This is a genomic window from Luteolibacter flavescens, from assembly GCF_025950085.1.
GTDB lineage: Bacteria > Verrucomicrobiota > Verrucomicrobiia > Verrucomicrobiales > Akkermansiaceae > Haloferula > Haloferula flavescens.
The window spans coordinates 115,344-172,182 of record NZ_JAPDDS010000005.1; the positions used below are offsets into that span (position 1 = coordinate 115,344).

Below are 56,839 nucleotides of genomic sequence, written 5' to 3' on the forward strand. Positions count from 1 at the left end.
TCCTGCTGCCGGACTTCAAGACCGCCGAGTCCGCCCTGTCGCGGAATATCCCCAAGCAACTCGGACTCTGGGAGACCCACGGCTACGAGGCGTCCGTGGCCGAGCAGAAGACTCTCGCGAAGGATACCCTTTTCTCAAAGGCTGCCTGTCTCCGGTCCCGCACGGACTCGTTCTTCGACACCGGCCCGCAGGACCGCGCCGACATGTCCATCGTGATGTCGGGCATCGACCTGGCGAACTCGATCCACCGCCCGGAGCGCTGCATGCCGGCCCAAGGGCACAATATCTACAGCTCGTCCACCGCCATGGTGTCGGTGCCGAATGGCCACGAGGTCCCGGCCCGCCGCCTGCTCTCGAAGCAGGCGATCCCCATCGACGAGACCGGGAAGTCCGTCATCTCGCGGGAGACGGTCACCTACTACTTCTTCGTCGGGAGCGGCCGGATCACCGAGAACCACACGAAGCGCACGCTCCTCGACATCCAGGACCGCCTGCTGAAAGGCGAGGCGCAGAAGTGGGCCTACGTCTCCGTCTCGATGTGGTTCAATGGCGAGCACGGCACGCCGAACCCGGACCTGCTGAGCTTCGACGAAGCGGACCAGAAGGTGCGCGATCTCCTCGGCCAGCTCGCCGAGAAGAACATCGACTGGTCGAAGATCCAGAGCACGCAGACCCCCGGTTGAGGGTCGCCTCGCCGGGCCTCAGTCCCCTTTGACCGGCTCCGGCTTGACCTGGGCTCCTTCCAGGAAGCGGATGGTCTCATCGAGGCCCGTCGTTAGCTCCTTGGCGTCTTTCTCGATGCGGCTGAAGCCTCCTTGGTTGCCGGATTCTTTCAGCAGGTCGCGGGCGCGGATGAATTGGCCGAGCGCTTCTCCGGCACGGCGCTCCTTCGTCCACGCGTCATACCAGCGGCGGTAGAGGTGGGTGGCGAAGTGGTAGCGGGCGCGGAAATTCCGCTCGGCTCCGCCTTGCCTCTCGATGGCTCGCTCGAATTCCCGCTCCGCCTCGGCATTCCGCCCGAGCAGTGAGAGCGCCGAGGCGCGGTTCACCGGCCACTCCGGGTCATAGGGATTCAGCTTCGCGGCGGTGGCGTAGAGGTCTGCGGCGTTCGTGAGCCATTCCTTCTTTTCGGACGCGGGCAGCTCCTCAAGCGCGGCGACGGTGGTGGAGATGTGGCCGGCTCTTCCCGCCAGCTCGGAGCCCGGCCACTGCTGCATGGCGCGCTGGATGTCGGCCACGGCCAGCCCCGGGGCCGTCACTGAAAGCATTTCCTTCCCAAAGAGCGCGGGCCACAGCGTGCGGTAGGCCATGCTGCCCTGCCACCCGGCGATGGCCAGCACGGCGGCCACCGGCAGGACCAGCAGGCAGGGGGCGAAGCGCACCGGCCCGATCATCTCCGGCAGCTCGCGGCGGTCGCGCTTCGGCAGGGCGAAGCCGAATGCCAGCCCGAGATACATCGCGCCGGGCAGCGTGTGCGTGACGAAGCTGAAATTCGAGTGAAGCAGCGTGCCCGCCATCGCCGCCAGACCGCCGCAGGCCAGCGCATCCAGCGAGGACCCGGTGGCGGCGTCCGCCTCATCGCGACCCGCCAGTCCGGCCACGCCCGCGAGGCCCGTGACCATCACTGCACCCACCACCAGCAGCGCACCGCCCCAGCCGTAGTCCACCGCGGCCTGCAGCAGCTCGTTGTGGACGTAGTCGTCATTGTAGCGGTCCCAGTACTTGTCCTGCTCGGGATCGGAGGCGGAGTTCTTTTTCCAGCCAAAGCTGCGGCTGCCGCTGCCGGTCAGGACGGACTCGGTGGTGGAGATCTTGATCGCGAAGCTGGCCATGGTCAGGCGGAAGCGGTCGTCCGCCGCCCCGGCCACCGAGCTGTCCCTTGCACCGCGCCGCTCCTGAAGCTTCGAGAAGATCAGCGGGGAAAGCAGGGCGATGACGAGCGGGACGATGACCGCGATGGCGGTGACCACGCCGCGGTTCCGCTTCTTGTCCCGCCATGCGAGGATGCCCCAGCAGAGGAAGAGCACCGCGATCCCCGCCCCGAGGCTCACCGCCCCGCCACGCGAGTGCGACATCACCACGCAGACGACCGATGCCACCACGCCGAGCGCGTGGAAGACCCGCTCCGCGATGTGGTCCTGCCCCCAGATCGCCCGGGCGGCGAGGAGCAGCGAGGAGACCTGCGCGAAGTCCGCGAGGTGATTGTAGTGGCCGAAGAGCCCGGACGGATAGAGCACCGGGCGACCTGCGAAAGGCCACGCGAACGCCGGATCGCCCGCCTGCACCAGGCAGATCCCCAGATTCACCACGCCGAGCAGCGCCAGCGTCGCCATCATGAGACGGACCGCCGTCCCCCGTGCGGGCATCATCCACGCCCACACGCAGCAGAGCAGCGCACCGGAGACGAGCAGCGCGTCCGACCGGCCATACTCGCTCACCGGGCTGCCCCAGCAGCGCCACAGGAACCACCCGCTGGCGATGAGGATGAGCGCGAAGGCGAACCACGCGGAGCGCGGCTGCTTGCCCAACCGCCATGCCTGCACGCCGCCGGTGGCCATGGCCAGCGCGAGCGCCACCAGTGCCGGGCCCCAGGTGTAGTCGATGGTCTGGCCACCGAGGACCACGGCCAAGACGAGCGAGAGGGAGAGGAAGATGCCGGAGAGAGCTTGCATGGGTCGGGTCGCTGGGCGGGAAAGCTGAGGCACGGACAGCGTAGGAGCCGCATTTCAGGGATGTCGAGCCGTCGTGCCGGAAAGGGTTCGCACGGGGCGGCCCGGGCTGTTGTCCTCTCCGGCGTGCGCCGCGCGATCCTGCCCCTCCTCACGCTGTCCTTTCTCCTGCTGCTCGGCGGGACGTGGCTGACGTGGCAGCATCGCTTCGAGATCGATCCTGCCTACCCGCGCTGGTCGCTGGAGGACCTCGGTGACGATTTCGTCCTCTCGCCCCATGCGAAGCGCGACGATGGCCCGGCGGGCAAGGGCGGGCTCGTCCTCACCGCTAGCACCCCGACCGACCTCGGCATCCAGATGATCCCGCTGCCTCATGGCGGGCCGGTCAGGTTCCTCATGATGGGCTTTTCCATCCGCCCGGTGGCTCTGGAGCCCGGCGGGCAGGTATGGTCGGACGGGCGGCTGATGATGATGTGGCAGGTCGAGGGTGGGCCGCTGCTGCCCCAATACATTTCCTCCACCCGGCACGATCTCGTGATCACGGTGCCCAGTGTCGTCGCTCCCTCTCCCGCCGGGCTCGCCGCTCCCATCCTGCGGGTGGAGCACCTCGGCCGCGGCGGCACCTTCCACCTCGACTACTGCCACATCGATGTGGTCCGCGAGACCGCGTGGTGGCGTGCGGGCCGCTGGGTGCTGCCCATCGTCTGGTTCGCATGGGCGGTGGCGTTCGCGAAAGCAGGGCATGCCTCCGGCCTCATCCGTCCCCTCCTGGCCGGGGCGCTGTGGGTCGCCTGCATCGCCGAGCTGGCGGTGCCCGGCCCTTGGCCACTCGTCCGTCCGCTCGGCCCGCCGCTACAGGTCGGCGAGCCTGTGGTCAAAGCCCTGCCGCCACCCGAATCTCCACCTCCGGCTCCGGTCCCCACGCCGGAACCACCGCCACCGCAGCCTCCTGCCGCGACACCTCCGGCCCCGGCTCCCACTCCCGTGCCTGCACCCGATGTGCCGGTCGCGCCTCCTCCGGCAGCTCCGCCGGTGTCACCGGCACCCGCCGCTCCGGAGCCCGAAAAACCCGTCGCGCCGCCCGTTCCCCAGGCCATCGATCAATCGACGATCAAGGGAAACATCCTGCTTCAGATCAAGAACCGCATCGAAGCCGCACGCCCGCTCTTCCATATGCTGATGTTCTTCGGGCCGACCATCCTGCTCGCCTTCATGGTCGGCAGGTGGAAGAGCTTTGTCTTCGCCGCGCTGCTCGCCGCTGCCATCGAGGGATCGCAGTACCTCTTCGGCTACGGCTTCGATGGCTCGGACTGCCTCGACCTGACCTACGATGCGATGGGAGTCGCCGCCGCCCTCATCGTGCACGCCCGCATCACCCGCTGGTGGCAGTCGCGAGGAAAGAATGCTTCTAACAGCTCAACCGCCCAGCCTGCCTAGCCTCGCCTGCCAGCCATCGAGGAAGGCCCGCCACACCAGCGGCAGCCGCTTCGGCCCATCGACCTTGGCCACGCACAGCGCGTAGGCCAGCGCCATCGCGAGCGCGCCCGCGGCACCGGCCTGCCGGCGCTTCAGCCAAACCATGTTCCGCACCTTGTAGTGCAGCTTCCAGTCGGCCAGCCCGCGCTCGAGGAAGAGCCGCTTGCCGAGGAAGCGCCACTCCACCAGATCCGCCGGGCCGGGGTGATCCATCACCGCGGCAGGCACCGCATAGGTGGCGTAGCCCGCCTTCTCGATCCGCCACGGATATTCCTCGTCCTCGCCGCGGATGAAGAGTTCGCCGAGCACCGGGCCCGCGCCGTCTCGCACCTTCTTCGGCACCATCGCGCCGGTCCACACACCGCGGCTGCGGACCAGCGGCTGCGCGGGCATTTCATCGCGCGTGTAGATCAGCGAGGGCGTGCCATCGTGGGCCAGGATCTGCAGCGGCCAGGTGAAGCGGCCCGTCTTGGGGTCCTCTTGCAAAGGATGGATCACCACGTCGTCGCGCCACGGCGTGCGCAGCATTTCCTCCAGCGCATCCGGTCGCGGCCACGAGTCATCGTCGAGGATCCACACCGCATCCATGCCCTCGGCATACGCGTGCTCCATCGCCGCGAGCACGCCGCCGGCATTGCCGAGATTGTCGCCGATATCCAGCACCTCCAGCGCGTCCCAGCCGAGCGCCTTCAAGGCTTCTGCCGAGCCATCGGTCGAGGCATTGTCCGCCACGATCAGCCGGTCGAGCGGACGCGTCTGCGCCCTCAGGCGGCGCGCGCATTCCACCGCGGTCTCGCGGCGGTTGTAGCAGGCGAAGACCGCCGCCACGCGGGGAGTCGGGGAGGAAGGAGTCATTTTCCCAGGGTTCGCATCGCCATCTTCCAGCCGCGCGCCGCGATCCACAGCACGCCATCCGCGAGGCCGTTCAGATAGGGGTCGTCGAAGAGTGTGATGCCGTACGCGCGGCGGATCGCGCGGGATTCCACGTGCTGGCGTTCCGCGCGGAGGATCACTTCCAGGTCGCGCGACTTGCCGAGGTGGCGCATCGAGGCATTCCCGCCGTGCAGGCGGAAGTCCGCCACCGTCACCGGCACGTGGCCGAAGCTCAGGCCCGCCGCGTGCAGGCGTGCGTAGTACTCGCCATCCATCACGTAGCGGAAGTCCTCGCGCAGGCGATACCCCGCCGCGATGACCGACGAGCGCCGGTAGAAGGCCGCCGTCGAGCCGATGTAGCAATGGTGGTGCACGTGGACGAAGGGCGACCACCCAGGCAGCCGCACCGTGCGCAGGTGCGTGCCCGCTTCATCCGTGAAATCGAAGTCGCCATATACGATGTCCATCGTACTTGCGCGCAGGTGCTCCAGCATCGCGGCCAGCGCCCCGGGCTTCAGGCGGTCGTCGGCATTCAGCCACATGACCCACTCGCCCTGCGCCGCGTCGAAGCCACGGTTGATCGCCTGCGACATCCCGTTGTCCTGCGCCTGCACCCACCGGGCGTGCGGATGGCGTGCCGCCACCGCGGCGCTGTCGTCCGTCGAGCCGCCGTCATGGACCAGGTGCTCCACGGTCACACCTTCCTGCGCGGCCACGCTGGCCAGGCAATCGCCGAGGAAGCGACCGTAGTTCAGGCTGGGCGTGACGATGGTGAAGTCCACGGGGCGCGGGGATTGAATGCCGGGGCTCACGCCGTGCCAAGGCTGCGCGTGCGGATGCGTGCCATGCTCGCGATCACGGCACCCGCCAGCGTCAGCACCAGCGCCGCTGCGGAAATGATGAAGCCCGTGCGGCGCAGCGGTGGATCATACTCCATCACCACCGTCGTCGGTTGGCCGGTCGGCAGATGGTCCAGCGGCAGCAGCATGCTCGCATCCGGCGCGCGCAGCACCGGGTGCCAGGCTTCGGTGGAGCCGGCCACGCGATATTTCCATCCGCTGCCCTCGTTCTCCGCGATGCGGATCCAGCGCGTGCCCGCCGGGACCTCGATGGAGCGCATGTTTTCGCGGCCCAGCGTTTCCCGCAGCGCCATGCCATTCGACGCCTCTTCGTTACCGAGAAATGCATCCTTCGCGCCGTCACTGGTGAAGCCCATGTAGCGCGGCACCGCGTCGTGATTGCGGTAGAGCTCCATCACGTCGCTCGACCACACCTTCTCCCACGCGGGCTCCTGCGGGGCATTGCCGGGTGCGGTGACGATGTGGGTCACGCCCGCGCGTCCCAGCGTGCGCGGGTCCGCCTTCAGCGTGGCGGGCGAGAGCATGCCATCCTTCGCGATGCTGTCGAAGCCGCCGATGGTCGCGATGCCGTAGGCCGTGAGCGTGTTCGGCACGAAGGGCGTCTCCGCCATGTGCGTCTCCAGCGACTTGATCGAGGTGAAGATGCGGTCGTCCTTCTTCACGTGCTGCTGGAGCGCCGCGGCCTCCGGCGTCACGGGGAAGAGCGGATACTTCGCCAGGTCCGACCACGTCACCCAGCGGCTGCTGAAGACCATCAGCTCCGCGAGCATGGCCACCGCCACGATGCCCGATCCCGCGAGGCGGCGCTTGTCGGAGATGCTGGCTGTTAGGGCCAGCCCGCCGAGCGAGATGAAGAGCAGCGCAAGCGGCACGAGCTGCTGCGGGCTCCAGATCAGGCAGTCATTCACGAAGCCATCCAGCCGTCCCTGCATCCATGGCTTGAAGAGCCCGAAGGCCCCGCCGCCACCGTCGTTGAGGAATTTCCCGTGCAGCATCTCCGTCACCTGCCCGCGCTTCATCGCGAGGCCGATGCTGGCGAGCGTCCACAGGACCACCACGGCACCCGCGCCAATACCTGCCAGCTTTGCGATCCGCAGCCGCGTCGTCGGGCCGGAGCGCTGCATGAAATCCGCGAAGGCGAAGATGCCGCCGACGATCCACACCAGCAGCATGCGCTGGTAGAGATACTTCACCATCGGCGTCAGCGGGAGCAGCAGGCCGATCAGGATGAGCAGCCTCGCGAGCGGCGGCACGTTCTTGCGGAAGCACGCGAGGAAGGCGATCAGCACCGGCAGCGAGCCGAAATACGCCACGAAGAAGAGTTCGCTCTTCAGCACCTTCAGCGCGTCCATCGTGCTCGGACGGCCCACCACCGAGGGGAAGACCTGCGCGGCATACGCGATGAGATTCAGCACCGGCTGGAGCATGCCCTTCGGATACAGCCCCATGTTTGCCGTCGAGTGCAGGCCGAGCGCGCTGCTCTCGCGATACGCGGCGATGGCCGGCAGCAGCAGCATGGCGGCCATGCCCGTGCCCAGCACGCCCCACGCGACGTAGCGGCCCAGCACCTGGGCCTGCCGAGCCCACGACCGGCCCGCCTTGATCGCTTCCTCGCCCCACAGCGCCGCCACCACCAGCGCGACGAATGCCGAGTGCTGCAACGAGCCACCGAGGAAGCCCATGGCGATGAAGGCGGGGACAAGCGCCCACATCGGCTTGCGCCCGCGCTTGTAGCAATCGACGGCCCACAAGATCCATGGCACCCAGCAAAAGGCGCTCAGTGCCCAGCGATGGTAGATCCAGATGATGAATTGCGTGTTCGCCGCGTAGGCCAGCGCGCCGCAGGTGGACCACAGCGGCCCGATATTCCGCCCCCGCAGGAAAAGCAGCATGCCCAGCGACGCGAGCAGGAATTGGCCGATGAGCCCGAGGTGCCACGCGGTCCAGAAGTCGAACCACCGGTGAAGCTGCATCGTCCAGTCGTAGTAGAGCGCCATGGTATTGGCGTACTGGTGCGTGCCGCCGTAGGTTAGCGTGCTCCAGCCGAGCCAGCCTTCCTGGTGATAGCTGTCCGCGGCGGTGATGCGGTAGGTCAGGTAGTTGTCCACGGCATCGACCACGAAGTGGTTCTTCACCGCCACCTCGGTATCGGTGCCACGCCACGGCTGCATCATCTCGTGCATCACATCGAGCGGCGCGAGCACCTTGCCGCCCAGCCACCATGGCGAGAACCACGCGAGGACCGCGGCCACGCAGATGCAGGCGCAGACCAAGGTGTGCTTGCGCCGGGGTGATGTATCCTTCGTTTCCACGCTCATTTCATTTCGTTTCCGGAGGGATCCACGATCTCCCAGCCGTCGCATTGCTTTTCGTCGATCGGTGCGTGGATGCCGCGCTGCCATTCGTGCGGCATCATCACGCGCTGTCCTTCTTTCTTCCCCAGCCATGCGGCCCACCACGAGTAGCTGCTGTTCGCGATCACATGGTGCCCGGCGAGGCTCATCAGGTGGAGATCCACCAGCGGCGATTGGGAAGGGGGAGCGGTCACGACGGTCATGTCCGCACCGCGGAAGCGGTCCGCGCACCACGCCGGGTCATCGGAAAAGATGTGGAAACGCGCTCCGGGAACCGCCGCGCGCATCCTGCGGATCGCCTCCGCATAGTAGTCCGGCCCGCAGATATCGAGCCGCGGATTCCCCGCATAGTCGCCGCGGCGGACATGCACGGCCACGCTGCCGGGCGCGCGAAGTTTCTCCGCCAATTCCTCGCGGCCTTTCTCCAGCCCGAGGCCGTGGGTGTTCAATTCCTCGCGCAGCGATGCCTCGATGCCGGAGAAGTAGAGCGGCGTCTGAAAGTAGCCGAAGAGCAGCGCATCCGCGGGGACATCGAAGACGCGCGGGTCGAAGGCATGGTCATCGTCCCGCTCCGTGAATCCCGGGATGCCGCGCAATTGCCAGCGGTGCTTTCCCGTGGCCTTCCGCAGCGCGCGCGATGCCAACGTGAGCGGACGTACGATGCGGGCCTTGCCCGAGGCCGGGCCGGGCAGGTCGCGCAGGCACTTCACCTCGCCCCAGCCTTCGGCATTGAACCACGACGCATCCATCACCAGCGGCACGCCATGCTTTTCCGACAGCACCCGCCCCAGCGCATACTGGAAGAGGTTGTTGCCGAGGCGGCCGAGCATCACGACGCGGATCATCCTTGTGTCGCCTTTCGCGATGGAATCGCCAGCCATGCCGGAAGCGTGCGGCCGAAGAGGAACATCAGCCCGAGGAAGACCGCCCAATTCGCGCCCTCGTCGATCACCACGCTGGCCTGGCTGCCATGGGGGATGCCGCGCAGCACGCCCCAGATCCCGATGGACCAGCAGGACGCGAGGATGCAGGCGAGCATCAGCAGGGATGACCACTTCACCACCGGAGACGCCTGGCGGCACATCGCCGCGAGCAGAGGGATCGTGAAGGCGAGGAACATCAGCCGGTAGTCCCAATTGCTGCCGAGCAGGAAGGTCCCGCAGTAGATCATCGCCCCGGCGCGGAAGGCGGTGATGGCGCGTGCATCCGCGCCGATGCCTTCACGCTTCCCGGTGAATGCGCCGAGGGCCAGTAGGCCGATCCCCACGGCGGTCATCGCGTGGGAGCCGATGCGGGCCGCATTCGCGAGGTGTGGCAGCTCCTCCGCCACGCGCAGCGCGGTCACGTCCCGGCCATAGGATGCGGCGATGCCGACCGGCGTGGTGCTCTTGATCCGCTGGAGCTCGCCAAGCTGCGTCCACCCGTAGATGCCCGTGCCCAGCACGAGGATGGCGCAGAGCCACAGGCACAGCCGCTTCCGGAAGCCGAGGATAGCCGCGAGCCCGAAGGCCGGGAACATCTTCAGCACGAAGGCCGCGACAATGGCCGAGACGCCGGCGACCTGGGCCGCCCCGCGCGAGTGCGAGATCCCCACGATGCCCAGCGCCACGAGGAAGAACATGAACTGGTCGATATTTCCCGCCTTCACCCCCATCATCACCGCGGGCGACATCATCACCAGCAGCAGGCAGATCGCGGGGAACCACCCGGTGCGCCTGCCGGGGAAAACGAGGAAGCCGAGGAAGAGCGATGCCGTGAGCCAGAGCGCCAGCTCACCGGTGCGGGATTGGTCGAAGCCGAATTCCCCGAGCGCGAGCCAGACGAGCGGGTAGTTGAAGGGGCGTCCCCATGGGTCGCGCGGATTCGCGACGGTGGGGTCGATGCCTTCCCGCACGCTCTCGATCGCGGAGGTGATGCTGCGCGCATCCTCGAAGTCGGGCGTGTGGACATTCAGCCCCCACGCGCCGAAGACACGCACCTGTCCGGACACCTGCAGCGCGATGGCGAAGAGCAGGATCGCGGGTATCGCGAGCAGCCACCACTTCCAGCCGCCACGCTGCCGCGTCACGGTCGCGTCGATCCCGTCATCCTTCATCTGCTGCACAGCTTACGAGGGTTTCGTCCACGTGATGAGCGTCACGCCGCCGAGGTGGTCGCTCGGGCCGAGCAGGTCGCTGGCGGGATCGAGCCTGGCGGGGATGCCTGCCGCGTGCAGCGCCGCGACGAGGGCATTGTCGTCACGGCCACCGATGGAGCGCGCGAAGACATTCGCATTGCTGACGATCATGCCCGAGGTGGATGCCCGGAGATAGCGACCGATGTAGTGGTCCTGCAACTCGCCGGTCAGCTCGGTGAAGGCGTAGTTCGAGATCACGCAGTAGTCACCGTCGGGTCCGCTGTCGGTGGCGGGTGTGGCAAATTCCGCGAGACCGTTTTCGCCCAGCATCTTCATGGCCGCCTCCGTCACCGGAGGCAGGTCCGCGAGCGTGGTGCGGGCACCGGAGACGATGGCATTCATCGCGGCGAGCCCGCCGTAGCCGACGCCGATCTCCACGATGGTGCCGCCTTGCTTCACCAGGCCGTGATCGCGCAGCCACAGCGCGTGGGAGAGGTAGCGCAGCGTGGTGGGGCTGTAGGGTGCGGGCGTGCCCAGCAGCAGCGCGGGCCACAGCACCGGATCTCCCCACGAGTTCACGGCGCGCACGCGCGGATCGCGGAGCAGTTCCGGAGCGGCTGTTAGAATCCTCCGCGCATGGTAGCGGCCATCGCTGGGGCCCAGCGTTTCCACCACCTCGCGCACCGCACGCTCGCGGCGGAAGCCCCGGCTGGTACCGCCGCCGCGGGCGAGCACGGCGCAGGCATCCGGCCACGCCATGGTGCCGGAGACACTGCCTTCGCGTCCTGCTTGGCCGGACTCGCCGAGGGTGTCCGTGGTCTTGCGCGAGCTCCACTCCAGCCAGAGGCGGTCGTGCAGCCTGTCGATGAATCTTCTTTTCACGGGGATGTGCGGATGGCGCAGAGGATGCCGACGCCTGCCTGGCAGCCGTGGTGATTCCGCGCTGCTTCGGACTGCCAATCGACCTCCGGGTGCAGGCGCGTGGCGTCGTCCACCACGGCGAAGCGCTCGATCTGCCAGCCGTCGCGGAACCATCCGGTCACGGTGGAGGCGGCGAAGATGCGGTGGGCATTGAATTCCACGCGCTCCGGTCCGATGGGGGTGGAGAGGTAAAAGCGCCCGCCCGGCTTCACCATGCGCTTGAGTTGCTCGAGGCCCTTCAGGTGCCCCAGCGGATCGATGTCGTCACCGTAGCGGCCGAGGCCGAAGTGCTCGATGGTGTGCAGGCAGGAGAGCGAGTCCGTGCAGGCGATCCACTCGGGCGGCAGCTCCGCGGAAAGGTCCACCTGGTGGAAGCGCACATTCGGCACCGCCACCGGCTGCGGGCGGATGTCCAGCACATCGACCTCGCGGAAGACGGCCAAGTGGCCGATGAAGCCGTCGAGCCGCGAGCCGACATCCACGTGGCGCTGCGGCTGATCTGTTAGAATCCACTTTGCGACTTGCAGGTCCTGGAAGAAGTAGGCGCCGAGGTGACCGGAGGACTCGCCGAATTCCGTCAGCATCGGCAAGTCATCGCCCAGCGGGATCGCGTCCGCTCCGGGCATGCCGCGATAGCGCTCGCGGTCGCGCGTGAAGCGCTGCCAGCCTGACACGGCGGTGGGAAAGCGCCGCGGGTCGAAGCCGGCGGCCCTGAGGATGGCTCGGATCATGATCGTCGGTGGGTGCGGGCCAGCTCGTGGAAGACCGTGACCATGTGGTCCGCCACGACGCGCGCGGAGTATCTTTCCCGCAGTGCCAGGCCCCATGCGCGCACTTGCTCCGGTGGCAGCGCGAGCACCTCGTCCAGCGCGCTGAAGAGGCTGGCCGGTTCGTCGAGACGGATGCCGCCGCGGCTTGCAGCATCGCCCAGCACTTCCTCGATCGAGGTGCCCAGCGTGAAGCAGACCGGCGTGCCGAGGAAGTAGGCCTCCACCGCGGGCAGGCCGAAGCCCTCGATCTCCGACGGGAAAATCAGCGCGCGCGCCCGCTCGAATTGCTGCTGCAGCTCCGCGTCATCGAGGAAGGGCAGGCGCTCCACCTGCGGGCAGGTTTTCGCGAGCTCCACCACTTCTTCCGGCATCCTGCCCACCACGTGCAGCTTCGGCAGGTCGGTGCGGGTGCGCGATGCCTCGGCCCACTGGCGGATCAGCCAGGCGGTGCGCTTGTGCGGCTCGCGCGAGCCGAGGTGCAGGACGTAGTTTTCCTTCTCCGGCGCGACCGGCTGTGGGACGCCCTCGTAGGTGCAGGGCTCGTAGGTCACGGTCACCGGCTTCGCGGGGATGCCGTGGCGCTCCATGAATCCCAGGATCTGCTCGCGCGCCGCTTCCGAGATCGTGAGGATGCCATCGGCGTGCCGCAGCGTGTGCTTCAGCATGTTCGCCCAGTAGCGGTACTCCATCTCCGTCCGCCACTCGGGATAGTGGTCCGCGTAGTACTGGATGATCGTGTCGTGGATGGTCACCGCGGACGGCGTGGCCATGGCATGCAGCCGCGGGAGGAAGCCCTTCGGGAAATAGAAGACACCCGGCGGATGGTCCTGCTGCCACAGCGGATGCAGGTGATCGGTCACCACCCGGGAAAATTTCCCGCGCGTGGTCCACGGCACCATCAGGGTCTCGGTGCCCGCCGGCATCTGCACGGACGAGCGCGAGGTGATGCCCTTCAGCCACAGGTCGCCGCGATCGGCCAGCTCCTTCAGCAGCACCTCGGTCATGCGGGAGATGCCGAGGCTTCGTCCAAGCTTCGGATTCTGGTCCGCCAGATAGACCTGCACGGTGAGCTTCGACGGAGCTTTGCGGACGTGGCCCGGGCCTTCCGCTAGGGACTCCAGCGTGGAGGTGATCGAGCGGCAGAAGTCCTTCCTGCCATAGCGGCTCAGGAAGGTCCCGCGGAGTTCCCGGTGGATCTCCATCCCGTCTCCGGCGAGGAGCGCGTCACAGCACCTGCGGAGCGCGTCGGAGAGAGCGGGCGCGTCGGCGACCGGGGCGAGGAATGGATAGCGCTCCGGCAGCACGCCCTGCACGCCGTCCGATGCCGCGGCCACGACCGCGAGCCCGGAGGCCATCGCCTCAGCCACCGTGAGGCCGAAGCTTTCCCAGCGGCTCGCTGCGATGAAGAGGTCGTGGCTCGCGAGGCAGTCGATCTTCTCGGCGCCCGTCACATAGCCCCTTTGCGTCACCGTCAGGCGCTGCGGGAAATTCCGCTCCAGCGATTGCAGGCGCTCGTCAAAGGACGTGCGGCACGCCGGCAGGATGCCGCCTGCGATGGTCAGGTCCATTTCCCAGGTCTGCGGCGCGGCGGCGAGGAAAAGCCCCACCGCATCCAGCATGTCGAAGAGGCCCTTCTCCACCGTGCCCACCGACATGTAGAGCGCGCGGAAGCGCGGGCTCGACTCGCCGACCAGCTCACGGGTGCGCACCTCGCGCTCGGCGGCGATCTTCTCCGCTGTCGCCTCGCACGGGTCCTCAATCCCGTTGTAGATCAGCTCCGAGGACTTCGAGTCGATGACCTCGGCGTCCTTCGTGGAATGTGGTGTCAGGACGATGGACAGGGCGGGCGACTCCAGCACCCGCGCGCTGATCCGCCGGGCGATCCGGTCCAGCCACTTCGGCCCCGGCAGCTTCAGACGATCCGAGCCGTGCGCCCATTCGCCATGTCCGATGGCGTGCCAGTGAAATGCGACCTGATGGTAAAAGGGCCGCAGGCAGCCGAGCACCAGCCAGTCCCGCAGCACCGCGCTCCACCGCACCGGGCCGGGCACGTAGTAGAGCACCCGCGGGCGGTGGCGCATCCAGAGGTAGAGCGCGCGCGTGATGAAGTCTCCCAGGCGCGCGAACTTCGTCCAGTTCGTGCCGCCGATGTCCTCCATCGTATCGGAGAAGCGCGCATTCACGTGATGCACCTCCAGTTCCGGTGTCTCCTCGCGCAGGCCATCCAGCATGAGCTTCACCATGCGGCTCTGCCCGTGCTCCGGCGGTGGGACCTGGGCGAAGACGACGATGCTGGGTGACTCGGACGGCACGAGAAACGGATTTCGGGGAAATACGGGAGCTCCCTTGCCCCCGCGGATTTTCAGTGAAGCCGGCGGTGCGCCATCCAGCGCTTCGCCACACGCCGCACCTGATAGAGCTTCCGCAGCCCCTTCAGCAAGGACGGCGAGCCTAGGAATGACGGCAGCTTGCGGGCGGCGATGTGCTCCCGCTGGGCGCGCAGCCCTTCCTCGATCATCCGCTGCCAGTGCTTCTGCGTGGTGCTCTCCTCATGCCAGCGGAATCCCGCCAGCGCCTCCGGCACGTAGCGGAAGCGGAATCCCGCCCGCGTGAGACGCAGGTAGTATTCCCAGTCCATGCAATTCCGGTAGCCGGTATCGAGCAGCTCGCCCGCTTCCAGCACGCGTCGGTTGTAAAAGGTGGCGGTGGAGGGGATGCAGCAGCCCACGAAGAGGAAATCCCACTCGTCCACCGGCGTGTCGTACTTCCGGCGGATCGGCGTGCCGTCTTCCTTCACGAAAACGCAGTCGCCGTGGATCACGTCCGCCTCGGGATGCGCGAGTGCGAGCGCTTTCACTTTCGCCAGCGCGCCGGGCAGCAGGTAGTCGTCGCAATTCAGCCACATCACCCAGTCGCCGGTGGCCTTGCGGAAGCCCTTGTTGATCCCGTCGCTCATGCCGTCATCCGGCTCGCTGGTCCACTGGAGGTGCGGGTAGCGCCGCAGCACGTCCAGCGTCTCATCGGTCGAGCCCGCGTCGGTCACGATGTGCTCGAAGTCGATGCCGTCCTGGGAGAGGACGCTTTCGATGCACTGCGGGAGGAATCGCCCCTGGTTGAAGCTCGGGGTGATGATCGAGAAAGTCATCATCGTCATAGAAAAAGCACGCCGGCGGGGAAGGCTTCCGGCGTGCTCGGGGCGGAGGTTTTGGGTCCTCCGGGGGAAGGTGGGCGGCGCAATGCGCCGTGATTCTTACGAGACTCCCGTCAGGCTCACCTTGAGCCGGAAGAAGCGGGGGCCTGGGCCCGACTGCGGGAGATCGACGGAAAGCGGTCCCGGCACTGCTGTCTCGCCCTGCGAAGGCGGCTGGATCCGGATGGGGCCCTGGCCGGGGATGGCCTGCCACGTGCGGAGATCGGTGCTTTCCTCCACCTGGTAGTCGCGGCCCGGCCTGCCGGTCCACTGGAGGTGCACATTCCCGGCGGAAACGGTGAACTCGTCCAGCTTGAGGCTTGAGTTGATGTCGTTCGGGTCGGTTCCGGCGATTTCCTCCACCTCGTCGGGGATGCCGTCGCCATCGCTGTCCCCGGTGGGGTTCGTCGGGACGGTCAGGAAGATGGGGCGGCTCTGGTAGAGCGACTGCACCTCGGCATCGGTCAGGGCACGGTCGAAGATGCGCACTTCATCCAGCTTGCCCTTGAAGTTGTAGCCGCTGTTGTGATTCGACCCGCCGATGCAGGGGACCAGTGAAGCGCCGGTTGCGAGCACGCGGCCCTCCGAGGACGAGATGGGGTCGAGCCGTCCGTCCACCCAGAGCTTCGTTTCGCGGACATTCACGTCCTCGCTGCCGTCGTGGTTGTCCACGACCACGGCCACGTGGTGCCAGCGTCCGTCATTCAGCGGGGTGGTGCCGGTGATGTGGCCGGTGCCATTGCCCACCTCCAGCTTCAGCGGCTGGTCGGAGGCCACGTTCGCCTGGTTGTCGAGCCGCACGAGGAAGCGTCCGCCGGTGATATTCGAGCCGTAGCTGAAGAGCGCCTGCAATTCCGGCGTGGATCTTGATGCCGTCTTCACCCAGCAGGCGAAGGTGCGCGGCGATTGTCCCGTCGGCAGCGCCATGCCGGGGAAGTCCACGCGGGCGTCGATGCCGTCAAAGGCCAGCGCCTTGTGGAAGCGGCCCGTGGTCCAGGCCTCGGCGGTATTCGTGAATCCGGCGAGAGTCCCGGTGATCGCCGTGCTGCCACCCACGCGGTTCACGCTGGTGCCTGCACCTTCCTCGAAGGGCAGCCAGATCTCGTTGTCGAAGAGCACCGTGGCCGCCACCTGCGAGGTGTGCTGGCTGAAGTTGTCGTTCGTGGCCACGTAGGGGAATTCGTCGTAGCCGAGGACGCCGTTGCCCGGGGTCAGCTTGAGCTGGTTGCCCGCGACGCCGGTGGTGCCCAGCAGCGTGGTGCCGGTCGAGAGCAGCGTGAGCGGCACCGCGCTCGTGTCGTTCGCGAGCACGTCGTAGGTGGCTTCCGTGCCGAGGCGGGCGGTGATGGCGTCCGGGCGGAGTTCCGGCGGCTGGCCTTCCACGAAGAGCGCGGAATTCGGCACCGCTTGCATGGTGATGCCCGGGCCCGAGTAGCGCAGGTTCAGCACGGGAGTGCCGGTGCGGTGGCGGTAGAAGAGGCGGATGGGGTGAAGGCCCGCCTGCAGATAGACCGGCTGCGAGGTCTTCGATGCGGTCCACTGGAAGTCATTGTCGATCACGTTCGCGTCGTGGACCCACAGGCTGCTGCTGTCGTTGGAATCCAGTGCGAAGGTATAGGCCCCCGTGGTGGGCACCGAGAGGTAGGCGGTGAAGGCCACGCCCGCATCGGTGGTCCGGGAGAGGGCGGCGGGGGTGATGGTGCCGCTGCGGCCTTCGCGGGTGGGGGTGAGGTTGCGGAAGTCGGGCAGGTAGTACCAGGTGCCCTCGTAAGTTTTCACGTGCGCGCCATTCGTCACGGACGGGAAGGTCACGGCGGGCATCGGTGCCGTGTCATAGGGGCGGGGGGCGAGGGCCTGCGGGATCCGCGAGGAGACGGCGATCGCCTGCATGCGTGCCTGCATCTCGGGCATCTGTGCGGCGAGGTTCGTGCCTTGGCCGGGGTCGGTCACCACGTTGTAGATCTTGAAGGGCGTGGCGGCGGAGCTGACGGTCATCCGCACTCCCATGAAGTTCCCGATGCGCACGGCCTGGCTCTGTCCCGTGGCTTCCCCGCGGTGATTCGGGAATTCCGTCCAGTTCGCGGTGGAGCCACCCGTCAAGTTGTACTCGAAGTAGAGGTAGTCGTGTTCCTTCGGGTTGGGCGCTTGCGTGAGCTGGGAGACCAGCGAGATGCCGTCCGTGTAGGAGGGTGCGGGAGCCGAGGCGAAGTCGGCGAAGGTGGCCAGCCAGTCCCAGTGGCCGGAGGGATTCGAGATCTGGCGGGGAGCGGCGATCTGGTTGGTGGCCGGGATGCGACCGGGCCACCATGCGATCGTCGGGGTGCGGATGCCACCTTCCCACAGGTCGCGCTTGATGCCTTCGAAGTTCGCGAATCCCTTGAAGAACCGGGGGTCCTGCCCGTCCTCGGCCGCCGGGCCGTTGTCGGAGGTGAAGACGATCAGCGTGTTGTTGTCGATATTCAGGTCACGGAGCGTCTGGACGATGTCCGTCACCGAGTCATCGATGCGGCGGACCATCGAGACGTAGCGGCGCTGCACTTCCGGCCAGGCCGGATTCACCGAGCTGTGGAGGTTGGCGATGTTGTCCACCTTCGCCGGGTCGTTCGTGGCCGTGTTCGCGTAGGAGGGGGCGCCGGTCCACTGGATGCCGCCGTTCAGGCCCATGCCCGCCGGGTAGTCCTTGGTCGGCGGGATCTGGTTCTTGAAGTGCGGGGCGTCGTAGGCGAGGTAGAGGAAGAAGGGCCTGTCCGGCGTCTGCTGGGTGTCCTCGATGATCGTCTTCTTCGCGTAGGCGGTGAAGACGTCGGTGGTGTAGAGGTCGACGTAGGCGTCACTGATCAGGCCGTATTCATACACCAGCTTGGCTTCCTTGTCGGTCGTGCCATTCCGCGGGTAGTGCTCGTGGGCGTGATAGTGGGACCAGTAGCCGAGGAAGCTGTCGAATCCCCGGATGAGCGGGTGGGCGGGCAGGTTCCTGGTATTGGGTTCAGTCCTGTAGATGGTGCCGGCGATCCCCGCCTTGCCGACGTGGACGGTGTGGTAGCCTGCCTTCTTCAGCACGGTGCCGATCGAGTGGTTCGATGGCAGCGGGTAGTTGAACTGGTTGTCGCGGATGTCCGCGTGCCCCTGATGCCGCCCCTGGAGGAGCGAGGCGCGGGAAGAGCAGCACACGGGCGCGCCCACGTAGTGGTGGGTCAGCATCGCGCCACCCGCCGCGAGGGCATCGAGCCCGGGAGTCGCGAATTTCTGCGTGCCGGTGCGCTGGTTTTGCCAGAAGCAGCCGACGTCCCCGTAGCCGAGGTCGTCGCAGTTGATGAGGATGATGTTCGGTCGCTTGACCTTGCTGGTGGCGTCAACCGGGTTCGTCCCCAGTGTCAGCTCCAGGCCGTCCGGGATACTGTCGCCATCGCTGTCCGCAACATTCGGATTCGTGCCGGTGTTTTGTGGGGAAACATAGACGCCGGAATTGGTTTCCACGGCATCACGGAGGCCATCGTCATCAGCGTCACCCGGAATAGCGAGAAGGCTACCGGCGGGGATGAGCAAACTGGCAACAACTAAACGAAACGGGCTGGGTTTCATGTTTCAGCCTCGTCACGATTCCGCAGTAAAGTGTTGATGTCGAGATTGTGGCGGCCTGATTCGGCGGTAGGGATTTTCCTGACAGGGGTAAGGCAACGCCCTTCATCCGGTGTTCCGGTGGACCCAGGCGATCGCCCGCTGGAGCAGCTCCGGGCCGTCCTTCAGGCCGAGCTTCTCCTTGATCCGTGAGCGGTAGGTCTCGATCGTCTTGGTATCCAGGAAAAGCAGGTCGGCGATCTGGCGGGTGCTCAGGCCCTTCCCCACGAGCTCGAATACCTGGAGCTCCCGGTCGGCGAGCTTCGAGACGATCTCCAGCGGTTCGCGGGAGGCGGACGAGTTCTTCCTCATCGAGCGCTCCAGCACCTGGTGGGTCATCGCTTCGCTCAGGTAGATGCCGCCGGAGAGCACGTGCCGGATCGCCTTCATGACGTGGCGGCTCGCCTGCTGCTTCGTGATGTAGCCGCGCGCACCCGCGTGGATGCAGCGCTCGGCGTAGATCATCTCGTCCTGCATCGAGACCACCAGCACCTTCACCTCCGGGTAGCGCGCCTGCAGGTCCTTGATGAGCTCCATGCCGAGCGAGGACTTCAGCGTGAGATCGACGATGGCGAGGTGCGGATGGACTGCGGCCACCAGATCGAGTGCTTCGTGGCGGTCCTCCGCCTCGCCGCAGACCTCGAAGTCGGCCTCGCGTTCGATGAGTTCCACCAGTCGCTCGCGGATCATCGGGTGATCGTCCACGAGCAGGATGCGGGTTTTTTCCTGGGGTATGTCCGTCATGGTTTCAGGCGGAGAAGGCGGCTTCTCCCAATTGGCAGGACACCACGGTTCCCCGCGGCAGGCGTGTTGAGATGCTGAATTCGGCCCCGATCAGGCGCGCGCGATACGCCATGATCCGCAGGCCCATGCCCTCGTGCTTCTTCGATCTCTCCGCGAGGCCCTCGCCATCGTCCTCGATGGTCAGGTTCACCATGCCCGCGGTGGAGGACAGCGAGAGCAGGATGTGCATCGCCTTCGCGTGCTTCGCGGCATTCACCACCGCTTCCTGGGCGATGCGGTAGAAATGGATGCCCACCGTGGGATCGCAGGGCGGGATGGGGCTGGGGCAGTCCACTGTGCAAAAAACCTGGAAGCGCCGGCACATCGTCGCTGCCAGCTCGCGCAGCCCGAGCTCCAGTCCCTCGGTCTCCAGCCGCACCGGGTAGAGTCCGCGGGCAAGGTTGCGCGCCAGGTTGATCGACTCGTCGATCATGTCGGCGATGCGGCTGGCGTCCTTGTTCGCCTCCACGCCGTCTTCCTCCAGGCGTGCCTGTAGCATGTTCGTGCTGAAGGCGACGCTCACCAACTGCTGGCACAGGCTGTCGTGCAGGTCTTGGCCGATGCGGATCTGCTCGCGGTCGCTGATCTCCAGCACGCTTTTTTCCAGCACGCGGTTCTCCGCCATCTGCTTCTCCAGCGCGGCGGTGCGTTCCTTCACGCGCTCCTCAAGCTGCGCATTCAGCGTGCGCGCGGCCGTCACCAGGCCGACCGCGACGAGGAAGGTCCCGCAGCGCATCAGCACGTTCCAGTACGGCGTGAAGGAATGGATCTGGCTCGTCTTCGCCGCCAGGTCCGCTGCCAGCCAGATGGAGGCCGCGAGCAGCGCGGCGGCGACCCCGGAGCGGAAGCCCGCGACGTGCGCCACCAGCATCACCGGGATAAGATAGAGCAGCGAGCCGCTCAGCTCCGGTCCCGAGATCCAACTGAAGATGCCGATGCAGGCGATGAGGAATGCGGCAAGGCACCAGACCCCCGTGACCGTCCACCCGTCCAGCATCCGCAGGCCCCGCGCCAAGAGGGGCAGTTGCAGGTCCTCCTCCGCCCGCGTCTTCGCAGGCGCGGCGTTGGCATGGTCTGGAGGAGGTGGGGACATGGCTCAGCCGGCGATGCGCTTTCCGAAGCTCCGGAGCACGCGTTTCATTTTTTGGAAAGTGCCCGCCGGTTGGGCGAGCGCAGCCTTTGCGAATTCGCAGGCGGCGCGCACCTTGCGGCCGTTCGCCGCGGCGTTCTTCGCATTCCGCCCGTGCGTCCACGCCGCCACATCGCGGGGACGTGGTGCGGGGATCTCGTCGGGATCGAGCGGGTTTTCCAGACGCCCGTCCCGGTAGGACTGCTCGGCCGCATTCATCTCGCGCAGCATCTTGTCCCCGCTGGCATTCGTCACCGAGGACATGCGGAGCCGGTACTCGATCAGCGGGTAGCCGGTGAATCCCAGCGCGCCGACCTTCTCCATGCGCCGCACGAAGATGGGGCCGTCCGCCGAGCGATAGCCCGGATGGAATCTCGCGGCACCCTCGCGCTTGAAGAAGAAGGTGCTCGGCAGCGTCCACAGCGGCGGGTCCACCGTGGTCTCGCGGTCCCACCAGTCGTGGGAAATGTAGCGGCCCACGCGGTTGCCTGCCTCGTTGATCAGCCACGCATCGGACATCAGCAGCGAGAGCCGCGGCTCCGTCGCCGCCAGCTTGCGGAAGGTCTCCACCTGGCGCTTCAGCGTGTCCGGCAGGAAGCGGTCGTCCGAGTCGATGATGGAGATGAAGTCACCGAGGGCCACATCGATGCCCGCATTCCGCGCGCCGCTGATGCCGAGGTTCTGCGGGAGGAAGACCTTCCTCACCCTCGCATCCTTCCGCACCATCTCGTCCAGATAGCCGCGTGAGTCGTCCTTCGATCCATCGTCCACCACGATCAGCTCGAAGGCGACTTCCTCGGACGCGAGCACGCTCTCGACCGCCCCGGTCAGCCAGGGCAAGCCGTTGTAGTTGATCATGACGACACTGACCAAGGGCGGGGTCATGGGGTCACTTCACGGGTGTGGGGTTGAGCACGCCTTCCGCCAGATCCCACAGCACCTTCATCTGGCGGTGGTCCGCCAGCTTCCGGGAAAGCGAGCCCAGCCATGGCAGGCGGGCGAACATCGCACGCGCGGACTCGTAGCCTGAGACCTGCGACGCGCTGAGATTCGCGATCTTCTCGTGGTCGCGGTTTTGGAAAGGCTTGTTGATCTCGGAGTGCCACGGGTTCTTGGCGGACAACTCGGCGACGCCGCTGCCGCCGGACTCCGAGCGTGCGCCGGACGAGCCCATCCACTGGATGAGATCGTCCATCTTCGAGCCGATGTCGCCATACTCCATGTGGCGCGTCCTGTCCGCCGGGTAGCCCTTGAATGCGGCCAGATAGCTCGACTCGAAAAATGCGAAGCGAGCGGGATGGCGGTTCTTCGCCCCGAAGTGGACGCGGAACTGCGACTCGAAGACATTGAGAGGATTCCGCCGCAGGACGAGGAAGCGTCCGCCGGTCTGCGCGGCGAACGCACTCGATCCCACGAGCCGCGTGAACTTCCACACCACGATGCGGATCTTCGACAGATCGCGCCCGGCTTTCACCGCCACCGCGGATGCCAGCGCATCCAGGGTCGCTTCCTTGTCGTCACGGATGCACTTCTCCGCTTCGTCCACCGTGAGTGGAGAGCCATCCGAGCAGCTCACCACGAAGAGCGCCGCGATCCGCCGCGAGTCCTGCCACTCCGCGGCGGTCACACGCGAAAGGGCGGCTGGGAAGAACGACTCCGGCAGGCATAGTACATCCTCCAGTTGATCGAGCAGGCGGGTGAGCAGGGTGCTCCCGCTGCGGGGGAGCGATGCGATATACAGCTTCTGGAACCTCATCGGGTGAATGTCGGCTTTGCAGGGAATGTAGGTGTCACTTCCCGTCGGGGCTTACCTCTTCTGTCCGATGATCAGGAAGCTCCCGTAGATGGACAGGCACGGAAAGCGGTCGCCGAATTTCCGTATCGCCTTCCCGGATCCCAGGAGGCGGACATGATTGAAGCCATGCATCATCATCCGCTGTTTCAAAAGCTTCGGATAATGTTGGGTCAGGTGTGATGCTCCCAGGACCGAGCCTTTGTTCCACCGCATTTTCAGGGAGTTCGGATTGGGCGTGGTCATCATCAGGTGACCGCCTACCTTCAGGATGCGCTGGAACTCGCAGAGCGTGGGATCGACATCGGAGGGATACAGGTGCTCGAGGAATTCCCCGGCGACGATCGCGTCGTAGGTGAGGTCGTCGGCCGGGATGCTGGTGGTCAGTCCGTGGACATTGGAAGTGTAGGCGGCGGGCAGCGCGGTGAGTCGCTCGGCCACGCAGTCGAGGCCTCCCAGCTCGATGTCCGGACGGATCTCCTTCAAGGCGACACCCCCGCGCCCTTCGGCACATCCCACATCCAGTATCTTCCTGGCGTCTGCTGGAAGGTACTTTGCGAATTGGGCATACCGCTCCGGCGTGAAGGAGTCGATCAGCGCTTCGTGCTGCAGCGCGTTCTCCTTCGAGTAGCTGTCAATTCGATCGGTGGTGGACATGTATTGGGGAAGAGTTCGGGGTTTGGTTCAGGATTTGACTTGCGAGACGACGCTTTCGCGGTAGGCGTGTTCGAGCGCCTGGTCGGTGCGATCGTAGGAAAGATACTCGGTGATGCGGGCTGCGATGGCGCGCGTCTTTTCCGGCAGCTCCGCGCGATGGCCGTGACACCACACGATGGCCTCCGTGAGTCCGGCCACGAGCCCGTCCACGGACTGGACGGGCACCGCGATGCCGCCGGCCATCCGGACGATCTCGCCCTGCGCGCTGGTGTCCGCGACCACGGGATAGCAGCCCGCGAGGATCGCCTCCACCAGGGTCATGCCCATCGTTTCGCGGAAGCTAGGCAGGAAATACACGTCGCTGCCCTGGAGCGCGCGTACGTAGTCATCGCCGCTGAATCCCGGATGAAATTCCACATGCTGCGTGATGCCGAGCGATGCAGCGAGGCCCTGCAATGAAGGGATCTCCGGACCACCCCCGGCGATGGTGTAGTGGACCGGTATGCCTTTCGCCACGGCTCCGGCGACGGCCCTCAGTGCGAGCGCCACTCCCTTCCTGCCCTCCATGTTTCCCCCGGCGAACATCCTCAGCGGCCCCGACGCATCGGGTACGGGATGACCGCTCGTCAGTCGCGCGATGGACTCCTGCGCCAGCGTGGTCACGGGCAGGCGGATCATCGGCGCGACCTTGCGGAAAGGCTTCAGCAGTTCCTCGGTCTCCTCATTGGCGGCGATCACCACGGCGGCCTTCTCCACGCAGTCGCGGAAGGCACGCGAGCGCATGGCGGAGCGGTTGCTGAAATCGCGCGCGAACTCGAAGGCCCGGGCCGACGGGCTCAGGATGGTGCGGAAGGCCTTCGGAATGTGCCCCGCGCCACCGACCGGACCCCACACGAAGGGCACCGGCAATTGCCATAGCGGCGACGGCATCCGCCACGAGGCGATCGTCACCTGGTGGCACAGGTCGAAGCCGATCTCCTCATGCCACGCCCTGGCCTCGGCGAGCACCTTGCGCGTGAAGTCAGCGTAGTTCAGCCAGCTCTGCACGTGCGCGATGAAGCGGTTGGGAGGACTGTCCTTTGCCTCGCGCAGGAAGCGCACGGTGACATTCGCGGGCACCAGTCCCTCCGCCGTCGCCTTCGTCCATCCGGCGCGGTTGTGGTCGTCCGTCAGCACCCAGACATCGTGGTGCCGGGCGATGCGGCGCACGGCATTCCACCCCACGGCCTGCTCGGAGCCGCCATAGGGATTACACGCGTAGCCGACGGCGAGGACCTTCATGAAATCAAAGGAAGAGAGGGGGGGACGTGATGCGGTCAGTGCCCGGCGGCGCGGTACTTGCCGAGGCACACGTCGAGTAGCTGGCGCAGCACGGCGACCAGCCCGCCGAATCCGCGGATCTTCGTCGGTGTCTTCCCGCTGGCGGGATACACGCGCGAGACCGGGAGCTCCTTCACGCGGAATCCGCGCCGCACCGACTCGATGGCCAGGTGGTAGTGGAGCTGGTAGCGGTCGAAGCACGGGCGGAAGACCGACACGCGAGGATCTGTTAGAAGCTTCCGGCTATACGCGCGGAAGCCGTTCGTGGTGTCCGTGTAGCGGAAGCCGGAGGCGAGCGAGATCATCGGCGCGTGGAGCAGACGCACCGCGAGGAGGCGCGAGAGCGGCGTGTTTTCATGATGCCCGCCGGGGATGAAGCGCGAGCCCTGCACGTGATCCCATCCGTCCTCGAGTGCCGCGACGAAGGACGGGATGGCGTCCAGCCCGTCCTTGCCATTGCCATCGATCACCACGATGCCCTCGTAGCCTTCGTTCATGCAGTGGTCCATCGCCATGCGCATCTGCGCGCTCAGCTTGCCGGGGCCGGTCTTCACCAGCAGCGCGGTGGCACCGGCTTCCTCCATGATGCCCGCGTCGAGCGAGCCATCGGTGCTCCCGCCGTCGGCGACGATCAGGTCGATGATGTCGGCATGCTCCTTCATCGCGCGGAGCTGCTTGCGGATCTTTTCCCCCTCGTTGATGACGAAGACGCAGATGGCCTGGCGGTGCCGGCGCGGCCTCTGCCATGCGATGCGGTAGCGGGGTGCGCGCTCGTCATCGCCACGGGTCTCCGGCTCGCTCATGGTGCCGGATCGTGGGATGAATCATCGGACCTCCCGAGGATGCTGGACTTCACCGTGTCCTCCAGCAGCACGGAGCTGTTGGCCTCCTCCGCCACGAAGTAGCGCGGCCTGCTGCGCACCTCGCCGAGGATGGTGCCGACATACTCGCTCAGCACCGCGAGGATGAGGCAGACAAAGAAGAACATGCCGCTTTGCTGGAGCGAGAGCGTCGTCCAGCCCTGGGCCACATCCGGCTTCGTGAAATAGATCGTCACGACGTACACCGCGTAGAGCAGGTTCAGCCCCGCGCCGAGTAGGCCGGCCACCGTCACCAGTCGCAGCGGGTGCCGCGTGTTCGCCGCCAGCAGGTCGATCGCCGTGGCCACGTCATCGCGCCAGGAGCTCTTTCGCTCGGAGCCCGGGCGTGAGGTCAGATCGTAGGGGAAGAACTCGTGGTGATAGCCCAGCATCAGCGTCAGCACACGCAGGTAGCGGCTCTGCTCGCGCACCTGCAGCAGCGCATTCACGGCTTGGCGGCTCATCACGCGCAGGTCGGAGACGCCGCGCTTGATATCCACGCCCAGGCGCTTGCGGCAGTAGTTCCGGAAGAACTCACCGATCCACTCGCGCGGCATCGAGCGCGTCACGGGATTCGCCGCGATGCCATGGACCACGCCGCCCGTCTTCCGGCACACGGCGATCATGTCCGGCAGGGGCGCCACCGGATCCGTGCGCGGATCGAGAGTCACCACGTAGTCACCGATGGAGGACTCGATGCCCGCGGACAGCGCCACCTCGCGGCCGAAGCTGCGCGACAGCCGCAGGTAGCGCACGCGCTGCGTCCGCTTCAGCATCTCCCTCACCACCGTCGTCGTGCCATCGGTGGAGCCATCGTCCACCAGCACGATCTCGTAGAAACGGAACGAGGCCGACAGCGTCGCATCCAGCTCGCCGGTGAATGCATCGACCAGCGCGGCATCCTGATGCAGCGGGACGATGATGCTGATGACGGTGTTCGGTTCCACGGCGTGCCGGTCAAGCGGCGGTGGCGGATCGGGCGGAAAGCAGTCCGGCCAATTCGTCCTCCACGTCGAAAATGTTGTCAATCTTCCCCCCCATCACATGGATGACGGACGGGAGCACGGGGTCCCTCTGGAAAAGGATGGGCCTGCCATCGTCGGTCTCGGTCTGCGGCAGCAGCGTCTTCACCGCCCAGATCGATTCGCGGTAGGTCGCGTCGCGCAGCGCGGGAAGGTAGCGCGAGGCATCGGCCAGCATGAGCTGCTGGTGCGACTCCTTCGCCAGCGTGTCGAAGCGCCGGTAGGGATCGCCGGTGCCCTCGCGCGTGTTTTCGTACCACTGCGCGTGCGGCGTGTAGCGCACGTGGCTCAGCGAGGTGAGCCCGCGCGCCGGGTAGGGCATGAATGAGAAGAAGGGCCCGCACATCATCGTCACGGAGAGGTCCTTCAGCTCGCCGGGCAGCTCGATCAGCGCCAGCTCGGTCAGCTCGTGCTTCAGCGGCACGACGGGGAGGCCGGAGCCGGAGGTCAGCAGGTTGAGGCCCGCATAGGTGGCATTGACGACGAGGCGGCAGGGGATCTCCGCTCCGCCGGATAGTCGTGCAAGCGCCCCGTGCGGATTCGATTCGGCGGCGATGACTCGTTCTCCGAAACGCATGCCGACGCCTGCGTCTTCCAGCTCGCGCCTCAACTTTTCCCGCAGGATGGAGTGGTCGAAGGCGCACTCCTCGGCGATCCAGCACTTCTCGGTAAGCGCGGGGTTGAAGAGCCGCGCGATGGATGCGGGTGCCTCCTCGAGCGGCGCGCCGATGCGCTTCATGAACATCTCGAACTGCCCCGCGGTCACCTTCGAAAAGTAGCGCCCTACCGCATAGACCTTCGTGAAGCGATCGACGATGGCCTCGCGATACTTCTCGCGGAAGCGTTCGTAATTCCGCCGCGACCGGTAGGCCGTCATCAGGCTGCGCGGGTAGTGGTAGCCGCCGTGCACGCGGGCCTGGTTCACTTGCGAGGCGCGCGTCAGCAGGTCGTCGTTTTCCTCCACGATCACCGGCTGCCAGCCGCGCTGCCGCAGCATGAGCGCGATGGAGCAGCCGAAGAAGCCTCCTCCGGCGATCACGATCTGGCGATCTTCAGCGGAGGCCATAGTTCGATCTGACAGCTTCGACTGCTTCCCCCACCGCGGCCAGTCCATCCGCCTGCGCGCGCATCTCGATGGAGACGCTGCCTTCATAGCCGATGTCCGTGAGAATGGATGCGAGCGGCCCGTGAATGGGATGCGGATCTGCGAAGGATGCGAGGTCCGGTTGGCTGGCGTGGACGTGCTTCAGCAGCTTGCCCGCCTGCCTCAGCACGGGCTCGAAATCCTCGCCGCTCACGGCCATGCCGCCGGCATCCACATGCAGCGCGAAGCCTGGCGAGCCAGCCGCGTCCACCAGTTCCGCCGCCTCTTCCAGCCGCGTGCAAAAGTCCGCGCCGTAGGCTTCCGGATTCGCCTCGATCAGCAGGCAGGTGCCGCACGCGGCGCATGCATCGCCCACTTCGCGGAAAAAGTCCGCGGCCTGCCGGATCGCTTCCGCGTGCGGGAGATCGTGGCGCAGCCGGTTCTTAGGCGAGCCGAAGACCATGGCACCCGCTCCCGCCCATCCCGCGACCCGGCCGGTGGCGATGAGCAGTTCCTTCAATGCCTTCCTCGAATCTTCCGTGCCGAAAAGCTGCAATCCCTCCGTGCCGAAAAGCAGCGCCTGGAATGCCGCGATGCCGAAGCCCTGCCCGCGATACCACGCCGCACGCTCCCGCACCTCGCGCTCGGTGGCCGCGAGCGGATTCCCGAAGGCCCGCACCGGAGCGACTTCGATCTCCGTGACGCCGAGCCCGCGCAGGAAGGTGAGTGCCTCCAGTTCGTCCCCGGGTGGCCACGCGATATGTGAGACGCAGAGATTCATGCCTGCGGTTTCCCTGATGAAAGCCAGTCGCCCAGATCGGCGAGCACCTGCTCCTGCGTGTAAAGATAGCCGCCCGACCCGCCCCATGCTCCGGCGTGCTTCGAGAGCATGTCATACCCCGCGGGTGCCGGGCCGCTTCCTCCCGGCTCCTTGCCGGGGAAAAAGCGGTCGCGGATCTCCCCGGTGCCGAGCGGAGCGGTGCTGACATTCAGGATGGGACATCCCAGTGCCCAGGCCCGGTCGATGTCGTCCGCCAACCTACGAAGGTCATAGTACTGGAAGACGCCGCCGGGGTGGACCTGGTGGAGATTGTTGTCGTGGATCAGGTCGTAGATGACGTTCTTCTTCAGGCCGGGTCCGAAGAGGCCGGGCAGGCGCACGATCATCACCTGCGGGAACATTTCCGCGATCCGCTCCTCCACCATCAGCCGGTGCAGCCCGTAGGCGTGGTGGCCGTCTTTCGCGACGGGCGAGTCTTCGTCCACGCCGCGCGGCGCGGGATAGATGTCGATGGTGGAGATGAGCGTGAATCTCTCCGCACGGACTTCGGAAAGCGGCTCCAACAGCTTCTCGATGCCCGCGAGGTCTTCCGCCGGGTGAAGGTTCGCCCACCACTTCATCGCTTGCACCCCAGCACATACGACGTGCGCGAAGTCCCGGCCACGGATCGACCCGATGTCGGACGAGCGGTAGAGGGCACCATACTCCCGGCGTGCGAGGAGGTTCCCGCCGACGAAGCCGCTGTGGCCGATGAGTGCGTCCATGTCGGTCGGTCGGATCAGGGGTTGAGGGCCTTCCTCAGCGACCTCACGGTGCGCGAGGCGCTGGGCGCGGCCATGTGGACGCCATCGGTCAGCACGACCCATTCGCTGCTGGCCTCGGTGCCGAGGTCCCACCATTCCGAGCCGCTTTCCGCGATGAGCGTCGCCATCCACGGGGCCAGGGGCGAGCCGTCCCCGCGTCCGGGCGGCAGCCAGGCGAAGACGATGCGGCAGCCCTTTGCCCGCAGGCGCTGGATCAACGGGACCAGCTCGCCGATGAGGTTATGCTGGTTTTCCAGAAGCACCGTCACCGGAGCCTCGGTCATAGCGGGCATGCTGGTCACCTGCAGGTCCTCGTCCGCCGCAGGATCGCCGAAGCCGCCGATCTTCTTCGCCAGCAGGAAGGAATAGGCGAATGCCGATGGCCGCGCATACGAGCTGATGGATGGCGTGCGCATCCCGGCCTGGAACCATGCCTTCTCCATCGCGGCGCCCACTTCGGAGGGCTTGCCGGAGAGCGCAAGGTGCAGGGTATTCGCCTCGATGACCAGCACCGGCGCGGTGGGCAGGAAGCCGTGGTCCATCGCGCGCAGCGCATCCACCGCGCTGCCGCCATCGCAGCCCATGTTCGCGAATCCTTCGAAGCCCTGCGAGCGATCCGGCAGGCGGCCGGTGATCGAGGAGCCGAGCAGCATCACCTGCGGCGTCCCGACGGTGCCCGCCTGGATGCGGCCGAGGGAGGAGAAGTAGTTCGACTCGCTCTTCGAGGTCCTGCCGCCCATGGCATGCAGGCCCAGCGCCTGGATGCCGAAGCACGCGGCCAGCGCGAGGACGAAGGGGATGAGATAGGCGAGCATCGGTCGCTGCGTGGCTTTAGAATTGGAAGTAGATGAAGCCGCGCGGCGCACCCGGATTCGTCACGATGAGGAAGACCATCACCGCGTGCAGCACCGGCTCCAGCGGCGAGCGCAGCAGCTTCTGGGAGAGCGTCTCACGATGCTCCCGCAGCCAGCCCCACGCATGGTAGAGGACCACCGCGGTGCCGTAGAAGAGCAGCGAGAATGCGGGCGGTCCGGAGAAGCCCGTCTTCCCGCTGAAGACGCCCTTGAAGAATCCCGCGATGCTCGCCATGTCCGGCATCAGGAAGGTGAGCCACAGCAGCGTGACGGCGTGAAAGGTCAAGAACCACGCGCAGCACGCGCGCAGCGTGGTGAGGATGCCGCGTGCCGGTGCTTCCGTAGTTTTGTCCGCGGCCTTCCTTCTTCCCGCCAGCCGCTCCAGCGCGAGCAGCAGGCCGTGCAGCGATCCCCACAGAGCGAATTTCCACTCCGCGCCGTGCCACAGGCCGCCGAGGAACATCACGAGGAAGAGATTCACATACGTGCGGCCCGGCCCCTTGCGATTCCCGCCCAGCGGGATGTAGAGGTAGTCGCGCAGCCATGCGGAGAGCGACATGTGCCAGCGCCGCCAAAATTCCGTGATGCTCGTCGAGAGGTAGGGGAAGTTGAAGTTGATCGGGAAGCGGTAGCCGAACATCGACGCCAGCCCGATGGCGATCAGCGAGTAGCCCGCGAAGTCCGCGAAGATCTGCAGCGAGTAGGCATACAGCAGCGGCACCAGGTTCAGCGGTCCCGTCGCGGCGAGAGCATCCGGACCGATGACCAGCGCGGTCGTTTGCTCGGCGAGATTGTCCGCGACGAAGACCTTCAGGAAGTAACCGGCGACCAGCGCGCGGATGACCTGCCGCCACGGGATGTCCTCGATGCGCTTCGAGACGATCTGCGGCCAGAATTCCTTCGCCTTGACGATGGGACCGGCGACGAGCTGGGGGAAGAAGAGCAGGTAGAAGCCGATGTCGCGGACTCCCTTCGCGAAGCGCCCGCCCTTTGACATGAGCGCGTCGCCCTCGCGCGTCACCTCGCCGCGCGCCACGTCCACGATCATGCTGATGCCGTGGAAGGTGTAGAAGGAGATGCCGATGGGCAGCGGGATGGCCTTCAGCTCCTCCACCCACTGCTCCGGGAGGAAGGGCATCATCCCGGCGAGGAAGGGCAGGTACTTGAAGAAGCCCAGCAGCGCGAGATTCATCACCACCGCGAGGCGCGTCCACTGCCTCACCTTCGCCTCGTCCCCGTTCACCTTGTGCAGGATGATCCTGCCGGTCGCGAGGCTGTTCCCCACGCACGAGATGGCGAGCAGGCCGACGAGCTTCGGGTCCTCCCAGCCGTAGAAGATCACGCTGGCGACCAGCGCCAGCGTCACCTGCCACGCCTTGCCATGGCGGCCACGCGACCACGGCGCATAGTACAGCGCGAAGGTGACCGCGAGGAGGAAGAGGAACTCCCAGGAATTGAAAAGCATGGATCGGGGGCCGGTGGCGGTGCGTTAGCCGTCAGTAGCTACGATACCACTCGGTGGTTTGCTCGAAGACATCGAGATCCCGCTCGTGGAAGCAGGCGACATCGAGGTTGCTCACATTGCCGGCCACGCCGGCGGTCACCACCTTCATGAGGTAGCGATGAAGTCCTGCCACGGCGGACAGTTCCGACGTGGAGAGCAGGTGATAGCCCGCCGCGTCCCAGATGATGAAATGTTTGTAGCCGGCACCGTGGAGGCTCTCCATCAGCGCATCGGCTGCGGTGAGGTCTTCCGCGTTGCGGATCTGGCTCTCGAACAGCACCACCGGCTTCTGCGATGCGAGCCAATCCATCGAAGCCCCCAGGATCTTGAAGTCGTGGCCGTCCGTGTCGGACTTCACGAAGCAGACTTCGTCCGGCGTGACGTCGGACAGCCTGACCGTCTCGAGGCGTGGGCCGGTCGCCGATTCCTTGAACTCCGCCGTTCCGCCCCAATGCTGCAATTCCCCGGAGATGGGACTTCCATCGGAGATCAGCACCTTGCGGACGACACTGGGATTTGGCAGGCGCTTCGCGTTTTCGGACAGGTAGTCGAAGAAGAAGTCGCTGCCCTCGATGAGCACCAGCGGGTTCCTGGAATGTGCCGCCAGTATCGCGGCGGTGTCCCCCACGTTCGCGCCGATGTCGATGATTGCCTTGCCCGGATACTTCGCGGAGATGAATTTCGCCACGATCCCGATGCAGAGATCCCGGTAGGGTTGGGCGGCGACAAGGCCGGGAAGGGGATGCCGGTCCGGAAGACCAAGACGTATCCCGTGGAACTCAAAATAACCGGTCTTCTGCTTTTTGAAGCGGTCATTCTTGTAGTTTTCCCATAGCGGGGAGAATCGCTTGAGAGCGCTTGGCGGGATGACTCTTTTGAGAAGCTTCTTGAGCATGAGCGTGGTTTTTCCGGATTATCGGGCTGCTTTGGTCGCGGCGATCTTGCCTCTTATCTCATACTCGCCCGCAGGTCCCAGTAGCGGGACGTGAGCGCCACACGGCTCTGGCGATAGATCCCATGCGCGCGTGCAGCGGCATATCCGCCGGATCTTTCGAGGATGTCCCACTCGCGCGCGTGGAACTCGCGGGTCATGAAGTTCATCCACGCGTCGTGGCGCTCCTTCATCACGTCGCCGCGCTGGCCGGTCACGACGAAGTGCATCACGTCCTCCAGCAGGTCGGTCTCCTGTGAGAGATCGGAGAGCGTCTTCACCCGCGCTTTCGCTTCATCTCCCATCCGGCGCCGGAGTGCCGGGTCGGCGGCGAGCAGCCCGAGTGCCTTTGTCATGCCCGCGATGCCGCCGCAGACGTAGCCGGTCTTGCCGTGCTCGATCAGTTCGACCTGCGCATTGTCCGCCCACGGTGTCGTGCGCGTGATGATCGGCAGCCCCTCGCGCATGCCCTCGGCGAGCGTGTAGCCGTAGCTTTCCCCGAAGCGGCTCGCATGGAGCATCACGTCGGAGAGGCGGTAGAGCGCGTCGATGAAGTCCTGGTCGGAAGTCGCCTCCAGCACATGGATGCCCTCGCCATGGCGACCGTCCCGGATGGATTTCTTCAGCGAATCCGTGGGCTCCATCAGGATGAGCCGCAGGTGCGGATGGGCAGGCTTCGCGCGGCGGTAGGCCTCGCACTCCCACTCCGCCCACTTGTGCCCTGGCCGCCCGACGCGGACCAGCACGCACGCATCGTCCGGGATGCCCAGCGAGGCGCGGCTGACCTTTGGTGCTGCCGCAGGTGCAGCAGTCTCGTGCGGCAGCGGATTGTAGAGCACCGTGTGGCGATCGGGAGAGGGCGGTCCCTTGTAGATCCGCGGACGGCGGAAGGCCTGGCAGCCGCTCGCCATGGACACGAACATCCGCATGTCCACGCGATCGCCCTCCCATGCGTCCTTCAAGCGTCCGAAAACATTCGTCTCGATGAGGCGTGGTCGCGACGTGCCGAGGCTGTCGAGCGCGTGGTACAGCGCGCGATGATCGGCGTAGCCCGAGGTGTGATTGTGGACCACGTCCGGCCGGGCCTCGCGCAGGTAGCCCTCGAAGCCCTCGCGCGTCAGGCTGATCTCGCGGATCTTCACCCCGGCTTCCAGCAGCGAGCTCACCCGGCAGCCGTTGGCATCGGTCAGCGCTTCCACTTCATGGCCGCGGCGTGAAAGCTCTGCTGCGAAAAGGTAGGCCGCCTTCTCGGTACCTCCCATCCCACCGCCCGCGATGACAGCGATTTTCATCAGGCTGATAGCAGGTTGGATTTCCCGGTCATCTGCATTTGTTCGAGCAGGCTCCGCACGACGGACCCCGCATACAGCCGGCGCGACCACGTTCCTGCGATGGCATCGGGATCGCGGGCACCTTTTTCCCACTGGTCCGTCTCTGCCTCGAGTGCGGCTGTCAAAGCGCCGCGCGTGCGTTCCGGCGCGAGCGTGCCGGACTGCTCCGTGGTGAACCACCCGGTGGACGCGAGCAGCGGATGATCCGCCACCACGACGGCGCACCCGCAGCACAGGGCCTCGCCCGAGCTGATGTGAAAGGACTCGAATCTCGACGGGCAGAAGATGATGCGGCTCGTCGCGTAGTGTTCCGCCAGCTTGGCGCGGCTCATCGGTGCGAGGAAGGAGACGCGGGACCTTGCATCCTCGCTCCACCCGTCACATCGCCCGGCCAGTGTCTCGCTGTCGCGACCGATGATCTCGACGCGCCACTCCGGCCGCTGCGGCAGGAAATCGCCGAGCACCTGCATCAGCATCTCCGGGTCCTTTTGTCCCGTATCGATCGATGTCCATCGGCCCACCACGATGATCTTCCGTTCCTTCGGACGACCGTCCGACTTCATCAGCGGGCTTACGGGGTGGGGGACCACGATCACCTTGTCCGAGACTTCGGGAAAGCCGAGCGACTCCGCATAGCGCCGCACCGATGCCGCCGCGGGCGGGGAGACCGATGCCACCTTGTCCGAAGTATTGATCATCTTCAGCCGGCTCTTCTCGAAGGCGGCGGGGATAAAATCGCGACCGGCCTTGCCGATCATTTTCACCCGGCTTCCCGGGGGCTGCGGCATGCCCAGCATCGCGGCGAAGGACAGCCACCACTCGCGGGTGTCGCCGTAGGGCGTCGTCAGGCCTGCGGTGTCGAGGCTCTGCACCAGCTTGATACCCGCATCGCGGATCGCCGTGGCCACCTTCATGAAGCGCGGGTCCCCCCACGCGTAGAGCAGCACCAGCTCCACCTCTAACAAGCGCCACCAACCCGCGTCGGACAGCTCGTCCATCGTCACCCTCACTTGATCCGCGGGATCATCCGCGCGGCGGGCACCCGGCATCACCGACACGCAGCTCACGCCGATCTCCTGGAATCCGCGGCACATGAGCCCGGAGTCCCGGCCGAAGAAATGCTCGTCCGCGGCGAAATCGACCGGCGTGCAGGTGGCCACCTTCATCGCGGGCCACCTCCCTTCGCGAGTTCCCGGTAGATGTCGGCGAAGCCCTTCGCCGTGCGCTCCGCGCTGAGATAGTCGCGGTCTTCCTGATGGCGACCGTGGCCCAGGGCAATGGCCCGGTCATGGGACGACATCACGTCGGTGAGTGCTTCCGCCAGCGATTCATCGGTCAGCGGATCGACGAGCCTGCCATTCTCCCCGTCCCGGATGTAGCCTGCCTGTCCGCCGTGGCGCGAGGTGATCACCGGCACGCCGATGACGCGCGCTTCCTTCACGGAATTCGGGCTGGTATCGCCGCGGGTGGGCAGCACGGAGGCCCATGCTCCGCGAAGCTGCTTTTCCATTTCATCCCAGGCCAGCAGGCCCAGGCACTCGACATCCTTCAGGCCGCGTCGCTCGACTTCCGCGCGCATCGCATCGTCCCCGGCGAGCCTCAGCTCCCACTTCCGGTCGGGGATGTGTGCCAGCGCATCGAGCAGCAGGTCGAAGCCCTTCCGCGTGCCGGTGCCACCCACGTAGAGCACGTAGGGTTTCGCGGCATCCGGTTGCCATGGCACGTCGAAGAAACGGGGATGCACGCCATACTCCACCATGCGGCAGTGCGCGGTCGGCACCACTTCCTTCACCTTCGCCATGCCCCAGCCGGACTCGCAGGTCACGATGGTCGCCGAGCGGATCATCGCGGCCTCGCCTGCGATCATACGCCGCCAGCGCCAGTCATCCGGCAGCCCGCCGATGCGCTTGTATTCCGTGAGCACGCCCTGCATCGACAGGATCGTCGGCCCCTTGAAATCGCGCAGCGCCACGGGATAGATCGACTCGGTGCCCCACGCATGGACAATGTCCGGCTTCAGCGCGCGGAGATACTTCCGCATCGTGCGCCGCGTCGGCAGGCAGCCGAGCGCCAGATCGACGCTGACCGAGGTCCCCTTCAGCCGCACGAAGTGCTGTCCGTATTTTCTAACAGACTCCCCGCCCGCGCCGCGACGGTCCAGCGAGATCCAGTGGATCTCCAGGTCCGGATGGCGCTCGAAATTCTCCGCGAGCTGCGGCAGCCAGGTACAGCCCTGGCCTCCGCCCCGCCCGGTGGCACTCCCGTCGAGCGAGGCCCACGGGAAGTCGGCGATGATAGCGATGCGCAGGGGCATGGAGGCTGTCACGAGGATATGCGATGGCGGGCCGCCCGCGGGTGAATCAGGTGGCAGGAAACGGAACCGTCAGAGGTCTTCCTTGCGCAGCAGGGTATGGTTGCTGCCTCCCTTGTGGATCAGCCGGTAGCCGCTCTTGTACATCTTCCAGAGCATGGCGATGGTGCGGCTCCGGGGAATGCCGGGTAGCACGCCGTTGTGGAATTCCACCGCGATCTGGCGGACCGGCAGGTTGTCGGAGAGTAGTGAATCCAGCACGCCGTATTCCGCGCCTTCGATGTCGATCTTGAGCAGGTCGATCTTCGTGTGGCCGAGGCGCTTCATCAGGCTGCCCACGGTTTCGCAGGGGACGCTCACGGTCGGGCCGGTCGCGACGGGGCCGTCCGAATCGGACTCGAGGGACATCCACGATCCCTCCGCGGCATCGCCCGGCGGGCCCAGCTCGAGGGTGCCGCTGTAGCCGGCGAGAGCCATCGGGTGGAAGACGAACTGCGGACGCTGGTTCTCGGGCAGCTGCATCGTAGCCAATCCCGTCGGGGAAGGATCGAGCAGGTGAACCACCGGTCCGAAGCCATCGGCGATGGCATGCTCGAAGGAGATATCGCGGCCGACACCGGCGCAGTAGACCACGCTGTCCGGCTTCAGGTCACGGGTGAGGATGGTCCAGTTGCACGAGTCCTTCGGATCCCCCAGATCCTCCAGCCCGGAGATTGGCCGATGGAGCAGCGAGTAGAAGAAGTCGTGCCGGAATCCTGCCATCAGGGCGCGAAGGGAGCGCGGGAAGGAGCTTGAGGTGATTGATTTGTCGAAGGCCATGGGGTGGCTGGGGAAAATTTGCAGGTCGGGATAGCGGAGAGGTCAGGACCCCGGCGGGGACGGGGAGAGTTCTTTCAAAACGGAGGCGGGATTTCCCCCGGCGAGCGTTCCGGCGGGGATGTCCTTGGTCACCACCGATCCGGCGCCGACCACGGCACCGTCTCCGATGGTGACGCCCTTGAGGATGATGCAGCGGGCACCGATGAAGACTCCGCGGCCGATCTTGATCGGTGCCATCGCCACCGGCTTGCCGGAGCCGAGCGGCACCTCGTGCATGTCCGAGTCGCAGAGGAGGCAGCCCGCCCCGATCATGGTATCCTCACCGATCTCGATGGACCGGTTCGCGATGATCTGTGAGGAGGAGACGCCGCAGCCGCGCTTCAGCACCAGTCGTGCTCCCGGCTCGGCGCTCAGCATCATGGAGCCGGAGGTGCCCAGCCAGTTGGCCCACCGGGCGGAGTTGATGGTCACCCCGTCCTCGAGGATGATCTCGCCGTCGCCCTTCCTGCGGACGGCCGGGGAGCCATTGATGATCGTGCCGGCACCCAGCTTGCATCCACGGCGTTTCATGCCGGCTGCCGCCAGTGCCCGGATGATACCGAGGACGATTGCTTTCATGATACCGTGCTTGCTTGTGGCCGGGCTGCGCGCGAGGCGGCGTCATGCGCGCACTGCCCACAGCGCGCCGAACTTCGTCATCCACTTGTCCTCGACGATCTTCAGCCCGGACCTCACGAGGTGATCCCGGCAGGATTCGTGCAGCTCGGGTGAATGCGTTTCGATGAAGATGACCCGGATGTCTCCCATGGACCGGGACATGCCCTCGAGCACGGAGAGTTCGGCTCCCTCGACATCGATCTTGAGGTAGCAGGGGCAGGGCCGCCCTTCTTCATGCACCATCTCGTCGATGCTCGAGACCTGGACCTGGCGGACCTGTTCCCCGCTCGCGCCTTCGTCCGCCAGCTTGCCGCCACGGATGTCCGTGCCGCAGGTGAAGTTCATGACGCCCCGGGTGTTCGACACCGCGCGTTCCAGCAGGGTCGCCCTTGGCTGGCCCTCGAGGTTCCGGCTGGCGATGGCGTAGTTCCCGGGCTCGGGCTCGAAGGCGACGACCTGCGCCTGTGGGAAATGATTCAGCAGATACAGCGTGGAGATTCCGATGTTTGCCCCCAGGTCGTAGATGGTCTGCGGCTCGAAGTCGTGGTGGAGCTTCGGATTCAGCTCCCCGCCCGGCAGGATCTCCAGGACGGTGTAGATATCGAGGCCATTGTCGCGGATGAAGATGTCGCTCGCATTCCCGCCGGAGAGGACCCTCAGTTTGATGATCTCCGCAGGATCATGCTTGCCGAGGTTTCGCGCGCAGAGCGATGGCTTCACCGCCCCCCAGTAGAAGATCTTCAAAGAGTCCCCTGGGGAAGCGCCCAGTTGGAAGGAAGACTTGAGAAGGTTCCGGTATCTCCGGATTGCGTTGGTGATCGAAGCCATGGGGATCTGAGAGGCTATCTTGAAATGCGGAGGGAGTATTCCTCGAGCAGGCGCTTGGTGTAGTCCGCCCAGGTATTCGATTTCCCGCCGGCGATGTAGGAGGCATCGCCCATGGCGAGGTTCTCCTCCTTGTTTCGCGCCATCCGGAGCATGGCCTCGGCCAAGCCGTCCACGTTCCGGGGGTTGAGGATGAATCCTTCCACGCCATCGCGGACCACAGTCGAGGCCCCGCTCTCGTAGCTTGCAAGGATCGGCAGTCCGACAGCCATTGCCTCGGAGAGCACCCGCGCGAACCCTTCCTCCAACGAGGGCAGGACGAAGGCGGTGCTCTTCGCGAGCATCTCCGCCAGCCTCGTGTGGGGAACGTTGTCGAAGTGCTCGAAGCGGCCCTGCCACTTGGCCATCTCCTTCTTGAAATCCGGCCTCATCCCGCCGACGCAGACCAGTTGTGCGTCGGGCAGTTCCTTCTTCACCTTTTCAAAGGCCTGGAAGAGATATTGCTGGCCCTTCCGCACGGTCAGCGACCCCACGGAGATGAAGGTGGGGCGCTCCGGCAGGAGCTCGCGCTTCCTGAAGATCTCAGTGTCCACGCCGAAGTGAGAGACGAAGCATTTCTCTGGCGCGATGCCATTCAGGACCATCGTGTCGCGGACGAAGTTGCTCGGGCAGAGCACCAGGTCCGCGGCCTCGATTTCGCGGTTGATTCTCGAGCGCACCCACTGGGCAACGGGCAGCTTGTAGCTTGAGTGAGCATACAGGTCGCATTCCCGCTGCCAGTATCCGAATTGGCTCGTCGGGTGACTGTTCGGGGAGTCGAAAACCTTCAGCACCTTCCGCCCGCTCCTGTCGGCCAGGCGGAAAAGCGCTTCACAGGATCCCATGGGGCCGTGGACCACGTTCACACCGTCCGGCAGGGTCTGCCGGGAGATCCAGGCGTCGTAGAAGGGGAGATTGTTCCACCGCATGCGCTCCTCCAGATCCACGAAGGGGAGGTGGTAGAAGGCCTTCTGCGCCAGATGGTAGGGCCAGATTCGCTTGTAGAAGCTGCGGTCCACTCCCTTCGGGCAAGCGCTTCCCATCCAATAGCCGCCCAGGCTGCCGAGTTTTCCCGCCTCGCGTGCCGTGTGGTTGATATACCAGGGCACCATTCCGGAGAAGAGTACGCGGGGATCGGTGCCGGTGCTTGGTTGCGTCATGTAGGGATTGGAATGGATGCGCCCCCCTTTTCCCGGGAGATGGGCGAGGTGCCGTCGTCCGCGTGGTTCACGGATCCGCGGGAAGCATGCGCCTCTTGGCCCGGAACCGGCGGATGGGCTTCAGCGCCATGGCGAAGAGCTCGCTTCGCACCTCCGAGGAGACCCCCAGATAGCCGACCATCGGCAGGCCGACGAGGCAGGAGAGAGCGATGGACAAGGAGAGTCCGAAGTAGCCTGGCAAGGAAGCCGCCAGATGGGCGATACCCAACGAGCAGACGAGAACAAGCGGCACCACCAGCAGGGGCCTGCCGATCGAGGAGATGAAGAGTTTGACGGGATTGTGGGAAGTGATCTTCCCGAGGTAAATCATGCCGGCGATGCCCATCCCCAGCAGGTAGCTCAGCGAGGCGAAGGCGATGATGCCCCCGCTGCCGGTCTTCCCGGCGAGGAGCATCGCGCCGCCAGCCACCACGAGGACCTGCAGGACAGGCACGAAACCGGTGAAGCCAAACTTCTTGTTGAAGCCGATGGGGCCGAAGGTGAGCCCGGCGACGATTTGGCACAGGGCGAAGAACGCGATGTTCACGTGCATCAGCGGGCCCCAGCCGGTCTGCAAGCCGGACCACAGTTCGACGAAACGGGCGTTGTTCGCCGCCGCGACCGCGATGGCCAGGCCGGAGGAGGCCATCACGAGCTGGGAGACATGGGCCCAGCGTCTGGCCACGAGCGCGGTATCCCCGCGGACGAAGAAGCTCAGCAGCATGGGCAGCGCAATGGCGAACGGCTTGAAGGTGAGCTGGCGCAAGATGCCGAAGACGCGCGTGCAGACCGTCCATTTACCCGCCGCATCCAGACCGACGAGCGATGAGATCAGCAGTTGCGGCAGGCCAGCCACGACGACCACTCCCATCTGCACGCCGAAGGTCTTCAGCGAGTAATTCCACACGTCCACGAACTCCTTCCGGGTGGGGAGCGAGCGTGACCAGAGGTTTTTGAAATATCCGCTGCGCTGGCAGGCGACAGTATAGAAGGCGATGATCCACAGGATGCCGGCCATCTGGTTGATCAGCATCGAGTAGATGCCATATCCGGCCCGGAAGGAGAGATGCAGCGCGACGTAGTAGATGGTGAAAAGACCGATCTGCGAGATCTGGAGGAGATCCTGGCGGTGATTGATGATCAGGGGGACGCCGATCACCCGGGCGATCATGTTCAGCGAGGCGATGAATGCCTGCCCGAGCATCACCAGCATGAATTCACGGCGCAGTTCCAGCGGGATGTCGAGCAGGGGGGCTGCGATGTTGGCCATCAGGATCCCTGCTCCCAGGACCACGAAGGCTGCCACTCCCATCGAGAGGGCGCTCGCAGTGAAGAATCTTCCGAGACGGGAGTCGTCCTTCGCTTCCTTGCACTCGAAGAGATGACGGATGAAGGACTCCGTCATGCCGAATTCCGCCATCATCAGGTAGGAGGTCACCGTCGTGATGACCCCGAACATCCCGAACTCCGCCGTCGAGAGGTGCGAGAGCGCGAGCGGGATGGACGCGAAGGAGTAGATGATCTGCGCCGCCAGCGCTCCATAGCTGAAGACAACACCCCGGACCAGCAGTCGCTTGTGGTTCATCAGCTACGGAAAGCGTCGCTTTGGACGGGATGGAGGCAGATGCCTACCGCTGGGAGGAGTGGCGCTCCGCCGGCACGAGCTGAGCTTGCCATGGCATGATCCCGGCGGGATCAGCCCGGATTCGAGGCGCCGATGGCGTTACGGCGGCTGAGCGGCACCCACGGTTCCGGCACGGCCTTCTTCCACTCCGGGAGGGGAAGGTTCCGTTCCATCAGGCGTACCATGGCGAAACCAAGGAAGACGAGGGAGGCTGCCTGCGAGAATTCCCCGAAGACGAACGTGAAGAAGATGGGAAGCACGAGCAAAGGAATACCGAAGAAGTAGGCGACAGGCTCCCACTCCGTGCCCCGGCAACGCCGGATCTGCCGGTGGGCATGTACGGCAAGCCGGACCATCGCGAAGAGGAAGACCGCCAGGCCGACATAGCCCACGGTACGGATGGTCTGCACCGGTCCGCTATGATAGCCACCGGTCAGCATCATGTTTTCCTGCTGGATGGTCAGGCCGCCGGCTCCCGTCCAGGAGTCGCGTCCGCCAGCGGAGAGGGATTGCAGGCGGCGGAGTTCCTCTGCGGTCATGCCCAGGCCATCGCCGAGGTACTTGTTCCGGATCCAGTCGTCGGTGAGCAGTGCGGCCTTCCACATTTCCACACGCCACTCGGTGGAGTTCTCGGCGTCCTTCACGTGTCGCTCTTCCCACGAGCCGGGCAGGGGGGAAAGCGCGCGCTGGATATTGCCCGGCAGGGGGGCTGCGATGTTGTAAAGGGCCAGAGCCCCCAGGAGGATGCTTCCTGCGATTGTCGAAAGCAGCGCCGCACCGAAGCCACTCCGGTAGATCACCCCCAGCATGTAGGTCAGGCCGACCGTGGCGACCGCATTGCGGTATCCCGACGCGGCTGCTATCCCCAGGCTCACGACGAGCACGAGCCCCCACTTCGGGCTCAGGACCGCGCGAATCGGCGAAATATAGGAAACCACCAGCCGGGAAAGAATTTCCGCCAGCCGTGCGAAGAGGGGAATACGTGTCGATCCTCCGGCTTGGTTGACCATCGAGATGGAGCCCATTTCACCGACCTCGCCTCCTCCGAACCGGTGCCGGATGAAGGAAATCGGAAGGCCCACGAATGTCCCGAGCAGCGTGAGCCGCATCGCCCAGCGTAACTCGCTCGCTGGGAGCTTGATCCACGAGAGAAGCCAGCCGCTGCAGAAAGCGAGGCCGGCCACGAAGTACGGCTTCGCACCCACCGTGGAACCGCCGAACATGTTCAGGCCCACCGGGTTTCTCAGGTAGGCCTGGGCGATCATCACGCCCACCAGCATGATCCAGACCTCCAGTTCGGTCACCTTGAACTGCAGGTGCAGGCGGCGGATCGCGATCAGCATCAGGCTGAAGCCGATGAAGAGCACCTGCCCGAGCTGATCGGTGCCGAAGCCCCGGATAAGGGGGACCTGCATGGCGGAAAGGAAGATCATCGCCAGCCACACGCGCTTGCCCAGCAGCACGCAGGTGATCAGCAGGCCGGCACCGCCCACCTTGATCAGGGTTTCCATCTGGTCGGTGACCACGGCCACGCCGAGCCACGCGGCCATGACGGCCACCACGATGACGATGATGATACTTTGGATGGAACGTGAGTCCGTCATTTGAAGGAAAGTTCAGGAAGCAGCCGGGCTGCGGGAAATCCAAGAGATACGCTCAGGGCGAAGAAAGCAGCAATTTGAGCGCGGGGGCCAAAGTCCGGGACCTCGCCTCGGACCCTGCCGCGGTGAGGTGCTGGGGCGTATCGGAGAAAAATGACGCATCCGTGGCCACCCCGTTCGTCCCGTCATCGACCACCTCGATGATCTGGCCGATGTCCCGGAGCAGGGCGGCATTTGCCTCGCGCGAGGCCGCGGCGTCCTCGGGCAGGGTCCAGCGCCACGGCATCGTGTAGCAGAGGCGCACGCCCCGCTTGTCGGCGGCTGCTTTGATGCCTTGGAGGAGCTTCCTGCCGGATTCCGCCAGCCGCACCTCGCCTTCCAGCTTCAGCGGGGGCATGCCTTCCTCCTTCACCGGCGTCTCCATGCGCCCGTGGTAGCGGTAGTCTTCCGGCGTGTAGCGGTAGCCCTTTCCGGAGGCACTGCGGTAGAGCAGGGTGACCAGATACTTCGGCCCGGGCCTCGCCATGGTCATGTATTCCGGCAGGGAGAGGGAGTTGCCGAAGGTGTCGCCGCCGACGGTCGCCGAGGGCTGGCCGTCGAGCACCGCGAGGCCGAAGGCGAGCGAGCCCGCGGGATTGTCCGACTCGTAGGCGAAGAAATCCGGCTCCAGCCCGATCACGAGCACGTCCCCGCTTTTCGTCTGCTCCAGCGCCTGGTGCAGCAGGTAGTGGGCACCTGCGGAGGCGGGCAGGGCGAAGTTGAAGGCGGGCATCCCGCAAGTCCCCTCGATGATCGCCGGGTCGATGGAGAAGGCGGTGCTCGATCCGCCGGTGAAGAAGATGACCGGGCGATCCGGTGACTTCGCCCGCACTTCCGCCAGCTCCGCCTTCCGCCGCTGGTCGACGCCCTGCCACACCCGCAGCTCGGGATTCGCCGGCACCGTGAGGACGAAGCCCAGCACATAGGCCGCCACCGCGCTTGCCAGGAGTGTGAGGAAATACCGCAAGGGTCAGAAATTGAAGTAGATGAACGACGACTCCTCGAGCGGTGCGAGCAGCACGATCAGGAAGACGAGCACGACACCGGCGACCGGCTTCCGGCCGAAGTGATAGGGCTCCAGATCACGCCGCACGCCAAGGCCCTCGATCGCCAGCGCCACCGCGGCCAGCGCGAGGATCACCGCGCTCACCACCATCTCGCCGGGACCGGTGAAGACCTGCTGGAGGTGGCGCAGATTTGGCAGCGAGTAGGCACCCGGCTGGACCAGCGAGGCGGCCTTTTGCCACAGCACGGTGGCATCGCGCTCCAGGAAGAAGAGCCAGGTGGCCGTGGTGTAGGCGAAGGTGAGCAGCCAGCGCAGCGGGGCAAAGGGGATCCAGCGGTCCTTGCTGATCGAGCACACGGCCACGCCGAGGCCGTGCAGCAGGCCCCAGATCAGGAAGCCCCATCCCGCGCCATGCCAGATGCCTGAGATGAGGAAGACGATCAGCGTATTCACCGCCCACCACGGCACCCGCCGCCCGCCGAGCGGGATGTAGATGTAGTCCCGCAGCCAGGAGCCCAGCGTGATGTGCCAGTTCCTCCAGAATTCCCGCATGTCCTGCGCCCAGTAGGGGCTGCGGAAGTTCAGCGTCAGCTTCACCCCGAGCAGCAGGCCCAGGCCGATGGCGATGAAGCTGTAGCCGGAGAAGTCGAAGTAGATGCGGATCGCGAAGGCCAGGCACTCGAACCACACGTGCCACGCATTCGCGGGATCGATGCGGAAGGCCTGCGCAAATCCGCCGATGTTGTCCGCCACGATCAGCTTGTAGCCCAGCCCGAGGACGATCCACTGCAGGGCGGTCTCCAGATTCTCGCGGTGGATGCGGAAGCGGACGGACTCGATCTGCGGCAGCAGCGCTTCCTTCCGCTCGATGGGGCCGGCGACGATCTGCGGGAAGAAGGAGCAGAAATTCAGGTAGTCCAGGAAGCGGGGCCGCCTGCCCGGATTGCGGATGGTATCGATCCAGAAGCCGATCTTCTGGAAGGTGTAGAAGGACAGGCCCATCGGGATCAGCACGGAGGGCTTCCGCACGTCCAGCCCCAGCCACTCGTTCAGGATGAAGTCCCAGTACTTGTAGTAAAACAGCGGTGCGAGCTGCGCGCCGAGCAGAAGGGCGAAGGCCAGCCCGCCATAGATCCGGTAGGGCTTCTCGAACCACCCGCGCCCGGCCAGTAGCACGCCGATCCAGCTCAGACCGACCACCCAGAGGAAGACGACCAGCGTCAGCCAGCTCTCCACGCCGAGCAGGATGAGCCCGGTGGCGGCGAGGCACCACTTGCCCGTGTCCGGCTCGTGCCGCGGGGCGAGCCTCGCGACCATGGCGATGATCAGCCGCGAGCCGAGGAAGCAGAAGAACAGCGTTCTCCAGAATTCGTAAGAGGCGAAATTCATGCGTGCTGCTGGAGAGTCACGCCCCGCCTCCCGCATCGGAGCCGGGCTTCGCCTGCCGCGAGCGGATCAGGCGCATGGCGATGGCCGCCGCGGCGAGCAGCGCCACGCCGGAGATTGCCAGGCCGAGGCGACCGTCGAAAATCGCGCCGCCCGTGAGGACGAAGCCGCAGGTGTAGAGTGCCACGATCGGCAGCGCGGTCAGCAGGGAGAGGCGCAGTGGCACGCCGAGGGCACCCAGCGCGTAGTTTTGAAGGAAAAGCGGGACCCCGGGAGTCACCCGCAGCAGCCAGGCGACCTTCATCAGGTCCGTCCGCGGCAAGTCCAGCCACGGTTGCAGCCGCGGACCCATCCACCGGACGATGCGCCTGCGGGCCAGTCCTGCAGCGAGGCAGTGCGTCCATGTCACATTCAGGAGGATGCCCGCCAGCGCGAGCAGGCAGGTGGAAGGCTGGCTCCCCCACACCACGCCTGCCAGCAGTAGCAGGACTCCGGCGGGAAAGCCGAGGCCGGGCAGGATGACCAGCGCTACGAAGAGGACCCATGGGTACTGGCTGCCGTAGTCGGCCACGAGTTGCTTGAGGGCCTGCACGGTCGGGAAGCGGCGGGGAGCCGGACTGCGGCCAAGCTACCGCCCTTGGTCGGAAGCGGGGACTTCCACCATTGATCGCCACGGCTTGGATGGAAGGCCCGGAGGCATTCTCGTCGTGGCGGAAAATGAACAGTCGCCCCTATGTGTTCAAATAAAAATGAACAATCGGGCCGCGGGGACTTCGTCGCTTCCGTCTCACTCCCGCTCATCATCGCGGGGAAGATCGGCTGTAAGCCCATATCCCGGTCCACAGACCGTTAGAGATCAACGTCCTCCCGTCAGCAGAAGCAGTAGCTTCGGGGAAATGCGCCTCATGAGATGATAGATCCCGAGGCTGACTGCGAAGATCAGCAGCGGAACGAGCAGGTTGGTGATAACCGTGCCGAATCTCGGCCACGCGAGCTTCTCCCAGACCTTGAAGATGATCGTCTGCAGTGGTTCGTGGATGGCGAAAGCCAGGAAAGTCATCGGCCCCCAGGTCGCGATGTGCCCCCCTCCGGGACCGCGGCTCACGAGGGTGGACAGCGAATACAGGAATACGGTGCCGAATATCTGGTAGGCAGCGCTCGGGATGGAGAGCAGACCGTTGGTCGCCGCGATGCCGACGGCGATCCACCCCGCACCGAAGATCAGGGATTTCCCAAGATCCCATCGATCGGTCAGGGATTGCCGGCCTCCGATGGAAATACCCACCAGAAAGAGCCCCAAGGATGGAACGAAGGGCAGGGGGATCAGAAGAAGCAGCCAGCCGATGATCGATGCCTGAGGCAGCGCCCGGCACAGGAAAAATGCGATGAAGCTCACGATGATCAGGTCCCGGAGAAACCAGAACTGATAGACGATCGGGCTCCGTCCGATGCCGAAGATCGCACAGGTCATCGACCATGGCTCGAAATCGACACCGAAGTAATTGCCGTTTCCCAGCGAATCGGTGCCGGGGATGAAGGTCTTCAGGATAAGAATGGCCGCCAGGACCAGTACATTCCAGATGAGGTAGGGCACGATCAGCGTCCTGAACTTCTCCCGGAAGAAATCGCGCGGCCGGTGATCCCGGTCCGCAATTTTCCGTGCGGAAAGGTAGCCTGAAAGGATGAAGAAGGCCGGGACGCCCGCGGTGGCCATGTAGTGCTTCAGGAAGGTGGTGACGCCATCCACACCCTTCGGGGTGTGAACCATCATCACGCAAATCATCGCCACCACCCGGAGGACGTCGAGAGCGGGGTCCCGGAGGGTGGAGCGGGAGGGGCTGGCCGCCGGAGACATGGGATACGACTCCCTCCCTGGATCAGGGCCTGTCTGGATGGTGCTGGTAAAGCCTTTTTCCATGGATGCGGGTGAAGCCGGGGTATCGGGCAGATGGGGGCCTGCGCCTGAGGAGGCACACGACCGGGGGTTTCCGTCGAAAATGGCGGCCTACTTCCGCAACTCCCACTTGTCGTGGCGGTGGCGGATCACGACGCCGGTCTCGCCCGCGAAGCGCTCCACGGCGAGACGCACGCCGTCCCACGCCCAGTCATCGCCGAAAAGCACGCCACCCGGACGCACCAGATCCCAGTAGGAGACGAGGTCCTGATAGACATCCTCCTCCTCGTGGCTGGCGTCCACATAGATCATGTCCGCCCGGATGCCCTTCAGGGCAAACCACTGGGCAGCAGTGAATGACGGCAGCGGTAGAGGGGTGACGCGCCCTTGGTGGCCTGCCCGGCAGACATTCGCGAGGAAGCGGTAGTAGAGCGTGGGGTAGCCGTGCTTCAGCCCCAGCGCGCCGTGGCGGATGGGGTCATCCAGATCCGTCCACATCTCCAGCGCGCCCAGCCACGTGTCCACGCAGATGATCTCGCAGTCCAGGCCGAGCCGCGAGACGTGTCCTGCCAGATTCAGCGCCGAGCCGCCCTTCCACGTCCCGACTTCCAGGATGCGTGTCGGGCGCAGCTCCTCGACCAGCTCGCCAAAGGCCGGCGAATCCGATCCCCAGCCCGCCGCATCGTCCGGCCAAGCCGCCGCGTCGAAGCCCTCGTAGGGGTCCGTGCGATGCAGCAGCGGCCGCACCTTTCCGGTGAAGTCACCGGCGATGGCGGTTGCCGCTTGAGCGGACCGCAGGCGCTTCAGGCTGAAGCCGAGACGATAGGCCAAGCCCTTCGCAAGGCTCTGCGCGTGACGGGAGAGGGACATGTGAAAGAAAAGCGGGCGCGTCCGCCCGCTTCCTGTGGATCAGATCAGATGATCATCCCCGCGGCGACCGTTTCATTGGTGCCGGGATCGACCAGGATGAAGGAACCGGTCTGGCGGTTCCGGCGATACGAGTCGTGGATCACCGGCTGCGCGGTGCGCAGGGTGATGCGGCCGACGTCGTTCATCGCGAAGGTCTCGGCACCCTCGATCTTGTGCAGCGTGTTGATGTCCACGAGGTACTTCACCTCGCTGATGATCGCCTGCATCTCGCGGGAGGTGTGGCGCAGGATCACCTTGGCACGGGAGGCCATCGGCTTGTTCGAGAACCAGCAGATCATCGCCTCGATGTCCTGCGAGCTCTGCGGCGGGTTGTTCTTTTTGACGATCATGTCGCCGCGCGAGATGTCGATCTCGTCGGTCAGCGTGAGCGTCACGCTCTGGGGGGCGAAGGCTTCGTCGATGTTCCCGTCGGCGGTGTGGATCGTCTTGATCCGCGAGGTGAAGCCGGAGGGCAGCACGGTGATCTCGTCGCCGGGCTTGAAGACGCCGCCGGCCACGCGGCCGGCATAGCCGCGGAAATCGTGCCACTCGTCGCTCTGCGGGCGGATCACCCACTGCACGGGGAAGCGGGCATCGACGTGGTTTTCCTCGCCGCCGACATAGACGTGCTCGAGATGGTAGAGCAGCGAGGGGCCCTGGTACCACGGCATGCTCGTGGACTTGTCCACCACGTTGTCGCCATTCAGCGCGGAGATCGGGATCGGCGTGATGTCCACGATGTTGTCCAGGCGCGAGGCGAATTCCTGGTAGTCCTTGATGATCTTCTCATAGACCTCCTCGGAGTACTCCACGAGGTCCATCTTGTTCACCGCCACCACGACGTGCTGGATGCGCAGCAGGTTCGCGATGAAGCTGTGGCGCTTCGTCTGCTCGATCACGCCCTTGCGCGCGTCGATCAGGATGATGGCCAGGTTTGCCGTCGAGGCACCCGTGACCATGTTCCGCGTGTACTGGATGTGGCCCGGGGTATCGGCGATGATGAACTTGCGCTTCGGCGTGGCGAAGTAGCGGTAGGCTACGTCGATGGTGATGCCTTGCTCGCGCTCGGCCTTCAGGCCGTCCGTCAGCAGTGCCAGGTCCACGTGGCCGTCACCGCGGCGCTTCGAGGTTTCCTCGATGGCCTCGAGCTGGTCCTCGAAGATCGACTTGGAATCATAAAGCAGGCGGCCGATGAGCGTGGATTTGCCGTCGTCAACGGAGCCGGCGGTGGTGAAACGGAGAAGGTCCATGGAAGGAAAGGCAGGGTGCCGGGTGATCGGTGAGCAGTGATCAGTGGCAGAAGGTTGAAATGATTCGGGCGAGGGACGTGTGTTCGGTCGAAGAAAGTGCAGCGGAATCGGAGCTCAAACACTGATCACCGATCACTGATCACTCGGCACTTTTAGAAGTATCCCTCCTTCTTCCGGTCCTCCATCGCGGTTTCGGAGCGCTTGTCGTCGGCGCGATTGCCGCGCTCGGTCTGGCGGGCGGCGGCGACTTCCTCGATGATCTTTTCCATCGTGTCGGCGGTGGATTCCACGGCGCCGGTGATGGTGGCGTCACCCATGGTGCGGAAGCGGATCACCTTCTTCTCGACCACCTCGCCATCGCGCGGTTGGACGAATTCGCTCACGGCGAGGATGGTGCCGTTGCGGGTCACGGTCTCGCGCTCGTGGGCGTAGTAGAGGCTCGGCAGCACGATGCCCTCGCGGTGCATGTACATCCAGATGTCCATCTCCGTGAAATTCGACAGCGGGAAGACGCGGAAGTGCTCGCCCGGGTGCTTGCGGCCGTTGAAGAGATTCCACAGCTCGGGGCGCTGGTTCTTCGGGTCCCACTGGCCGAAGTCGTCGCGGTGGGAGAAAAAGCGCTCCTTCGCGCGGGCCTTTTCCTCGTCGCGGCGGCCGCCGCCGAGCAGCGCGTCGAATTGATACTCGGCGATGGTGTCGAGCAGCGTCGTCGTCTGCGCGCGGTTGCGGGAGGCATTCGGTCCCTTCTCTTCGACCACGCGGCCGTCATCGATGGACTTCTGTACCGAGCCGACCACCAGGCGGGCATCCAGCTTCGCGGCGAATTCGTCGCGGTAGGTGATGGTCTCCGGGAAATTGTGGCCCGTATCGACGTGCACCAGCGGGAAAGGCATGCGTGCGGGGTGGAAGGCCTTGCGGGCGATCCAGGCCATCACGATCGAGTCCTTGCCGCCTGAGAAAAGCAGGCCGGGATTCTGGAACTGCGCCGCGGTCTCGCGGAGGACGAAGATCGCCTCGGCTTCGATCTGGTCGAGGTGGGAGAGCTGGTAGTTGGGCATCGGGCGGAACGAAAAGCCGTGGTTTCAGGGTGCTGCGGGCTGCCGGTCGTCCGGCTCGCCTTCGCGGGGCGGGGAGAAAAAGGCCGGCCCGAGGGGGCAGGCAAGAAACAATTACTTAGTTGAGCAATTTGGTAATATATAAAGGTCCCGACTGACAGTCAGCGAGCGAACGCAATCCGGTGCCGTCAACCGGCCAAGATCTCGTCTCGGCCGGGCTCTCGAAATCAAGCCTGACCCGCCAGATCCGCGGCTGGAACGCCCCTCGTGCTGAGAAACTCCAGCACCTCGCAGACGGCGTCTTCCACGGTCAGCTTCTCGGTATCGAGGACCAGTTCGGCCTGCTGTGGCTCTTCGAATCCGCTGTCGCGGCCGGTGAAATTCGCCACCTCGCCCTTGGCTGCCTTGGCGTAGAGACCCTTCACGTCGCGGGCCTCGCAGGCCTGATAGCTGGCCTTCACGTAGATCTCGGCGAAGTCGTCGCCGAGGATGCCGCGGGCCAGATCCCGGTGGATGCCGCGCGGGGTGATCAGCGAGCAGAGGACGATCGCGCCATTCGTGGAAAGGATCTTCGCCACCTCGGAGGTCCGGCGGATGTTTTCCAGCCGGTCATCATCGGAGAAGCTGAGATTGGCATTCAGGCCGGTGCGCAGATTGTCGCCATCCAGCCGGACGGTGTAGCGGCCCTGATCGTGCAGCACGCGCTCGACGCCACCGGCGATGGTCGATTTCCCGGAGCCGGAAAGCCCGCAGAACCAGAGCACGATGCCGCGCTGGCCGAGAAGCGTTTCCTTGTCCTGCCGGGGCAGGGTGGCGTGCGGATGGATATTCGACATGACGGGATGAAACTAGCAGGGAAAGGGTGCGGGGTCAGGGAGATTCCACGGCAAGGGTGGCATCCAGTCCTTGGAAATCGGATTGGTTCAGGGTGAGCAGAAGCGAGCAACTTGCCTTCCGCGCGGCAACCGCGTGAAGCCAATCGTGGGTGCGCCCACCGCGGACACCCAGCGATTTCGCAGCGGCTAGGGCCTCCAAGGTTTCCTCCGCGGAAAGCTCGATGAAGTGAAGCCGGGTGCCGAGATCCTTCACCAGTGCCGCCGCGGTGCCCGGATCGACGCGATAGCCGAGACGGCCGCCGGTAAGCGTGGAAAAGGTCTCCGCCAGCGCGTGGGGACGTGTCCACTGGTTCCCCGACTCGAGGCGAGCCCGGATGGCAGGATCGACCACACTGGATATCAATGCGGAGCTGTCCCAATAGGCACTCATCGTTCGTCCCGCTCGGCCCGGATGGCGTCGCGAATGGCATCCCGATCAAAAGGACGATCCACGAACAACTTCCCGTCACGCTCGATCACTCCCGCGACCGGAACATCGGCAGATTTCAGGAGCCGGAAGACCACGCGGTCGGCAGTCACTTCTTCCTCCACGAAGACGTCTCCGGGGGAGTAGCGGTCGGGAAAGGTGACCCGGCGCCGCGAATCGAGCTTCCGGACTTCATTCATGATGGGAATTTCCCACGAAGGGGCGTGAGGGTCAAGGAAGCCGGTTCGTCTTCCCGCTCATCCGGTCGCGCAGGGTATACCAGACGAAGAGCGAATTGTAGGTGAAGTAGCGGCGGAAGAGGCGGCGTGGCTCGGCGGCGATGCGGTAGGCCCATTCCATCCCGCACCTCTGCAGGAAGGCGGGTGCCTGCGAGACCTCGCCGGCGTGGAAGGCGAAGGCGGCCCCAATACCGAAGTAGACGCCGGGTGGCAGCCGGTCCTTGTGGCGGGCGATCCAATGCTCCTGCTTCGGGCAGCCGAGGCCGACCCAGATGAGATTCGCTCCGGATTCGCGGATCTTCGCGGTCATGCGCTCGAATTCATCCTCAGGCCACTCGCCGAAGGGTGGCGAATAGGCCCCCGCGATCGCCACGCCGGGAAAGCGCCCGGCGAAGACGGACTGGAGTTTCTCCAGCGTGGACTCCTTTCCCCCGAGCAGGAAGTGGCGGAACTCTGGCTTCCCCGTGGTGCCCTCCAGTGTCTCCAGCATCAGCGTCGGGCCATAGACGCGGTCGGTCAGGCGCTCGGCGGGTGGCAGGGCGGCATTCAGCGACCAGACCAGCGGCATGCCGTCGGGCACGATGAGGTCGAAGGCGCGCATCGACTCGCCAAAGGCCGCGTCGCTCCTGGCAAGCGCGGCGACGTGGGTATTCGCAGCTTCTACTGCGACCGCCGTACTTGAAGTAGCGGCCTTGTCGAGGATCCACGCGACTGCTCCGGCGTAGTCCGTGCAGGCGAGCGGCAGGCCGATGACGGGGACGGTGCGCATGAGTGGGTCGAGGGGGCGGGCTGAGACGCCATACCCGAGTGGAGCCGGGTGGACCGGTTCAGTAATGATACCGCGCCTGTGCGAACAGGATGCGGTCGTCCTTCACGCGATACACCAAACGGTGCTCTTGCGTGATGCGCCGTGACCAGATGCCAGCCCCCAGGTGGCGGAGGGGCTCCAGCTTGCCGAGCCCGTCGAGAAAGTCCCGGTCGAAGTTGAGTAGCCGCTCCGGGTCACTCATTCCACCTTCGCGGCGAGAGCTTCCATGGACAGCACTTCGCCTTCGCCGCTTTCGAGCCGGTTCAGGGCGGCCAAGAGTCGCCGCGCATTGGCCGGAGAGCGGAGCAGGTGGCCGGTTTCCACCAGACCCTCCCACTCTCCCTCCGGCACCAATACCACGGACTCGTGGCCGCGTCTTTCGATCCTCACGGACTCGCGAGCCGACACAGCCTCGTCCCAGACGCTGGCGAGCCGGTCGCGGGCTTCCGTATAGGATATGACGTTCACTTTGGCAGGATAACCTGAACGCGGTTCCTGCCTGAGAACTATTACTCCTTCGACACGGACACGTGGTGGCCGTGTGCCTTGAGCAGGGCGTGGCGCTTGGCGGTATCCACGTCGGAGGCGACCATCTCGGCGCACATTTCCTCGACGGTGATTTCCGGGATCCAGCCGAGCTTTTCCTTCGCCTTGGTCGGGTCGCCGAGCAGCGTTTCCACTTCCGCGGGGCGGAAGTAGCGTGGGTCCACCTTCACGATCACGTCGCCGACCTTCACTGCCGGGGCAGCTTCGGCATTCACGGCGGTCACGGTGGCGATCTCATCCACGCCGGTGCCGGTGAATTCCACCTCGATGCCCGCTTCCTTGGCGGACATGCGGACGAATTCACGGACGGAGATCTGCTTGCCGGTGGCGATCACGAAGTCCTCGGCCTGCTCCTGCTGGAGCATCATCCACTGCATGCGGACGTAGTCCTTCGCGTGGCCCCAGTCGCGCAGCGCGTCCATGTTGCCGAGGTAGAGGCAGGTCTCGAGGCCCTGAGAAATGTTCGCGATGCCGCGGGTGATCTTGCGCGTCACGAAGGTCTCGCCGCGGCGCGGGGACTCGTGGTTGAAGAGGATGCCATTGCAGGCATACATGCCGTAGGACTCGCGGTAGTTCACCGTGATCCAGTAGGCATACATCTTCGCCACGGCATACGGGGAGCGCGGGTAAAAGGGTGTGGTTTCCTTCTGCGGGATCTCCTGCACCAGGCCGTAGAGCTCGGAGGTCGACGCCTGGTAGAAGCGCGTCTTCTTCTCCATGCCGAGGAAGCGGATCGCTTCCAGCAGGCGCAGCGTGCCGATCGCATCGACGTCCGCGGTGTATTCCGGGGCCTCGAAGGACACCGCCACGTGCGACTGCGCGCCGAGGTTGTACACCTCGTCCGGCTGCACTTCGGAAAGTATGCGCGTCAGGTTCGAGGTGTCGGTGAGGTCACCGTAGTGCAGGCGGAAGCGGGCGTGCTCCACGTGGGGATCTTCATAGATGTGATCCACGCGCTGGGTATTGAAGAGCGAGGCGCGGCGCTTGATGCCGTGGACCTCGTAACCTTTTTCCAGCAGGAATTCCGCGAGATACGAACCGTCCTGGCCGGTGATGCCGGTGATAAGAGCTTTCTTCATGGCGACTGTAAGGGGGAATGTTTCGAGGGAGAGCGGGGAGGGTAGGGAATCGGGGGCCAATCCCCAATTACGTGATAAGGTGGGAGATCAGAGGCGGGCGGCGCCGGTTTCGAGGGTGGCGAGGAGGTCCTGGTAAGCACCGGCGAGGCCATCGCGGAATGCGATTTCCGGGGTCCAGCCAGTGCCCTTGATCTTCGACACGTCCATCAGCTTGCGCGGAGTGCCGTCCGGCTTGGTCGGGTCGGTGAGGATCTCGCCGGTGTAGCCGACGGTCTCCGCGACGAGCTGCGCCAGCTCCAGGATGGTCACGTCGTCGCCCACGCCGACATTTACCCAGTCCGGCGGGCTTTCCAGGCCGAGCAGGTGGAAGCAGGCGGCAGCGAGGTCGTCCACGTGGAGGAATTCGCGGCGCGGTGTCCCGGTGCCCCAGATCGTCACGCTCGGTGCGCCCGCCACCTTCGCCTCATGGAAGCGGCGGATGAGCGCGGGAATGACATGGGAATTCTCCGGGTGGTAGTTGTCGCCGGGACCGTAGAGATTCGTCGGCATCGCCGAGTGATACATGAGGCCGTGCTGCGCGCGGTAGTGCTGGCACAGCTTCAGGCCCGCGATCTTCGCGATGGCGTAGGCCTCGTTGGTCACTTCCAGCGGGCTCGTCAGCAGGCAATCCTCGGGCATCGGCTGGGGAGCCATCTTCGGATAGATGCAGGAGGAGCCGAGGAAGAGCACGCGGGGGACCCCGGCGCGGCGGCTGCCCTCGACCAGATTCGAGGCGATACTAAGGTTCTCGTAGATGAAATCCGCCGGGTAGGTGGCGTTCGCGTGGATGCCGCCGACTTTAGCTGCGGCGATGATCACGATGTCCGGCTTCTCCGCCGCGAGGAAGTCGAAAACCGCCTGCTGGTTCAGCAGGTCCAGCGTGTCGCGGCCCGCGGTGATGACCTCGTGGCCGCCCTGCTTCCCCGCCTCGCGGACGAGTGCGGAGCCCACCATTCCGCGGTGGCCGGTGATGAAGATCTTGGACATGAGAAAGGGGGAAGGATGGAGTCGGATCAGTTGGCTTCGCCCGCGCTGGCGAGCACTTGATGGATGTGAGAGGGAGAGATGAACATCCCGGCGGCGATCACGGCGTCCAAGGCAGGTTTGACCGCGGGAAGGATCTTCCGTTGCTTCGCCGCGAGGATGATTCCCAAGGTGCCCGTAACTTTCAATCCGAGAGCCTGCGCGCAGCGGCGGGCGGCCAGATCGTCAAGCACTGCAATCGATCCGGCGAGGGATTCTGCAAGGGCGATGACCGACGTCTCGCCTGCTCCCAGATCCCACGCCGCGAGAAACGGAGTGTTTGGCATGGCGGTTCTAACTAGGCAGGCGTGATTGCCAATCCAAGTTCGGGCCGGATCTAAAGGATTCTTGGCTCGGTTGATTTCGAGAGCCACTGGCTCTGGAATCACCAGCTCGGTGGCGAGATTGAGAACGATGTCCATCAGCCCAGCCTTCGATAGCACGATCAGGGGGGAGGCATTGATGACGAGGGTCATTCCGCGAAAGCAGCAAGGTCGTCTTCCACTCCTTGGAACGGGCTGACACCGACCCGCGACATGGAAAGCAGGAATTCCTGGCGGGATTGTCCCGCCAACTCGGCTGCCCGTTCCTGGCTGAGCATGCCGGTTTCATACCATTTGATCGCGGCCATCAGGCGCATGCTCGCAGCCAGCTCTCCGGGAGCTTGGCGGAGAGCCGAGAATGCGGACTCAGGCACGTCGATTTCCAGTTTCACGTCGGTAGATTATTCCTTGCGCACCGAGACTTCAACTCAGGAAGGATTCAAGTGCAGCCGCCACTTCATCGAGCTGGGCATCCACTAGCTCTGCGTAGACCGGGATGCTGATGACCTCGGCGGCAAGCAGATCGGATACCGGGCAGTTCGAAAGTGAATGCTCCGGCAATTTCTCGAAGCATTCCTGCCGGTGCATCGGGACGGGGTAGTAGATCTCGCAGCCGATGCCCTTCGCCGTGAGATGGGTCTTCAATTCATCGCGGCGGCCGGGCACGCGGATCGTGTATTGGTTCCATACGTGCCTGGCGTGCTCGTGGGCTGCGGGCAGGATGAACGAGTCACCGGCGATCGGGGAAAGACGATGGGTATAGTAGTTCGCATTGCGCGTGCGGCCCGCGGAGTACTCGCCGATGTGGCGGAGCTTCACCTGCAGCAGCGCGCACTGCAGGGCATCCATGCGGAAGTTCCCGCCGACCATCGAGTGATGGTAGCGCGGGTGCATGCCGTGGTTGCGCAGCCGCAGCATCTTTTCGTGAAGTTCGGAGCACTCCGTCGTGACGAGTCCGCCATCGCCGAAGCCGCCGAGATTCTTCGACGGGAAGAAGCTGTAGCTGCCGATATCGCCGATGGTCCCGCAGGCCCGTCCGCGATACGTCGCGCCGAAGGACTGGGCGACATCTTCGACGACCTTCAGCCCGTGCTCCTTCGCGAAGGAAGTCATGGCATCCATGTCCACCGCCTGGCCATAGAGATGCACCGGGATGATGGCCTTCGTC

The 56,839-nt window shown here is 65.3% G+C and carries 53 protein-coding genes and 1 pseudogene (2 of these 54 only partly in view); 2 read left to right on the top strand and 52 right to left on the bottom strand.

Annotation, left to right across the window (positions count from 1 at the left end):
* A protein-coding gene (locus OKA04_RS10435; protein ID WP_264501099.1) for an exosortase-associated EpsI family protein crosses the window boundary here: on the top strand, positions 1–683 show its 3' portion. The gene continues 55 nt to the left of window position 1, outside the view; only the last 683 of its 738 coding nucleotides appear in the window; its start codon lies beyond the left edge, outside the window; it ends in the stop codon at positions 681–683.
* Positions 684–701: 18 nt separating this feature from the next.
* On the opposite strand, the gene OKA04_RS10440 is transcribed toward OKA04_RS10435, so the two are convergent.
* A complete protein-coding gene (locus tag OKA04_RS10440; protein ID WP_264501100.1) occupies positions 702–2,672 on the bottom strand; it encodes an O-antigen ligase family protein in 1,971 nt (656 codons plus the stop codon).
* Between the two features lie 60 nt (positions 2,673–2,732).
* Here OKA04_RS10440 and OKA04_RS10445 point away from each other — a divergent pair, with 60 nt between their 5' ends.
* Positions 2,733–4,106 carry a hypothetical protein gene (locus tag OKA04_RS10445; RefSeq protein WP_264501101.1) on the top strand — a complete coding sequence of 458 codons (1,374 nt, stop codon included), beginning with the start codon at positions 2,733–2,735 and terminating at the stop codon, positions 4,104–4,106.
* Here the strand turns inward: OKA04_RS10445 and OKA04_RS10450 are convergent.
* From OKA04_RS10450 to OKA04_RS10700, 51 genes and pseudogenes are all read right to left on the bottom strand, one after another.
* Positions 4,086–5,000 carry a glycosyltransferase gene (locus OKA04_RS10450; RefSeq protein WP_264501102.1) on the bottom strand — a complete coding sequence of 305 codons (915 nt, stop codon included), beginning with the start codon at positions 4,998–5,000 and terminating at the stop codon, positions 4,086–4,088. The two genes, OKA04_RS10445 and OKA04_RS10450, sit on opposite strands and share 21 nt — an antisense overlap.
* On the bottom strand, positions 4,997–5,830 hold the full coding sequence (locus OKA04_RS10455) for a glycosyltransferase family 2 protein (protein WP_264501103.1): 834 nt from the start codon (positions 5,828–5,830) through the stop codon (positions 4,997–4,999). Before OKA04_RS10455 ends, OKA04_RS10450 begins: the two co-directional genes overlap by 4 nt.
* Complete coding sequence (locus tag OKA04_RS10460) at positions 5,827–8,196, bottom strand: glycosyltransferase family protein (protein WP_264501104.1); 2,370 nt, start codon at positions 8,194–8,196, stop codon at positions 5,827–5,829. The genes OKA04_RS10455 and OKA04_RS10460 overlap by 4 nt, the downstream gene beginning before the upstream one ends.
* Complete coding sequence (locus tag OKA04_RS10465; protein ID WP_264501105.1) at positions 8,193–9,113, bottom strand: alpha-1,2-fucosyltransferase; 921 nt, start codon at positions 9,111–9,113, stop codon at positions 8,193–8,195. Before OKA04_RS10465 ends, OKA04_RS10460 begins: the two co-directional genes overlap by 4 nt.
* Entirely contained in the window at positions 9,074–10,327 is a 1,254-nt protein-coding gene (locus OKA04_RS10470; RefSeq protein ID WP_264501106.1) for a hypothetical protein, read from the bottom strand. The genes OKA04_RS10465 and OKA04_RS10470 overlap by 40 nt, the downstream gene beginning before the upstream one ends.
* Positions 10,328–10,339: 12 nt before the next feature.
* The gene (locus OKA04_RS10475; protein WP_264501107.1) at positions 10,340–11,230 is read right to left on the bottom strand and encodes a class I SAM-dependent methyltransferase; all 891 of its coding nucleotides are present in this window, start codon (positions 11,228–11,230) and stop codon (positions 10,340–10,342) included.
* On the bottom strand, positions 11,227–12,000 hold the full coding sequence (locus OKA04_RS10480; protein ID WP_264501108.1) for a DUF268 domain-containing protein: 774 nt from the start codon (positions 11,998–12,000) through the stop codon (positions 11,227–11,229). The genes OKA04_RS10475 and OKA04_RS10480 overlap by 4 nt, the downstream gene beginning before the upstream one ends.
* A complete protein-coding gene (locus OKA04_RS10485; RefSeq protein ID WP_264501109.1) occupies positions 11,997–14,351 on the bottom strand; it encodes a glycosyltransferase in 2,355 nt (784 codons plus the stop codon). Before OKA04_RS10485 ends, OKA04_RS10480 begins: the two co-directional genes overlap by 4 nt.
* A gap of 50 nt (positions 14,352–14,401) precedes the next feature.
* The gene (locus OKA04_RS10490) at positions 14,402–15,187 is read right to left on the bottom strand and encodes a glycosyltransferase family 2 protein (RefSeq protein WP_264501110.1); all 786 of its coding nucleotides are present in this window, start codon (positions 15,185–15,187) and stop codon (positions 14,402–14,404) included.
* 102 nt (positions 15,188–15,289) lie between these two features.
* Positions 15,290–18,706: a sulfatase-like hydrolase/transferase gene (locus OKA04_RS10495; protein WP_264501111.1), complete on the bottom strand. Its 3,417-nt coding sequence runs from the start codon at positions 18,704–18,706 to the stop codon at positions 15,290–15,292.
* A gap of 207 nt (positions 18,707–18,913) precedes the next feature.
* Positions 18,914–19,591 carry a response regulator transcription factor gene (locus tag OKA04_RS10500; RefSeq protein WP_264501112.1) on the bottom strand — a complete coding sequence of 226 codons (678 nt, stop codon included), beginning with the start codon at positions 19,589–19,591 and terminating at the stop codon, positions 18,914–18,916.
* Between the two features lie 4 nt (positions 19,592–19,595).
* Positions 19,596–20,723, bottom strand: coding sequence for an ATP-binding protein (locus tag OKA04_RS10505; protein ID WP_264501113.1), 1,128 nt, complete (start codon positions 20,721–20,723; stop codon positions 19,596–19,598).
* 3 nt (positions 20,724–20,726) lie between these two features.
* Positions 20,727–21,644, bottom strand: a complete 918-nt coding sequence (locus OKA04_RS10510) for a glycosyltransferase family 2 protein (RefSeq protein WP_264501114.1) — start codon at positions 21,642–21,644, stop codon at positions 20,727–20,729.
* Between the two features lie 4 nt (positions 21,645–21,648).
* Positions 21,649–22,515 carry a sulfotransferase gene (locus tag OKA04_RS10515; RefSeq protein ID WP_264501115.1) on the bottom strand — a complete coding sequence of 289 codons (867 nt, stop codon included), beginning with the start codon at positions 22,513–22,515 and terminating at the stop codon, positions 21,649–21,651.
* 51 nt (positions 22,516–22,566) lie between these two features.
* The gene (locus OKA04_RS10520; protein WP_264501116.1) at positions 22,567–23,208 is read right to left on the bottom strand and encodes a class I SAM-dependent methyltransferase; all 642 of its coding nucleotides are present in this window, start codon (positions 23,206–23,208) and stop codon (positions 22,567–22,569) included.
* 27 nt (positions 23,209–23,235) lie between these two features.
* Positions 23,236–24,489 (bottom strand): glycosyltransferase family 4 protein, encoded by a 1,254-nt coding sequence (locus tag OKA04_RS10525; protein WP_264501117.1) that lies wholly within the window; start codon positions 24,487–24,489, stop codon positions 23,236–23,238.
* A 35-nt stretch (positions 24,490–24,524) separates the two neighbouring features.
* Positions 24,525–25,331, bottom strand: a complete 807-nt coding sequence (locus OKA04_RS10530) for a glycosyltransferase family 2 protein (RefSeq protein ID WP_264501118.1) — start codon at positions 25,329–25,331, stop codon at positions 24,525–24,527.
* On the bottom strand, positions 25,328–26,335 hold the full coding sequence (locus OKA04_RS10535) for a glycosyltransferase (RefSeq protein ID WP_264501119.1): 1,008 nt from the start codon (positions 26,333–26,335) through the stop codon (positions 25,328–25,330). The genes OKA04_RS10530 and OKA04_RS10535 overlap by 4 nt, the downstream gene beginning before the upstream one ends.
* 10 nt (positions 26,336–26,345) lie before the next feature.
* Positions 26,346–27,476, bottom strand: a complete 1,131-nt coding sequence (locus OKA04_RS10540; protein WP_264501120.1) for an FAD-dependent oxidoreductase — start codon at positions 27,474–27,476, stop codon at positions 26,346–26,348.
* The gene (locus OKA04_RS10545; RefSeq protein ID WP_264501121.1) at positions 27,463–28,275 is read right to left on the bottom strand and encodes a sugar phosphate isomerase/epimerase family protein; all 813 of its coding nucleotides are present in this window, start codon (positions 28,273–28,275) and stop codon (positions 27,463–27,465) included. Before OKA04_RS10545 ends, OKA04_RS10540 begins: the two co-directional genes overlap by 14 nt.
* Positions 28,272–29,039, bottom strand: coding sequence for an NAD-dependent epimerase/dehydratase family protein (locus tag OKA04_RS10550; RefSeq protein WP_264501122.1), 768 nt, complete (start codon positions 29,037–29,039; stop codon positions 28,272–28,274). Before OKA04_RS10550 ends, OKA04_RS10545 begins: the two co-directional genes overlap by 4 nt.
* 14 nt (positions 29,040–29,053) lie before the next feature.
* Positions 29,054–29,893: a hypothetical protein gene (locus OKA04_RS10555; RefSeq protein ID WP_264501123.1), complete on the bottom strand. Its 840-nt coding sequence runs from the start codon at positions 29,891–29,893 to the stop codon at positions 29,054–29,056.
* A gap of 16 nt (positions 29,894–29,909) precedes the next feature.
* Positions 29,910–31,397, bottom strand: coding sequence for an MBOAT family O-acyltransferase (locus tag OKA04_RS10560; RefSeq protein WP_264501124.1), 1,488 nt, complete (start codon positions 31,395–31,397; stop codon positions 29,910–29,912).
* A 31-nt stretch (positions 31,398–31,428) separates the two neighbouring features.
* Positions 31,429–32,331: an FkbM family methyltransferase gene (locus tag OKA04_RS10565; protein ID WP_264501125.1), complete on the bottom strand. Its 903-nt coding sequence runs from the start codon at positions 32,329–32,331 to the stop codon at positions 31,429–31,431.
* A 53-nt stretch (positions 32,332–32,384) separates the two neighbouring features.
* Entirely contained in the window at positions 32,385–33,659 is a 1,275-nt protein-coding gene (locus tag OKA04_RS10570; RefSeq protein ID WP_264501126.1) for a glycosyltransferase family 4 protein, read from the bottom strand.
* Complete coding sequence (locus OKA04_RS10575) at positions 33,659–34,864, bottom strand: glycosyltransferase family 4 protein (RefSeq protein WP_264501127.1); 1,206 nt, start codon at positions 34,862–34,864, stop codon at positions 33,659–33,661. The genes OKA04_RS10570 and OKA04_RS10575 overlap by 1 nt, the downstream gene beginning before the upstream one ends.
* The gene (locus OKA04_RS10580; RefSeq protein WP_264501128.1) at positions 34,861–36,012 is read right to left on the bottom strand and encodes a glycosyltransferase family 4 protein; all 1,152 of its coding nucleotides are present in this window, start codon (positions 36,010–36,012) and stop codon (positions 34,861–34,863) included. Before OKA04_RS10580 ends, OKA04_RS10575 begins: the two co-directional genes overlap by 4 nt.
* 69 nt (positions 36,013–36,081) lie before the next feature.
* Positions 36,082–36,828 carry an FkbM family methyltransferase gene (locus tag OKA04_RS10585; RefSeq protein ID WP_264501129.1) on the bottom strand — a complete coding sequence of 249 codons (747 nt, stop codon included), beginning with the start codon at positions 36,826–36,828 and terminating at the stop codon, positions 36,082–36,084.
* Positions 36,829–36,870: 42 nt separating this feature from the next.
* Positions 36,871–37,446, bottom strand: a complete 576-nt coding sequence (locus OKA04_RS24595) for an acyltransferase (RefSeq protein ID WP_319800608.1) — start codon at positions 37,444–37,446, stop codon at positions 36,871–36,873.
* A gap of 42 nt (positions 37,447–37,488) precedes the next feature.
* Positions 37,489–38,313 carry an FkbM family methyltransferase gene (locus OKA04_RS10595; protein ID WP_264501130.1) on the bottom strand — a complete coding sequence of 275 codons (825 nt, stop codon included), beginning with the start codon at positions 38,311–38,313 and terminating at the stop codon, positions 37,489–37,491.
* A 14-nt stretch (positions 38,314–38,327) separates the two neighbouring features.
* Positions 38,328–39,509, bottom strand: a complete 1,182-nt coding sequence (locus tag OKA04_RS10600; RefSeq protein WP_264501131.1) for a glycosyltransferase family 4 protein — start codon at positions 39,507–39,509, stop codon at positions 38,328–38,330.
* Positions 39,510–39,576: 67 nt separating this feature from the next.
* Complete coding sequence (locus OKA04_RS10605; RefSeq protein WP_264501132.1) at positions 39,577–41,133, bottom strand: lipopolysaccharide biosynthesis protein; 1,557 nt, start codon at positions 41,131–41,133, stop codon at positions 39,577–39,579.
* Positions 41,134–41,243: 110 nt separating this feature from the next.
* Complete coding sequence (locus OKA04_RS10610) at positions 41,244–42,776, bottom strand: hypothetical protein (protein WP_264501133.1); 1,533 nt, start codon at positions 42,774–42,776, stop codon at positions 41,244–41,246.
* Positions 42,777–42,828: 52 nt separating this feature from the next.
* Positions 42,829–43,779 (bottom strand): hypothetical protein, encoded by a 951-nt coding sequence (locus OKA04_RS10615; protein ID WP_264501134.1) that lies wholly within the window; start codon positions 43,777–43,779, stop codon positions 42,829–42,831.
* Between the two features lie 3 nt (positions 43,780–43,782).
* The gene (locus tag OKA04_RS10620) at positions 43,783–45,207 is read right to left on the bottom strand and encodes an MBOAT family O-acyltransferase (protein WP_264501135.1); all 1,425 of its coding nucleotides are present in this window, start codon (positions 45,205–45,207) and stop codon (positions 43,783–43,785) included.
* 16 nt (positions 45,208–45,223) lie between these two features.
* Entirely contained in the window at positions 45,224–45,796 is a 573-nt protein-coding gene (locus tag OKA04_RS10625) for a TVP38/TMEM64 family protein (RefSeq protein ID WP_264501136.1), read from the bottom strand.
* 264 nt (positions 45,797–46,060) lie between these two features.
* Positions 46,061–47,059, bottom strand: coding sequence for an acyltransferase family protein (locus tag OKA04_RS10630; RefSeq protein ID WP_264501137.1), 999 nt, complete (start codon positions 47,057–47,059; stop codon positions 46,061–46,063).
* Positions 47,060–47,209: 150 nt separating this feature from the next.
* Positions 47,210–47,968 (bottom strand): class I SAM-dependent methyltransferase, encoded by a 759-nt coding sequence (locus tag OKA04_RS10635; RefSeq protein WP_264501138.1) that lies wholly within the window; start codon positions 47,966–47,968, stop codon positions 47,210–47,212.
* Between the two features lie 44 nt (positions 47,969–48,012).
* Positions 48,013–49,257, bottom strand: coding sequence for a sulfate adenylyltransferase subunit CysN (gene cysN, locus OKA04_RS10640; RefSeq protein WP_264501139.1), 1,245 nt, complete (start codon positions 49,255–49,257; stop codon positions 48,013–48,015).
* Positions 49,258–49,409: 152 nt separating this feature from the next.
* Positions 49,410–50,315: a sulfate adenylyltransferase subunit CysD gene (gene cysD, locus OKA04_RS10645; RefSeq protein ID WP_264501140.1), complete on the bottom strand. Its 906-nt coding sequence runs from the start codon at positions 50,313–50,315 to the stop codon at positions 49,410–49,412.
* Positions 50,316–50,539: 224 nt separating this feature from the next.
* On the bottom strand, positions 50,540–51,148 hold the full coding sequence (gene cysC / locus OKA04_RS10650; RefSeq protein WP_264501141.1) for an adenylyl-sulfate kinase: 609 nt from the start codon (positions 51,146–51,148) through the stop codon (positions 50,540–50,542).
* 34 nt (positions 51,149–51,182) lie between these two features.
* On the bottom strand, positions 51,183–51,578 hold the full coding sequence (locus tag OKA04_RS10655; RefSeq protein WP_264501142.1) for a PIN domain-containing protein: 396 nt from the start codon (positions 51,576–51,578) through the stop codon (positions 51,183–51,185).
* On the bottom strand, positions 51,575–51,814 hold the full coding sequence (locus tag OKA04_RS10660; protein WP_264501143.1) for a hypothetical protein: 240 nt from the start codon (positions 51,812–51,814) through the stop codon (positions 51,575–51,577). The genes OKA04_RS10655 and OKA04_RS10660 overlap by 4 nt, the downstream gene beginning before the upstream one ends.
* Before the next feature lie 31 nt (positions 51,815–51,845).
* Complete coding sequence (locus OKA04_RS10665; protein ID WP_264501144.1) at positions 51,846–52,622, bottom strand: WecB/TagA/CpsF family glycosyltransferase; 777 nt, start codon at positions 52,620–52,622, stop codon at positions 51,846–51,848.
* Positions 52,623–52,680: 58 nt separating this feature from the next.
* Positions 52,681–52,830, bottom strand: a pseudogene (locus tag OKA04_RS10670) (Txe/YoeB family addiction module toxin); the annotation flags it as partial.
* Between the two features lie 29 nt (positions 52,831–52,859).
* Entirely contained in the window at positions 52,860–53,129 is a 270-nt protein-coding gene (locus tag OKA04_RS10675; RefSeq protein WP_264501146.1) for a type II toxin-antitoxin system Phd/YefM family antitoxin, read from the bottom strand.
* A 41-nt stretch (positions 53,130–53,170) separates the two neighbouring features.
* Positions 53,171–54,286, bottom strand: coding sequence for a GDP-mannose 4,6-dehydratase (gmd, locus tag OKA04_RS10680; protein WP_264501147.1), 1,116 nt, complete (start codon positions 54,284–54,286; stop codon positions 53,171–53,173).
* Positions 54,287–54,373: 87 nt separating this feature from the next.
* Positions 54,374–55,312, bottom strand: coding sequence for a GDP-L-fucose synthase family protein (locus OKA04_RS10685; protein WP_264501148.1), 939 nt, complete (start codon positions 55,310–55,312; stop codon positions 54,374–54,376).
* A 26-nt stretch (positions 55,313–55,338) separates the two neighbouring features.
* Positions 55,339–55,824 (bottom strand): PIN domain-containing protein, encoded by a 486-nt coding sequence (locus OKA04_RS10690; protein WP_264501149.1) that lies wholly within the window; start codon positions 55,822–55,824, stop codon positions 55,339–55,341.
* Complete coding sequence (locus OKA04_RS10695; protein WP_264501150.1) at positions 55,821–56,063, bottom strand: UPF0175 family protein; 243 nt, start codon at positions 56,061–56,063, stop codon at positions 55,821–55,823. Before OKA04_RS10695 ends, OKA04_RS10690 begins: the two co-directional genes overlap by 4 nt.
* A 31-nt stretch (positions 56,064–56,094) precedes the next feature.
* Positions 56,095–56,839 carry the 3' portion of a DegT/DnrJ/EryC1/StrS family aminotransferase gene (locus OKA04_RS10700; protein WP_264501151.1) on the bottom strand. 371 nt of this gene lie beyond the right edge of the window, so 745 of the gene's 1,116 nt are visible here — the last part of the coding sequence; its start codon lies beyond the right edge, outside the window; it ends in the stop codon at positions 56,095–56,097.

Bases quoted from the DNA above. Each gene is read 5' to 3' on its own strand.
- OKA04_RS10490 (WP_264501110.1), bottom strand. From the start codon at position 15,187: ATGATGACTTTCTCGATCATCACCCCGAGCTTCAACCAGGGGCGATTC.
- OKA04_RS10520 (WP_264501116.1), bottom strand. From the start codon at position 23,208: ATGTCCACCACCGATCGAATTGACAGCTACTCGAAGGAGAACGCGCTG.
- OKA04_RS10470 (WP_264501106.1), bottom strand. From the start codon at position 10,327: ATGAAGGATGACGGGATCGACGCGACCGTGACGCGGCAGCGTGGCGGC.
- OKA04_RS10550 (WP_264501122.1), bottom strand. From the start codon at position 29,039: ATGGACGCACTCATCGGCCACAGCGGCTTCGTCGGCGGGAACCTCCTC.
- cysD (WP_264501140.1), bottom strand. From the start codon at position 50,315: ATGCCCAACTACCAGCTCTCCCACCTCGACCAGATCGAAGCCGAGGCG.
- OKA04_RS10635 (WP_264501138.1), bottom strand. From the start codon at position 47,968: ATGTCCCTCTCCCGTCACGCGCAGAGCCTTGCGAAGGGCTTGGCCTAT.
- OKA04_RS10530 (WP_264501118.1), bottom strand. From the start codon at position 25,331: ATGAGCGAGCCGGAGACCCGTGGCGATGACGAGCGCGCACCCCGCTAC.
- OKA04_RS10450 (WP_264501102.1), bottom strand. From the start codon at position 5,000: ATGACTCCTTCCTCCCCGACTCCCCGCGTGGCGGCGGTCTTCGCCTGC.
- OKA04_RS24595 (WP_319800608.1), bottom strand. From the start codon at position 37,446: ATGAAAGCAATCGTCCTCGGTATCATCCGGGCACTGGCGGCAGCCGGC.
- OKA04_RS10510 (WP_264501114.1), bottom strand. From the start codon at position 21,644: ATGACCCCGCCCTTGGTCAGTGTCGTCATGATCAACTACAACGGCTTG.
- OKA04_RS10665 (WP_264501144.1), bottom strand. From the start codon at position 52,622: ATGCGCACCGTCCCCGTCATCGGCCTGCCGCTCGCCTGCACGGACTAC.
- OKA04_RS10585 (WP_264501129.1), bottom strand. From the start codon at position 36,828: ATGGCCTTCGACAAATCAATCACCTCAAGCTCCTTCCCGCGCTCCCTT.
- OKA04_RS10540 (WP_264501120.1), bottom strand. From the start codon at position 27,476: ATGGCCTCCGCTGAAGATCGCCAGATCGTGATCGCCGGAGGAGGCTTC.
- OKA04_RS10505 (WP_264501113.1), bottom strand. From the start codon at position 20,723: ATGTCCCCACCTCCTCCAGACCATGCCAACGCCGCGCCTGCGAAGACG.
- OKA04_RS10500 (WP_264501112.1), bottom strand. From the start codon at position 19,591: ATGACGGACATACCCCAGGAAAAAACCCGCATCCTGCTCGTGGACGAT.
- OKA04_RS10605 (WP_264501132.1), bottom strand. From the start codon at position 41,133: ATGAACCACAAGCGACTGCTGGTCCGGGGTGTTGTCTTCAGCTATGGA.
- OKA04_RS10685 (WP_264501148.1), bottom strand. From the start codon at position 55,312: ATGTCCAAGATCTTCATCACCGGCCACCGCGGAATGGTGGGCTCCGCA.
- OKA04_RS10600 (WP_264501131.1), bottom strand. From the start codon at position 39,509: ATGACGCAACCAAGCACCGGCACCGATCCCCGCGTACTCTTCTCCGGA.
- OKA04_RS10570 (WP_264501126.1), bottom strand. From the start codon at position 33,659: ATGAAAATCGCTGTCATCGCGGGCGGTGGGATGGGAGGTACCGAGAAG.
- OKA04_RS10460 (WP_264501104.1), bottom strand. From the start codon at position 8,196: ATGAGCGTGGAAACGAAGGATACATCACCCCGGCGCAAGCACACCTTG.
- OKA04_RS10660 (WP_264501143.1), bottom strand. From the start codon at position 51,814: ATGAATGAAGTCCGGAAGCTCGATTCGCGGCGCCGGGTCACCTTTCCC.
- OKA04_RS10690 (WP_264501149.1), bottom strand. From the start codon at position 55,824: ATGACCCTCGTCATCAATGCCTCCCCCCTGATCGTGCTATCGAAGGCT.
- cysC (WP_264501141.1), bottom strand. From the start codon at position 51,148: ATGTCGAATATCCATCCGCACGCCACCCTGCCCCGGCAGGACAAGGAA.
- OKA04_RS10480 (WP_264501108.1), bottom strand. From the start codon at position 12,000: ATGATCCGAGCCATCCTCAGGGCCGCCGGCTTCGACCCGCGGCGCTTT.
- OKA04_RS10575 (WP_264501127.1), bottom strand. From the start codon at position 34,864: ATGAAGGTGGCCACCTGCACGCCGGTCGATTTCGCCGCGGACGAGCAT.
- OKA04_RS10555 (WP_264501123.1), bottom strand. From the start codon at position 29,893: ATGCTCGCCTATCTCATCCCCTTCGTCCTCGCGCTGGCCGCGTGCTTC.
- OKA04_RS10565 (WP_264501125.1), bottom strand. From the start codon at position 32,331: ATGCTCAAGAAGCTTCTCAAAAGAGTCATCCCGCCAAGCGCTCTCAAG.
- OKA04_RS10630 (WP_264501137.1), bottom strand. From the start codon at position 47,059: ATGTCTCCGGCGGCCAGCCCCTCCCGCTCCACCCTCCGGGACCCCGCT.
- OKA04_RS10595 (WP_264501130.1), bottom strand. From the start codon at position 38,313: ATGGCTTCGATCACCAACGCAATCCGGAGATACCGGAACCTTCTCAAG.
- OKA04_RS10545 (WP_264501121.1), bottom strand. From the start codon at position 28,275: ATGAATCTCTGCGTCTCACATATCGCGTGGCCACCCGGGGACGAACTG.
- OKA04_RS10525 (WP_264501117.1), bottom strand. From the start codon at position 24,489: ATGAAGGTCCTCGCCGTCGGCTACGCGTGTAATCCCTATGGCGGCTCC.
- OKA04_RS10440 (WP_264501100.1), bottom strand. From the start codon at position 2,672: ATGCAAGCTCTCTCCGGCATCTTCCTCTCCCTCTCGCTCGTCTTGGCC.
- OKA04_RS10655 (WP_264501142.1), bottom strand. From the start codon at position 51,578: ATGAGTGCCTATTGGGACAGCTCCGCATTGATATCCAGTGTGGTCGAT.
- OKA04_RS10515 (WP_264501115.1), bottom strand. From the start codon at position 22,515: ATGAGGTTCCAGAAGCTGTATATCGCATCGCTCCCCCGCAGCGGGAGC.
- OKA04_RS10620 (WP_264501135.1), bottom strand. From the start codon at position 45,207: ATGAATTTCGCCTCTTACGAATTCTGGAGAACGCTGTTCTTCTGCTTC.
- gmd (WP_264501147.1), bottom strand. From the start codon at position 54,286: ATGAAGAAAGCTCTTATCACCGGCATCACCGGCCAGGACGGTTCGTAT.
- OKA04_RS10610 (WP_264501133.1), bottom strand. From the start codon at position 42,776: ATGACGGACTCACGTTCCATCCAAAGTATCATCATCGTCATCGTGGTG.
- OKA04_RS10465 (WP_264501105.1), bottom strand. From the start codon at position 9,113: ATGGCTGGCGATTCCATCGCGAAAGGCGACACAAGGATGATCCGCGTC.
- OKA04_RS10580 (WP_264501128.1), bottom strand. From the start codon at position 36,012: ATGCCCCTGCGCATCGCTATCATCGCCGACTTCCCGTGGGCCTCGCTC.
- cysN (WP_264501139.1), bottom strand. From the start codon at position 49,257: ATGGACCTTCTCCGTTTCACCACCGCCGGCTCCGTTGACGACGGCAAA.
- OKA04_RS10445 (WP_264501101.1), top strand. From the start codon at position 2,733: ATGTCGAGCCGTCGTGCCGGAAAGGGTTCGCACGGGGCGGCCCGGGCT.
- OKA04_RS10560 (WP_264501124.1), bottom strand. From the start codon at position 31,397: ATGCTTTTCAATTCCTGGGAGTTCCTCTTCCTCCTCGCGGTCACCTTC.